Genomic DNA, 45,685 nt, shown 5'->3' with positions numbered 1-45,685 from the left:
GTTGAAAAGAAATCAAAAAAGAGAACCGAGTTTAGGCATAATGGACAGTCAGAGTGTAAGATGGGGAAACAACCGCTCATTAAATGGTTTTGACGGGAATAAAAAAGTAAAAGGAATTAAAAGACATGTGGTGGTTGATAAAAACGGATTTTTATTAGCAATAATGGTTACTGTAGCCAATGTTCATGACAGTAAAGCTGTTGATTTTCTCATGAGAACTTTGGCATATTTCTTAAGTCCTGTGAAGATTATTCTTGCTGATGGAGGTTACAGAGGAGAAATCATAGAACAGGTGAAAAATAAGTTTGGTTATCTAATCAATGTGGTGATGAGAAATGATGAAAAGAAAACAGATTTTAAGCCCATTTCTAAAAGATGGATTATTGAACGGACATTTTCCTGGTTTGATAACGACAGCAGATTATACAGGAATTACGAATTACTAATGGAAAATTCTGAAAATATGGTAAAATTATCCGCCATAAAAAATTTATTGAATAAAATTTAAACAGGCTCTTAATGTTTTCCAAAGGTCACTATCCAATGTTGTCAAATTTTGGATAGCCCCATTACTACTTGTTAAAACACTATGTTTTGTTTGGAATAAAATGGTTGTTCCATCTGCTTTATCGATATGTACGTCATCTTTCACTTCAAAACCGACTTTCTGTCCGTGTCGGAGTTCAAGAGCTAATAACATAAAATAATAGAATTGATAATCAAATCCTATTGCTTGTGCTCCAGCCGTATGTTGTTCCTGTATGGATTTTGTTTCGTCCATATTAATCTATTTATATCCTTAAACTATTTCAAACTCTTATACCAATAGAAAAATGCTTCCGGATTGGTCTTTTTTAACTTGTTCAATTTGTTGTACGTCTGGTCTTCAATCAGCCAATCCTTAATCTCCAATGGATTTTTAAACCGTTCTATTTCCTGATTTTCTTTATTCAGTAATGAAGTCAGATAGGCAACTTTAGATGAAGCTGTTATGGCTTCTTCGATTGAAAAACGGTCAATAATGAAATTCGTGAAGTTCTTAATACCCAACTGCAAGTGTTTGAACTCATCAGACTTCATATCTCTTTCTGCTAAGGTATAACAAGCATTCCAAGTGTCTTTCAATACCTCGCCAGCATCAATACTTAACTTTCGATAGCCGATTTCCTCCTGTACCACTCTCGAATAACTTTCTTTTACTACGTTAAGGTCTGATATTTGGTCAAACAAAAAACCAATATCATATAACTGTTTAATGATTTCGACAGGACGATTTTTTGAGTATAATATGCCTGTGGTTTTTGGAGCAAATGCAGTAAGCTTATCTCCTAAAATAGCCTCAAACGTTGGCAGTACAACCGTAGTATCTTTGCCCGATGTTGCCAACCAACTGTGATTTATCAGATATTCTTTTGTTTCAGGGTATGGATTGGGAGTGTATAATAAATCTAATAGTATCGGTTCTTCATGACCATCTACCACACTTTTGTAAAACATCTTGAAATGTCCAATGGGTGCGTCAGGCGTATGTTTTCGGTCGTTATCATCTTCCCAACGGATAAACATTTCCAATTGGCTTATCTTCGCTAAAATCTCCTTGATTTTATCCTCTGATTCTTCTGTAATGATGTCAATATCTATCGAAAACCTCTTAGGCGTTTCCGTTGCTAAAAGCAGAGCCGTTCCGCCTTTAAACACAAAATTTAGATTATTCAATTGCAATTGCTCCAAAAGTGTTAAAGCATATATTACTTTTTCAATCAGTTTTGGGTCAATGCGTTTCCCCAACTTATTTCGTAAGTCGGTGATCCATTCAATAATATATGACTTTGTGTCTATCATAATTTATATATCATTGGCATAAATAAATTTATTTTGCCAAACTTATATTTATCAGTTCGTCAATTTCTTCCTCTCTGTTTCTTCGGACAGCGTACCTACGCATCTTTAACTCATTTAAAGTATATTTCTCCATTACACTCCGCATAATAAATTCCTTTTCATTTTGCTGTGCTGAAAAAAGTGATGTGTCAATCAACATATCCACCAATAACTTTTCCAATGCAGGAATAATAATTTTGTCTTTTTCTATCAAAGGAGGTTCTGAAACCATATTCTTCACAATAAGGACTTCATCTTGGTTGTGAATGTAGCGGTCAAATATTTCCTCATCAGGATTAAAGAAAACGCTTTTAATAGTGTCCGTTAAAAACGTGAATACAGATTCGGAAGCATCTTTTTCAACTTCCACGACGGTATAATGCTTAAAAGGTTGATGACGCATAAAATCATTCAACCACACGGTATCCCAAACACAAAAACTGATATAGGGAAATTCCCGCTTGACCTTATTGAATATTCTTTTTAGCGTGGTTGAAATATTGGGCTGAAAAGGCTTTTGTCCATCAAGTTCATAAATCCCTCTGGAGGGAGCATTTATAACCCCTTCTTTTTTCAGCTTGGACAGATACATATTAATGGTGTTGTCAGACCAAGTAGGGAAATCCTTTTTTATTGATTCCACAAGCTTCTGCTTGGAAAGTCTTTCACTTTCCTTAAAATAGCGACCGATATGTTTTTCTAACGTTTCTGCCAAAACAGTTTTTTATGGTAAATGTAACACTAATTTATATAAGTTCGGCATAAAAAATATATTTTATCAAAGTTATATTTTAATTAGGTTTTGTTTTTCAAGGTTTTAAGTCTGGATTTTGCTGTAAATTAACGTCTAAAATAAGATGTTATGAAAAAGGGTAAAACGCCAGAACAGAACCTTGAGGATATAAACAAGTTTTATGAACAGATGGAGAAAGAAAAAGAAGACCGTCTGATAGACCTTATTGTGGAGATAATTGTGGATGCAACGCTAAGGGAATATTATGGGCAGATTGATGCCAGAGATAACCCGACATCTGGTAAAGAAAGAGATGAATAATTCTTAAAATTCACTCCAAAAGAAAAACAGAAAAAAAAGAAAGCCATTCTGCCAACGGATATAAGATAACGAAGCACTATAAGTCCCGAAGGGTGGCGAAGCCATTATGCGTGCTTCGTTATCTTTGCTTCCCTTTTTGTTTGTTTTTGACACCTCTATAAATCTTTGTCCATATATTCTTCCAAAGAAGATTTCAATTGGTCTAAAAATGACGTTCGGGAGCCGGCTCGATATTTCATTCGATGAAAAGAATTGTGTAAATCCCCTAAGGTAATCTGAAACAGTCTTTCTAAAGCCAAACTGACTTTTCGTATTCCTATTTTACCGTAGGAAAGTGAGCCATTCGCATACAGCGCATAAATCAGCTCTATTAAGGCATTTTTGGTATCCGTCCAAAGGATACCGTCAGATGAGATACTGTTTGTAGAAAGAGAGCCTGCTATTTCATCATTGTTGATTTTTTGGAGTATGTAGGTATAGAGTAGCTCATTTGCTATTATCCGAGCCACTTTGTTATCATAGTAGGTTGAAAACAACGGGTCAATTTCAAAGACAAAACTATTTAGCCCATCGTGGAAATTGATGTTGCCCAATCTAAAGTAGGTTTCATCACGGTCGGTTCTTCCTGAACGATAATATCTGTAAAAATCTGAATTGTAGATATGCTCCCTGTATTCCTGTTTTAATTCCTGCAATTGTTCTGAAAAATAACTGGCATACATCTTTCCTCCGTCAACGGGACAAGCGGTCTGTATTCGAAATATCTTATTGTGGTAAATGAGTTTGGAGAGGATATATGGCTTAATGTTGCGAAAAAAATTGATTTCCTCCCATTGGTTTTTAAAGCCCTGTTTCGTAACATCCTCTCTTATAGACCATAAATATTCTTTCAGGTATATGGTCATTTGGTATGCTTCATCAATCTCATTGGGGGAAGTGAGCGAAATAGCTTTTTCTTTTCGATGTATCTCCGAGATAATATGATTTAATGATGATGCCATTCAGATTAGTTTTTTTATTGCTTATTAAACAGAAATATCTAAAGGTCATTCATCGGAATAACCTTTAGATTTCTTTAATTTATATGATTTGTACAGAATATATTTCTTACTTTCCCTGCTCCACACGCTTTAGTGCTTCATTGTCTTTGGTGTCAAATTTGAAATTCTGAAAGTCTTTATCTGTCGGTATTTCCAATTCAAAGCTTTTCACTTCTGCAATCTCAATTTTTAGGTCTTTCCCTGTAAAATCCAAAACGTGTCCGCCTTGTGATTTGTCCGATGAAAGAAAATGAAAATGAAAACCTTTACTGTTGATACCGTTAAGATATTCGGGCAGATGATAACCGATTAATGTGCCTTGTGTATTTGAAAATTCAAAAAACTTTTGGGTGTTAAAAATTGAAGTAATAACGGGAAATGGCTCATCCTTTATAGGGGGAAACGCCCTTGTTTTTATATGGTCGAACTTTCCTGTTATTTTAATAGCATACATCGCATTTTTATTTTTCAGTTCTTTGCTTATCTGCTCCCAAAGGGCTTTTTCTCCAATGGGATTTTCAATAGTGATTACGGTATCGGCTTTAAAGAATGTGGTAAACAACATTGACGTTTTAAAGTTATCGTCCGGTTCAACGGTTTCGCCTGTGGCTTTGGTCTGATATACTTTCCCGTCCAACATCGTCAATTCGCCATCCAGCATATCGGGAGCTCCCAAACCGAAATCTCCTTTAAATTTCAGTTCTTTCAATGGCAAAGTCCCTTTGTACAGACCGCCTACAAAAGCATCTGCCACACCGTATTGATATAGTTTGTTGTATTGTTGCTTATGGTTCATTTCCAATTCTTTTTTATCTGTGATGATTACTTTGTTTTTCAGCATTTGGGGCATATAGATTTTTTGCGTGGCAGGATTATAAAAAATATCTGCTATGCTTTCTTCGGTCAGCAACATTTCAGCTTGCTGATTTTTTAAATCGTAAATCCACAATTTGCCATAACCTTTGGTGGGAAATGTTACCCAATCCGAAATCAATAAATGGGTATCATCTATCCATTCGATGCCATCAAAAAAGCCATTGGAAATATTAGGCAATTGCCGAAAATCTTCGTTGCCTGTTTTGATGTAAACCGAACCCTCGCCCAGCATTTTCCCATTGGTGCAAACCGCAATCTGGTTGGTGCTTTTATTGAACGAAATGCCGTTTACGGCAGAGATATTTCCAATGATTTCAAACGACTTTGTTCGGGTATTCACTTTGTAAATATTGCCCGAATAGGTGTCCGTAATACCGATAAATCCATTTTCCAAACGGCAAATATCATTCAGTACGGTAGCCTGTGGAATAACGAGTTCAAAAACTGTTTTTCGGGTACTGATGTCAAAGCCTACTACACGTTCCAAGTCTGCTACGTATAAGATGCCGTTTTCAATCGTCATCCCTTTGGGAGCGTGTAATACGCCTTTGGTCGGGGCAAACTTCAATTCTATCAGCTTACCGTCTGGAGAAATTTCGCTGATAAATCCGTCACTATCCCTGCTACTGAAATCCTGTCCCTGATTGGAAACAAAAAAACGCTTGCCGTCTGATGTTACGCTTTCAGGCGTTGCAAAGCCGTTGATAATTTGTTGCGAAAAGCTGCTTAATCCGATGCAGATAAAGACTACCGTTAATATATTCCTTACTTTCATTGCCTTAAAATTTGATGACTACTTTACCGAAAACCTTTCCCGATTTCAATTTTTGAAATGCTTCCTGTGTTTGCTCTATGCTATAAACACTATCAATGGCAGGTTTAAGGTTATTCTTTTCAATGGCATTTACCAAATCGCCCAATTCCTGTGCATTGCCTACGGAATAACCCTGCAAGCGGATATAGTTCATAATGAGCGGAAACACGTCAAAAGATAGTCTGCTACCGGACATAAAACCGACCAAACCCACAAAACCGTGTTCTTTTACGGATAGGATGCTTTGCTCAATGGTTTCCTGTCCTGCCACATCCAGCGTTATATCTACGCCTATGCCGTTGTTCAGCCGTTTTGCTTCATTGCTCCATTCGGGAAAGTCTCTATAATTGATAACTTCGTCTGCACCCAAGTCTTTCAGTTTTTGCTCTTTCTCCCTGCTACCTGTGGTTGCAATTACTTTCAGACCCGAAATCTTTGCGATTTGCAGGGCGGACAAAGAAACGCCACCGCTTCCCTGTACCAAAATCGTCTGTCCTGCCTTGATGCCTGCCTGCATAAGCATTGCCCAAGCTGTCAGACCTGCAACCGAAAGTGATGTGGCTTCTTCATCGGTAAGGTTTTGAGGGGAACGGACAAGCGTATTTTCCGGCTGTAGGGTAAACTCCGCCAAAGTTCCCGAAGTTTGCAGACCTGTCCTTAGCGCATTGTGATAAGGCGTTGTCTTTCCTGCTTCCCAACTCCTGATGAACGGTATCAATACACGGTCGCCTTTTTTCCACCGTGTTACGTTTTTTCCTACCTTTTCTATTATACCAACTCCCTCTGAAACAGGAATGAACGGAAGCGGGATATTTAACCCTGCCGTATTTTCTACTGCAATAAGGTCAAGGTATTGCAATGAAACGGCTGTGGTTCTTACCAATACTTGGTTTTCTCCAACTTCGGGCGTTGGCACTTCGGCTAATTTCAGATTTTCTATACCGTAGTTCTCTAATTGTATTGCTTGCATAATCTTTTGAATGGAATTTGAAATTAATAACGTTGTCCTCCGATAGTCAATCCGCCGTCTACCAAAATACTTTCTCCTGTAACAAAGGATGCTGACGGACTACTCAACCAGACCACCAATTCGGCAACTTCTTCAGGGTTTCCAAAACGACCCATTGGAGCGTGCTTTTTTGTTGGTTCTTTTAGTCTATCAGCTTCTTCTTTAGGAAAAGGATAAAAACGGTCAAACATAGGGGTTTGAATATAGCCAGGCTGAATGCTGTTTACCCTTATTCCGGCTTCTGCAGCTTCAACAGCCAAAACACGAACCAATCCGTCCACAGCGGCTTTACTTGCTGAATACACTCCTGAACCTCCAAAAGCCCCTCTTGAAAGCCAAGATGAAGTGTTTACGATTGTACCGCCTGTGCCTTGTTTTTTGAATTGTTCAATTTCGTATTTGCAAGATAGCCAAGTACCTTTCAGATTAATACCAACAACAGTATCAAATTCGTCTTCATTTGTTTCGTCAATCGGTGCAAAATGCCCCTCAATACCAGCGTTATTAAAAGCAATATCAAGTCTGCCAAAAATGCGAATAGTTTCTGCGATAAGATGTTTCACTTCCTCGCTTTTGGAAACATCGGTTTTTACAAAATGAATATCAGAACTTATTTTTTGCAATTCTGCAAGAGCTTCTTTGCCAATCTCTGACCTCCTGCCTCCTATGACAACTTTTGTCCCTCTTTGTAAAAATAGCTTTGCAGATGCCAACCCAATCCCAGTAGTACCACCAGTGATTAGAGCAACTTTTCCTTTTAAATTTTCCTGAACCATAATTCTTAATTTTTATTACGGTACAAAGTTCGCTCCGATGCTTTTTAAAAAGTTATGCAAATCAAACAAATGGTTATGAGATAAGTATAGACAATCAGAACTCTTGCACTGTTATAAAGAATTTAAAAAATCCAAATAAGGAGATACACTTTTCTCAATCCATTCCTCTGTGCTGTTCAGCTCAATTCCATAATAGGCAAAGAACGGTTTGTAATCGGCTTTTACATACTCAAAAGTCAGTTCAAAAGGTCGGGTCAGTTCAGCCATAGTATATTTGTATTTCCCCGTTGTGTTATACTCGTGGTCATCTATTCCAACAGACATCGCCAAAGCGATTTTCTTGCCCGAAACCTTATAACCGCTCTTACTTCCATACGCCCACCCATAGGTAAGCACATCATCCAGCCATTTCTTTAAGAATGGCGGGCAATTGAACCAATAAAAAGGAAACTGAAATACAATTTTATCGTATTGCTCTATCAGTTTTTGTTCTGCCAATACATCAATTTGATCATCGGGATAAACCTTGTGCAATTGATGAACATCATATTTATCGGGATGCTTGCTTAATTCTTCAATCCACCTCTTATTAATTACCGAACGCTCTATATCGGGGTGAACAATGATTATCAATGTTTTCATATTGTAATGATTTTCAACTATCTGTTTTTTTAATAAAAGTCGGATGTATCCATATTTGCATACACCACATTTTTATACAATGTACCCAAATCATTATGATTGGGGCGGAAATACTCCTGTGTAAAGACCAATCCAATGATATTTTCTTTGGGATCTGCCCAGTAGTGTGTACTGAAAGCTCCACTCCAAGAAAAAGTACCGATACTTGGGGATTTAGAAAATTTGTTTTCTTCAGTAACCAATTCAAAACCTAATCCGAAACGGAAATCGGGGTCGCCTTTTAAAATTACTTGATTTGAAAGTTGGTTGGTAGTCATCAGTTCAACGGTTTTTGCACCTAAAATCCGTTTTCCATTGTAAGTGCCTTTGTTCAACAGCATCTGTAAGAATTTTGCATAGTCGGCAGTCGTAGAAGACAAACCTGCTCCACCAGACAAGTATATTCCGTCTTCCAGTGGATAATCAGGGCTACTATTTTCATAAATCGTATGATTAACTTTTGCAAAATCTTTATCCGTTTTCTCCGAGACGGAAACCAAACGGTCAGCCTTATCCTGTGGGATTTTAAACTGTGTATCGGTCATCTGTAACGGTTCAAATATGTAAGTTTGGAAAAATTTGTCTAATGGAACTCCGCTGACAACTTCTACCAAATACCCTAAAACGTCTGTATTCAGACCGTAAGTGAAAGCTGTATTAGGGTGGTGTCGCAATGGCTGTTTGGCAAGCAATTCCATTTTTTCTTTCAACGTACCTTTGCTTCCAATACCCGTTACCGCTCCTACCTTGGCGTATATTGCCTGCATTCTTGTATCATCGGAAATTAGCGGATAATCAATACCCGAAGTATGGCGTAACAAATCTCTAATAGTAACTTCCCTTTGTGCAGGAACAGTTGTATAACTGCTGTCGGCAGGATTAAATTTGTCAAGCACCTGCGGATTTTTGAATTGAGGAATATATTTTGAAATCGGGTCGTCCAACAGGATTTTTCCTTTTTCGTAAAGCATCATAACCGCTATGCTCGTTATCGCTTTGGTCTGAGAAGCAATGCGAAAAATGTTATCGGTTTTTAAAGGTTGTTTTGTGCTAACATCGGCATAGCCAAAGGCTTTGTTATAAATCACTTCGCTGTCTTTGAGCAATAATACATTCACTCCCGAAACTTCTTTTGCGTTTACCAATCGGGCAGATAAATCATCAATACTCTTTTCAAGTTTAGTATTTTGTGCGAGGCTGTTTAACGCTATTACGCAAGCTATAGTTGATAAGATTTGTTTTAACATTTTTTATTTGATTTTAAAATTACACCACAAAATTACATAGGCTACATTCGATTTCGTGCCTTTGCAACCTATTGTATGGTACTAACAAAAATGTAAGTATTGATTTGGATGTTTCCTGGTGTATGTTTTAATTTGTTTATTTCATTTCCTCGTTCAATCGGTAGCTGTCTTCCATAAAATGGTATTTTACGATTTTACCGTTGCGGATTTTAAAAATATTGACAAATTGAGCATTAAATACTTTATTGTATTTTAGAATAACCGATGATAATTGACCGACTGCTACTGCATTTTCGCCATTTATGGCGATATACTCCACATCAAATTTTAAGGATTTGATGTTTTGATATAAAACTTTGAAATAATCCTCAACTTCTTTTTTGGTTTGTCGTTTTCCAGTCCACGGAAACTTTTCTTTATTTCCTGGCAAATCAAAATCTACCATATCGGCAAACAAATCTGCTAAACTTCCCTGTTTTTTACCCGATTGAATTTCGTAAAATTCATCAACAACTTTTTTGGTTTCGGCTTCAATTGTTTTATGCTCTATTTCTATTAAATTTTTGTTTTCACTTTTCAACAAATCCACAACTTCTTTATCCTGTCCTGCGTGGTCTGGGTCAACGTAGCAATACATTCTTTTAATACGGTTTCCCTCAAATTCAAAGACCGTGCAAAATTTTCCAAATGAAATCTCATTGTCGGGAAAAACCGCTCCTGTGTGGATTGCACCTATCTCTACGCCCTCCACTACAATAGTGTTATCGGTTACGATAAAGTTGAATTTGTCCAACTCAAAAGTCAAGTTATTGAACAGATTTCGCACCTGTTGTCCGAATTTCTTAACTCCCAATTTTCCCTCCACAAAACCAAATTTCGGATAGAAAATTTTCACATCTTCCGTAAAAAGGTCAAAATAACTGTCGTCATTAAAATCTCCGCTATTGATTTTCTCGTAATAAGATTTTGCAACCCGAAGTTGCTCGTTTTGCTCTGAATTATTTGTCATAATTTTTTCTTTATTGTTGCTTATTTTTTGTGCAAAGACTTCTCCGCTTGTCATCAAGATCGCAAAAGCTAAAATCGTTCTTGCTTGTTTTCTCATATTGTTTTTGTATTTAATTTATTTTAAACCAATCGTTCCAAAATAGAACAAAAAAAATTTTTACCGTTTTATTTGTTCCGTCAAAAAGTCCACCATTTCCAATACTTCCTGCTTATTTTGGTTCAAAATATAATGGCTCCAATAACTACTGAACGAAGCGAGAATATATCGGGCAATCACTAAGGCAGAAGTTTGGCTTTTAATATCTCCGTCTTTTTTTGCTTGTGCAATCAGGTTTTCCAAAATGGATTGCAAGGCATTTCCGCTTTTTTGGAGGAGGTTTTTCACTTCCTTGTCCGCAGGAGCAACCTCAAAAATGGTGTTCACAATCAGACACGCCTTGTCATCTGCCAAAGTCTGATTAACTACATCTCGGATAACGTATTCCAATGCTTCAATGGCTTTTCCCTTTACTTTTGAGGCTTCCAAATATTGCCTTTCTTTGAAAGAAGCGTAATTGGATAGGCATTTCAGAAACAAATCGTGTTTGTTGCCGTAAGTATCGTAAATACTACTTCTGTTCAAATTCATCGTAGCGACTATATCGTGCATAGAAGTAGCATTGTATCCCTTTTTCCAAAAAAGGTTACGCACAGTTTCTAATTTTTCGTTATAGTCAAACTCTTTATTTCTCGGCATATCGGATGCAAAGATATAATATTAAACCGAATGTTCCAAAATAGATTTATGTTTTCTGCATATTATCTGTATTGAAATTTTACAGTGTTAATCCACATACGCAACTGTCCATTTTGTATCTTTGCAACAAATTGTATAGTACTAACAAAAATGTAAGTATGAGTAAAGTAAAAGAGAGTTCTGTCAACTATGAGAACAGGCAACAGTTAGGTTCAGAATGTTCTCAAATTTATGCTACGAACCTTATTGGCGGACAATGGACATTGGCTATCTGTTGCCATTTGGCAAAGGGAAAACTACGTTTTGGTGAACTGAAAAAACGTATCCCTAATATAACCGAACGTATGCTAACGTTACAGCTCCGAAAAATGGAAGAAAATAAATTGATAACCCGAACAGTTTATGCGGAAGTTCCGCCACGTGTGGAATACGAACTAACCAAAAGTGCAATTCAACTTATACCGATATTGGAACAGTTGGAAGTATGGGGAGAGAAACATAAGAAGATGATTTAAAGTTTGCTGCATTACAGGAACTTTATCCAAGTTCTTGTAATGCTTCAATCAGTCTTTTTGTGTGGTCTTTTGCCCTGTTCTTTACTTCTTCCTCTGTATAACCTGCAACCAAAGAAGTTCCGTGAAAATAAATCGGGTCGATATAATTCATCTGTGTATGGTAAGCGGTCTGTTCCAAATGTTTGCAAAATTCATATACTCTGAAATGCTGAAAGCCCAATGTTTTATAACTGCTTTCCGATGAACCCACGGTAAAACTCGGTACAAAATTTTTGTCTTTCAACTTGTCGCCTTTCGAGCCGTAAGCAAACTGATGTAAAAACACTTCGTCAAACCAATGTTTCAAAATGGCAGGCATACTATACCAATAAAAGGGATATTGGAAAACGATTGTCTGATGTCGCAATAACGCTTCCTGTTCAGCTTCCACATCGATTTTATAATCGGGATAGAGGTCGTGAATGTTTCGGATTTCCAATTCCAAATCACTTTTTTGTAGTTCTTCAATAATCGTTTTGTTAGCAAAAGACTTATCGAAATTCGGGTGTGCTAAAATAACTAATACCATACTATAATAATTTTAGTTGCAAAACTAATTTTAGTAAATTACATTTGCAATAACTATCGAAATGGATAGACTGAAAAAAAAATAGTAAAATGAAAACAGAATGTATAGGCGATTTCGTGAAATTGAATGGTAAAACTTATCCTTGCACGGTAAGCCTGACAATGGATTTAGTAGGTGGTAAATGGAAAGCTGTAATCCTTTATCATTTAAAAGATGAAGCAAAGAGATATAACGAACTTCGAAAAGAAATACCGTCTGTTACCGAAATGACTTTAAGTTTACAGTTGAAACAATTAGAAAAAGATGGTCTTGTTTTAAGAAAAGTTCACGGCAAAAAACCGCCTGTAAAAGTCATTTACAGTTTAACCGATTTCGGCAAAAGTATTGTTCCTGTTTTGGAAGCAATCACAAAATGGGGTAATAAAGCTGTCATCGAAAAGGGCGAATTTATATCTGCCGGACAGACTGTATAACAAAGTCCATTATTTTAAGCAATGCCAGTTCCGATTTCTTTCCTGAATTGCAGGGGAGTAATATCGGTTTGCTTCCTGAAGAAAATGATAAAGTTGGAAGAATGCTCAAATCCCAAACTATAAGCTATTTCGGCTATATCCCAATTACTGAACTGCAACAATGCTTTCGCTTCTTTAATCCTTCTTTCGGCAATCCATTCCGTTGTGGTTTTGCCCGTGCTTTCTTTCAAAGCCCTGTTTAATGTATTGGTATGAACGTTGAGCTGTCCGGCAAACTCGTTTGCTGTTTTAAGTTGCAGCGTTTGGCTTGGGGCATCAATGGGAAATTGTCGCTCCAACAATTCTAAAAACAATGTGGTGATACGCTCCGAAGCATTGACGGGCTGATAAAAAGTTTCGGGCGGTTGCATCTTCATAGCTTCGTGCATAATGATTTGCACATAGCTTCTCAATAAGTCGTACTTATTGGCGTATTCCGAGCGTATTTCACGCATCATATTTTCAAAAACACTTTCCAAAAGTTTTAAACTTTCTTTACCGGGGAAAAATATGTGATTGCCCCCAACTTTGAACAATGCCGATTGCGAAAGATTTTCATTTTTCAGGGTCGGACTTACAAAGTCTTCTGTAAAAAGACAGAAATAACCAGCTTGGTCTTCCGAGTTCGGTTCCCACGAATAAGGGATTAGGGGATTAAGAAAAGTAATGGAAGGTCTGTCAATCTTTATGGCTTTGTCGGCATAACTCAAAACACCTGTTCCTTTTGTAGTCATTGAGATTTTATAAAAATCCCTACGGTTAGGCGGTAATGAGGTGCTGTCACACGCAAATTCCTCTCTACGGTATATATTGAATTGTCCCGTTTTTGGATATTCCTGTCCGTGATTGGTGTAAAACTCTTTTATTGTTTCCTTACGTTTCATATTGCAAAGTTATGAAATTCAAACAACCGTTTTCACAATCTCCTCCCTTTCTGCTTCTTTTTCTTAATCCGATTGGCAAACTGGTCTTCTTCATAATTCTCTCCCTGTGCATCAGGCAACAGGCTGAACAATCCCAAATCGGAACTATGCGAATGTTCCTGTGAGATAAACTCAAAAAGGTCTTTTGGTTGGTTGTCTATTGTATTCGGTTTAGAAACAGGGCTGTGCTGTGTTTTCAGTTCGGGTTTGTTACCGTTGTTCCACCAATCGTTAAATACATTTGCCGACAGGTTTCTATCCAAAGCTGAACCATTCCAAACGCTACGGCTCTCGTGGTCAATAAAGGTCATACCGTAAATTCGTCCTTCAATATTACATCTTATAACCGTATTGATGCCTTGCTCGGTCAATTGCTTTCTAAAATCCGTTTCATTGCTTGTAGTATGTATGGCAAGCTCCACCGCATTTTTGAGAACAGACCTTACAGGCGTGGTTTTCATTTTCTCTTTGGACTGTTCAAAGTGTTTTTGCAGTTGTGCAATTCCTGCATCTTTCCCGAATAGCGATGCTTTGAACGGATTGCTTGCCTTGTTTCCGTTCTTGTCCAATGCCACATACACCAATCCGTTTACGGTCTGACCGTTCCGCTCGCCTTTGACTTCTTCTGCTGTGATGTTGAACAGCGACAATAAAGCATTATAGCTTCCCATAGTCGGAAAGCTGTAATACTTTGGCAAGTGTCGCACTACCGAAGCAATCTGACTTTTGATGTCGCCTTTGTGGTAATCCACAGGTTTGAAAACTTTGTTGGCTTGTTTCTGTTCTTGTTCAGTTGCCTTTTTCATATTATATTTCTGTTCCAAATCCCGACAGATTGCCATTGAGCGTGGATGGTCGTAATCATCGGGTATTTTCTTTCCGTCAATACCTACACAAGTAGAAACAATGTGTATATGCGTTCGGTCAATATCCGTATGCTTGAAAACAATATAGGGCTGATTGCCGTAACCCATACGTTCCATATATAACTGTGCCATTTCGGTAAACTGTTCATCGCTGACTTTATCTGAAGGATCTGGATTCAGCGAAATATGCCGTACCGTCTTTTCCGTTTTGATGTTTGCCGACAGGTACGGCTCAAAACACTTATTAAAATAGGCTACAGAATACCTGCCGTCCACCGTGTCGGGTATCTTGTTCAGTAATAAAACCACTCCGTTTTCCTTGTCCATTTTCTGCTGATTGTACAAAATTGCTCCATACATATTGCTTCCTTTTCCGATTTTTGCAATCATATTTTTATTCTTTTTTCAGATAATTTGCTTCAAATTCCTGTGTCAAACGGATGACTTCCTTAGTGACTTTTACCAATTCTATGGTTTCTTTTTCCAATTTAAAAAGGTACGTTCCTGCTTTTTTCTCTGAAAAATTGCGATACAATATCTTCACAATCTGATTATAATTTGTTCCGATCGATCGAAACTGACTAAAAAATCGGGTCAGTTTTTCGTGATAATCTATTGCATCCATATCAATTTTTACTGTCTTTACCGTCTTCTGAAAGATACAAGCTGTAATAAAATGGGCGATTACTTTCATTTCTGATTGGTCAAAAAGTGCAAGAAACTTTGCATTATCTTCTGCATTTAGGTTAATGGAATACCGATTGACCGCAGGGTCGTTCTTTGGTTTCCTTCCTGTTTTTCTAATCTTTTTTCTGTTTTTCTCTTCCATAATAATCCATTTTTAATTTTTAATAAACGTGCGACTTCGGAGCCGTTTCCAGCCCCCTGCAAGGGCAAGTGCTTTTGAGGTGCCGAAATTCATTTCGAGGACCTCAAGAGATAACTTGCTCTGAACAAGGGTTCAGAAAAATCCGTTTTGCAAACGGATTGTAGTTAGCAGGGAAAACCCATAGCTTCCATTACAAATTTCGGTAAGACTATTTGAATAACAGCTATTTACAACAATGACAATGAACGCCAAATGATGCCACTGAATACCACCTTAAAGCAGATTGGGACTGCTTTTATTTCCTTTGTATATGGCTAGCTAGCTGATTGGTTATATCCATAATGAAGTAACTAAACAGCATAAATCCCGACAGCAAATCTGCGTGATTGAATGCAGACGAATTACAGATTTTTGAGTTAATGAACTAACCAATTAAGGGTCTGCAGGTGCTTAGGTAGATAGGTAGTTACATAGATACAACAGTATATACAGCTGATTGCTTAGTTAACCAAACAGCTAATTGGATATAATATTAAAAATGATAGATATGATACACGAAGAAAACAAAAATCAGCAACCCGAAAAAGAGGATTTCTCTATTGAAAATTTCATAACTGATGAAAATAAACAATCTTTCACGGAACAACAGGCAGTAACACATCGGGAAGATTTTGTTAAACCCAAAGTAGATGAAGAAGCTATTATGCGTGTAATGGCAGGCGAAGAACCTTCGGAAACTGAAACGGAAAACACAAAAACACCTGCGAGTAATACAAGAAGGATGATTTACAAGCCAAAGAAGCTGACCAAAGAGGACTACTGCGGACGGTTCTTCAAAATTCCCACGACAACGGCAAGCAGGGGGAAATCAGTGTATGTACGGCAGGAACACCACGAAACATTTAACAGGCTTACAAATATTATGGGCATCGACAAACTGACGATTTATGCGTATCTGGACAACATTATCGAATACCACTTTCAGGAGTTCGGGGAATTGATTTGGGAAATCTATAACGAGAAACACAAACCATTGTTTTGATAACCATACGTGGTGGGTGGTACGTTTCTACCTCTTAAAATTATTTTCCAAAAGAAAAAAACAGAAAAAAAAGAAAGCCATTTTAACAAGGGGGGACAGGCGGAAAAACCAAAAGGAAACGGAATAAGTCCCGAAGGGTGGCAGGGCACACAACAAACTCGGCGAAGCCACCATATTTGCCCTGCCATTATGCCGTAGTCTTTTGGTTGGGTGGTGCGGTAGCTGTCCACCTTATCTTTGCTCTCTTTTTTATTCTTTTTTTAATCAATTCCAATCAAAGAAAGGGTACAAAAAACACGTAAGGGCTAAGGATAGGGTGTTTTTTGTATGCTTTCCTTTATCCTTACAAAACTCTTTAAATCTGTGAGGGCTTTGCGAGGAAAATTTAAAGTGTTTTGAGGATTACTTTCTATTCATGTTGTGCCAACATAAGCCAAATATTGCCACATAATGCCAAATGAAAACAATACATTCCCTTGTGTTCTATATTGGGTGCAAATTTTGAACCTATGGCACAAAAAGTAATACCTGACAAAGAGCAGAAAGAGAAAGAACATACTCCTTTGATACAGGTTGATAAGCAGAGCGACCCGATTTCCAATTTCATCGCTAATTTAAAACGTCAGTTCAGGGAAGCAAAAGGCTTAATAGATTGGAACAAACTATTCGGGGGAAAACGTACTGAACAACAAAAGCAGACTTCCGAACCTGAAAGCATAATAGGTGCGACAAAAACGCTTATCCGTTCGGACTTCAAAAATGAAGAAAAAAATCAGGCTATACAGACCAATAAAAAGCCTGCTTTAAAAAAGGACAATACAATCATAACGCAACAGTCTCGTCCTAAAAGTAATAAACCAAAGTTAGGATTATAGCCTAGTATTTAGCAACTGTACGCCAAATACCGCCATCGGATGCAACATTAAAATGACCTATGTGAATAGCTTTTATTTTAGAGGTTTAAATGATGCAGATATGGAAATAACAGTTTTAGACATTCAGATTTTAAAAGCACTGCATAGGGAAGTTAAGGAAGTTTCCAATTTGATAGCGGAAATGACTACACCCTACAAAGCACTGCAACAGGCAACTAAATGGCTCGACCAACAGGAAGCCTGCCAATTGCTCAACATCAGCAAAAGAACGTTGCAGACGTATAGGGCAAAAGGCATTCTTGGAGCAACGCAAATTAATCGGAAAACGTATTTCAGATTATCCGAAGTGGAGTTACTTATGCAGGGAGAGCGACCATTAAAAAAGCAAAAGAAATGAAACAGATTGGAAATTCAAACGAAGATATGCTTGCCTTGCTCGAAGCTGTGGTAGGCATCAAAAATGAACTGTTGTATATCAGAGAATATTTCCACCCATTACTAAAAGGGGAAATCTATCTGTCAGGCGAACAGGTTTGCGAGATGTTACACATCAGCAAACGGACATTGCAACAGTACAGGGATGACGGACTGATACCTTTTATCAAGCTCGAACGAAAAATCCTTTTCCGTGAAAGCGATATTATCAAGGTATTGGAAGATAACTATCAGCGTTAGCTCATTAAATGAATGCTTTGAATCTGTAATCCGTATCGGTCAATTAAAGAAACAGCCCACTGCTTAAAGCGGTGGGCTGTGTTGTTTTAAAGAATTGTGAAATAATATTATAGGCTTGAAACAAAGGACTCCTCCATACTTTTAAACTTATGCGATACCTTTTGCATATCCTTTCCTACTTTCTCGTTAAGTATCTTGGCATAAATCTGTGTTGTGGCAATGTTTTTATGTCCTAACATTTTGCTCAAACTTTCAAGCGGAACACCCTCGCTCAAAAACAGGGTGGCAAACGTATGACGTGCCAAATGAAAAGTTACTTTCTTCTCTTTAAGGCAGTCGATTTGTTGGGATATTCGCTTTAGGCTGTCATTACAAACTGTATTTGATGGTACAGGAAATACCTTTCCGTCCTTTGAGAACCCTGCATATTTCTCAATAATCATTTTTGGAATATCTAAGAGCATTACGTTTGATGATGTAGCTGTTTTCTTTCTTCGCACAATAATCCACCTGTTACCGTCAAAAAAATCTTGGATATTGCTATTTTTAAGTCCTTTCATATCTGAATAGGAAAGACCTGTAAAGCAACTGAAAACAAACAGGTCTTTAACTAATTCGTCTTTCTTTTTATCGCAGTTGAACGTTACGAGCTGTTCCAATTCATTACGCAATAGATAACCACGGTCTTTATCTTTTTTGGTATTCTTGTATTCGCTGAACGGATTAAAAGCAAGATGCTTTCTGCTCATTGCCAATCGGCAAAGCGTAGTAAATCCAATCATATACAGCCAAATGGTGTTGTGTGTTAAACTTTGGTCGTCACGCAGGTAGTAATCAAAGTCCTGCACAAAATCAGGTGTAAGGTCGTTAAAGGACACATCGGAATAGCCGTATTTTGTAAGTGCAAAATTTCGAAGATGTTTCAAAAGTATTTTGTATTTACTGCGTGTGCCATTTACCCGAAGTCCACTATTAACCTTTTTCTCATAGTCGGATAGGAACTGTTCATAGAATTTGAAAAAGGTCAGTTCTCCGCTTTCCATCCCAAGAACGGCATTTTTAAGTTTAGCACTGTTTACAGCCCCCTCATTCTTCAGAATTTTGGAATAGCATTCCTCAATACCCGAACGAATTTTGTCAAGTTTCCTGTTTGTGTCTTGTGCTTCTCGGCTTTTACCTAAAACCCTGCCGTACTTCAAATCCCAATTTGTTGCGGAAATATCCAGCTTTGTACTGAATGCAGACTGTTTGCCGTTTACGGTAATCCTGCACATAACCGTGACTTTTCCGTTTTTCTTTGGGGCGTTCTTTTTAAGGTAGAACAATACCTTAAATGTTGATTTTTTTGTCGTTTCCATACTCACAATTCTTAAAGATAAAATTAAACCTATGTGAGCTACGGAACAATATGAAAAACTATGCAGAAAGCTGAAATACAGTATTTTTAAACGATTGTTTCTAATATTTAAAAGTAACGTTTTAGTAACCTTACTTTTGCCAAACCTCGCTTTTTACTGCTTTTTACCTCATTACCAAAAAATCATAAAACGGCTGTAAAGTCTTTATTTACAACCGTTTTGCCTGTTATTAATCTTTGATGTATTTTTACTGAAACTTTATTTTAAAGTTGATTTTTCCTACTTTCTAATTTTTCGCTTAAGAATTCATCAAATCTTCGATTTCCTCAACGGTGATCGGAATATTTGCCATCAAGTTGAAAGGCGTTCCAGACGCTTGGATCACATAATCATCTTCGATTCTCACACCGAAACCTTCTGCCGGAATGTAAAATCCTGGTTCGTTTGTGAAAACCATATTTTCTACAAAATCATCGGTCAAGATGCCGTAATCGTGCGTGTCCAATCCCATGTGGTGAGAGGTTCCATGCATCATAAACTTTTTGTAAGCCGGCCATTTTGGATCTTCATTTTGAACATCGGCTTTGTCGATCAGACCTAATTGCAATAATTCCGCCGTGTAAACTTCGCCCATTTCTTTGTGGAATCGGTACCAGTTATTTCCTGCAACCAAACGCTGTTCTGCTTCAACCTTACATCTTAGAACAGAATTGTAAACTTCTTTTTGTCGGTCAGAATATCTTCCATTCACTGGAATCGTTCTGGTCAGATCACTGGAGTAATTTCCATATTCTGCACCAACATCCAAAAGGATCACGTCACCATCTTTGCACTGCATGTTGTTTGCAATGTAGTGAAGGACATTTGCATTGTTTCCGCTGGCGATGATTGGCGTGTAGGCAAATCCTTTACTTCTGTTTCTTACAAATTCGTGGATCAATTCTGCTTCAATTTCGTATTCCCAAACATTTGGTTTGATGAAACTTAGCAGTCTTCTGATTCCTTTTTCAGTAATATTACAAGCATTTTGGATCAATGCTAATTCTTCCGGTTCCTTGATGCTTCTCAATCGCTGAAGGATCGGATTGCTTCTTTTGTAATTGTGCATCGGAAAATCAGCTTTTACTTTTTTGATAAAACGATCTTCACGAATCTCGGTCTCTACAGAACTTCTGTAATGTTCATTTTTATTAAGATAAACATTCTCAGCCTCGTACATCAACGTTTTGAAGACCTTATCAAAATCGCTCAGCCAATAGACCGTTTTGATTCCCGAGGTTTCAAAAGCTTGATCTTTATCCAATTTCTCACCTTCCCAAACAGCGATATGCTCGTTGGTCTCTCTAAGGAACAAAATCTCACGATTCTCCTCCAGATAAGCATCCGGGAAGATCACCAAAATACTTTCTTCCTGATCCACACCACTCAGATAAAAAATATCGCGGTGCTGCTGAAAAGGCATTGTAGAATCGGCACTGATCGGATAGATGTCGTTGGAGTTGAAAACAGCTAAAGATTTTGGCAATAATGATTCAGCAAATTTCTTTCTGTTTTTTACGAATAATGAACTTGGGATCTGTTCGTATTTTGTAGTCATTTAAAATAAGTATTAGGTATTAAACTTACAATCTCATTATGAAAGATGATTTTCAAAACCATATTATAAGCGTCCCAAATTTACAAAACCTTTAAAGATGAAACCCAAATCTCATACTTAAATTTTTCATAAAAATATAATTCAATGATAAAGTTTTATTTTTATATATTTGATAATACACGCTTTGAATGAGAATTACCTACAAGCCCATACTCGTTTTTTCGCTTATCATCCTTAGTATACTGAGCTATCAGATAAGCACAAAGAAGATAAAAGGTGACATATCTTTGCCTGAACCGAATCTGGAATTCAATTTTCACAGCGACATCATCTATAATGAAAGTGGACTTCGGCTGGATATCTATCAGCCAAAAAAGACTCAGCAAACAAAATCACCTGTCGTGATCTACGTGCATGGCGGCGCATGGGACAAGGGCGACAAAACCATGATCCGAAAAAACTTCCGAGCATATATCCTTGAAGAATTGCTGAACAATGGCTATACGATCATCAGCATCAATTATACGCTGCTTGATCAAAAAACACACCTTGACCAACCACTTCAAGACATCAAAGATGTGAAAAAATGGATCAAGGAAAATTCGGAAAAATATAATCTTGATTTCAGCAATATGGGAATTTGGGGAGGTTCTGCAGGGGCACACATTGCACTCGTAAGCACTTATAACCAAGACAAAAACGAAAAGGAACCGACTGGTCTAAAATATGTGGTAGACTTTTATGGTCCGACGGATCTCAATAAGCTTTTCAAAACAGATGCAAATAGTCTTTCTCTTAATTTTTTTAAGCTATATTCGCCAGAACGATTAAAGATCAGAAACGAAAAGATCATCAAATTGACTGGTTTTAATATCGCTGATCAAAAAGAAAAAGTAATTAAGAAATCCACAGAATATTCTCCTATCACATACATTTCAAAGTCAACGGTTCCGACGCTGATCTTTCATGGAACGGAAGACACGGCGGTCAGCATAACACAATCTCAAGAATTGGAGGAAGCATTGAAAAGCTACAAGGTGCCATATCAATTCTACACCATAGACAATGCAAAACATAACTTTGGAAACATTGGATTGAAGGAAGCTCGGGATGTCTCGCGGAAGACGGTGGATTTTATCAAATCTCACACAAAATATGAAAACTAAATTTTCTGTTTTTAAAACATCATCTTCAATCATCGCGATATTGATCTTTGCGATGACCAGCGCCCAGATCACGTTCAAGATCACTCAGATCCCTACTTCCGGTTCTGATAAAGACAAAATCTTTATGGCTTCTAATATTAATAATTGGAAACCAGATGATCATCAATTTGAGTTCAAGAAAAACCAAGAAGGCTTTTACATTTTGACTATTCCTGATCAAGCTGGAAAGATAGAATACAAAATCACGAAAGGAAGTTGGGACAATGCGGAATCCGGCGAAAATGGAATTGCGATACCAAATCGAGTTTTAGAAAATCCTGATGAGCAACAAACAGTAGAATTAAAGATTTCTGGCTGGAGTTCCCCGAACGAGAAAAAACATACGACCACTTCTAACGTAAAGATCCTAAGTGAGAACTTCACAATTCCACAACTTAAAACGACGAGGAAGATCTGGATCTATCTCCCACCAGATTACGAAACTTCGAAAGCAAAATATCCTGTGATCTACATGCACGACGGCCAAAATCTTTTTGATGACTTCACGAGTTTTTCTGGAGAATGGAGCGTAGATGAAACATTGAATCAAATCTTTGAGGAAACCGGAAAGTCTGCCATCATCATCGGAATTGACAATGGCGGCGACAAGCGATTGTCCGAATATTCGCCTTGGACTAATGTGAAATATAAGACCATAGGCGAAGGTGACCTTTATGTTGATTTCCTAGTAAAGACTTTAAAACCTTACATAGACAAAACTTATAGAACCGAGAAACAAGCTTCCAAAACTTTGATCATGGGAAGCTCTATGGGCGGCTTAATCTCGCTTTATGCTTCTGCAAAATATCCGACTGTTTTTGGGAAAGCTGGGATTTTCAGTCCGGCGTTTTGGTTTGTTTCTGAAAATTTGAAGAAATATTTGAACATCAATAAAAACAATCTCAAGAACTCCAAATTCTATTTTGTGGCCGGAAAAAACGAAGATGAGACGATGGCACCCGAAATCGAAAATGTTGAAAAATTATTATTAAAGAAATCTGTTCCGGCTAAGAATATCATGGTGAAAATAGATGACGACGGAACACATTCTGAGAGCTATTGGAAACGAGAGTTAAAAGCTAGTTTGATCTGGTTGTTGAAGTAAATAATCATTAATTATAAGTCTAATGTAATTTCACGTTTGCTTTGGAATGACAAAATTCCATCTTAAAAACCAAATCGTGTTTTGTGTAGAATCTGCAGCCCGACTTGAGTGGAGCTCTTTTTTGTCATTGCGATGGCTGAATGGTTCAACTCTGGCTTCGCTTTCTTCGCAATGACAAAAAAAGCGGGAACGGAAGGCGGATAAAGCTGCCCTAATAAATATCAATCTTGAATGCTTACTTGCAACGCCAAAATTGCTTCCCAAAAATCCAAACAAAAACACTAAATTTGCAGCATTTATGGAAAGTAACAGACAACGCAAAGTAGCACAGATCATTCAGGAAGATATGGCGGAGATCTTCCGCAAGCAGGCATCAGAAAGCAAACAGAGTTTTTTGGTTTCGGTTTCTGACGTGAAAGTGACAGCCGATCTCAGCATCGCAAAAATATACCTCAGCATTTTCCCCGCAGAATTGAGACAGCCAATCATGAAGGAGATCAATACGAACAACGCTTACTACAGGAATTACATCGGACAAAAGATGGCCAAGCAAGTGCGCATCATTCCGCAATTGGCATTCTACATCGATACAAGTCTTGATGATGTGGAGCGCATCGAAAAAGAGTTGAAAGGCGAAGGTGATAATCCAATTCTTTAATTTTTCACACGATTGAAAAATGCTTTTTACATAGCATCGCGCTACCTTATTTCTAAAAAAGGAAGCACAGCGGTCACGTTTATCACGTGGCTCGCGGCATTTGCTATGGTGGCTGCAGTGGCTGCGATGTTCATCATCATCTCGGTTTTTTCTGGTTTGGAGGAACTGAATAAGGATATGATCGCCAATCTGCACGCAGACCTCACTATAAAAAGCAAATCGGGAAAAGTCCTTCCTGACATCGACAAATTGGAAAGATCACTCAGAAGTAATTCTGATGTTGCCAATTTCTCCAAAGTGATCGAGGAAAAAGTTTATCTAGGCTATAAGGACAATGGCGAAATTGCTTACCTGAGAGGTGTGGATTCTGCTTACATCCACGTGAATCCTATCAATGAAAGTATTTTTTACGGTAAATATCCGGACTTCAAATATAACAATGAAGTCATAATGGAAAATGGTCTGGACAACAGACTTTCGCTTCCTGTGAACTCCAGCCAGGATTTTGCAACGATACTAATGCCGAAACCTGGGAAAGGCATCATCCAACAAGAGGATGACATCTTCAACAAAAAAGACATCTATGTCAGCGGGATTTTCCCTGGAAACGAACAACTTGACAACTACATCATAGCACCCATCGAACTTGCTCAGGAACTTCTTGGACTTCCAAAGTCGGCTTGTTATCAGATTGTCATCAAACTGAAAAAATCTATCAATCCGGAATTGGTAAAGGCCGACCTCGTGAAAGCATTTGGTGATAAGATTGTCGTCAATACAAAATCTGAGGAGAATGCGGCGTTTTGGAAAATGATCAACACCGAAAAACTGATGATCTATTTGATCTTCGGATTGGTGATATTCATTACGACGTTCAACTTGGCTGGCGCGATCACAATCCTTCAGCTTGATAAGAAAGAGCAGGCAAAGGCATTGATCGCTTTGGGATTCAATAAGACAGATCTGCGGTTGACCTATTTCTTCACAGGATTACTGATCGTCTTCTTCGGTGTTGTTTGTGGATTGCTGATCGGCTCCGCGATTTGTTTCACACAGATCCAGACAGGTTTCTTCAAAGCAAGCGAAAATCTGGCTTTCCCAGTGAGGATCGAGCTGTTCAATTACATTGTGGTTTCAGCGGTTGCTTTGTTTTTCGGGATCATTATTTCTCTTTTATTTTCGAAGGTCAACAAACGATATTTGATTGAGAAGTAGCGAATCAATCCTGATTTCTGAATTACTTTGCAACGATTTTATTAACAAAATTTTAGATCTCCTTAAATTTTGCTTAAAAAGTTATTGGCTGATCATCCGAACGAATAAAATCTTAACTTTACGCCCTAATTTTTTGAAATGAAAAAATCTATCCTAATTTTATTTGTTGGATTTTTTGGGCTAATGAATGCTCAGGAACCAACAGGCTACTACAGCACAGCGACCGGACTCACTGGTCCTGATTTGAAGACAAAACTTAGCGAGATCATCAGCGCTGGTTATCAAACCAAAAGTTATGATGCGCTTTATACAGCGTATCCATCGACGGATACTGACAAATTTTATGAAAACGATGGTTCTGTTTTGGACATCTATTCTGAAAATCCAGCTGGAGCCGATCCTTACAACTATCAACACGGTGTGAAAAAATGTGGAAATTACTCTGTGGAAGGAGATTGCTACAACAGAGAGCACACAGTTCCACAAAGTTTATTCAACGAGGCGAGTCCAATGGTTTCTGACATCCTTCATATTTTACCGACGGATGGAAAAGTGAATGGGATGAGAAGCAACTATCCTTTTGGAAAAGTGACCAATCCAACTTGGACGTCCAAGAATGGATCTAAAGTTGGAAACAATACAGTTGGAAGTTATTCTGGTACTGTTTTCGAACCTATCAATGAGTTCAAAGGTGATATTGCCAGATGTCTTTTGTATTTCGTAACAAGATACCAATCAAGATTGTCTTCTTTCTCCAGCGGCAATATCCTTAATACAAGCAACGCCAGCCAAGGATTACAAACTTGGGAGCTAAACCTTCTTCTGCTTTGGCATCAGCAAGATCCAGTTTCTGAAAGAGAAATTGTGAGAAACAACGGTGCCTATGCGCATCAAAGGAACAGAAATCCATTCATCGACCATCCAGAATGGGCAACTGCTATTTGGGGCAGCTCACCATTAGCGGTAGATGATGCCAATTTCTCTAAAAACCTTAGCATTGCTCCAAATCCTGTGAAAGGAAATGTGATCCACGTGACAGGAGATAAAGATCTGAAGAAATTCAAAACGGCAATGATCTACAATATGGTTGGCCAAAATGTTCAGACCATCGAGAATCCTTTCCAAAGCGGAAATACGATTACTTTGAACAATCTACCTAAAGGCGTTTACATCTTAAAAACAGGAGAACTAAACACCAAGTTCATTATAGAATAATTAACATAAAGATATTATACTTAAAAGACAGGAATTATTTTCTGTCTTTTTTTTATTTACGATTATAAAACTCTGTTTATAATTCATAATTCGAAAATAATATTTATTCGCGCAATGTTTAAGCTGTGGTGTTAAAAACTTTGTCATTTGCATTTTAATATATTTAATACCTTTGCCGTCCTAATTAATTTTTGATAATGAAAAAATCTATTCTTTTATCCCTCATCGGATTCTCTGGTTTGGTAATGGCCCAAATTCCAACTGGCCACTACGATGGAACCGATAACCTTTCTGGTACTGCTTTGAAAACAAAACTAAGTCAAATTGAGGCCTCTGGGCATAAAGACCTGGGATACAATTGGGCAGTATTTGCTACTGCAGATCGTGACAATTATTATGAAAAAGACAATTCTGTTTTGGACATCTATTCGGAAAATCCAAAAGGAGCAGACCCTTACAATTTCACGATAGTAACCAATCAATGTGGAAATTACAATGGTGAAGGCGTTTGCTACAACAGAGAACATACTATTCCAAAATCAACCTTTGGCGACGCACGACCTATGCACAATGACTATCACCACCTTTTAGCAACAGATGGATATGTCAACGGCAAAAGAAGCAACTGGCCTTACGGTGAAGTTGGCACAGCCTCTTGGACCTCCAAAAATGGTTCTAAATTGGGAAACAGCAAACTAAATGGATATGGAGGAACAGTCTTTGAACCTATCGATGAGTTCAAAGGAGATATTGCAAGAATTTATTTTTACTTTGCAACGAGATACGAAAATCAAATTCAAAGTTTCAATTACGATATGTATGACGGAACCAAAACTACTGTTTTTGCAGAGCCTTTCCGATCAATGTTGGTAAAATGGCATCAGCAAGATCCAGTTTCTCAAAAGGAGATCGATAGAAACAACGCAGTTGCTAAATTGCAAGGTAACAGAAATGCATATGTGGACCACCCGGAATTCGTTGCGAAGATTTGGGGAACTGTATTGGCAGTAGACGACGCGTCTTTCTCCAAAAATCTTACCATTGCACCAAATCCTGTAAAAGGAAATGTGATCGCTGTGACTGGAGACAAAGATTTGAAACAATTCAAAAAAGCAATGATCTACAATATGGTTGGACAAAATGTTCAAACCATAGAAAATCCTTTCCAAAATGGAAACACGATCACGCTAAACAATTTGCCTAAAGGAATTTATATTCTTAAAACTGGCGAATTGAACACGAAATTTATCGTTGATTAAGATTCTTAATAAATTATAAAACTCAGAAAACAGTTGTCGTTGGCAACTGTTTTTTTGTACCTTGAAGTTTCAAAAATCTTTATATAATGAGACCTAATCGATTATTCAAATTTTTATTCTTTGCCTTCATTCTCAACTCTCTCCTCTTTTTCGGTCAGGACAAACCGTATTGGAAAGAGATCCAGGAATTCAAACAACTTGATCAGAAAAACGGAATTCCGCAGAAACCAATTCTCTTGGTAGGCAGTTCGTCTTTCACAAAATGGACTGACGTCAGCGATTATTTCCCAGGAAAAACAATTGTTAACAGAGCATTTGGTGGATCAAGATTATTGGACCTCAATAATTATTCTAATGAATTACTGGATCCCTACAAACCGAAACAAATTATCATCTATTGTGGTGAAAATGACGTTGCGATGGACAATCCAACTGCTGAAGAAGTTTTCGGAAGATTCAAAACATTCTTTGAAACCATCAGAGCAAAATATCCTAAAGTTCCGGTAGCTTATGTTTCCATCAAATATTCACCAAGCCGAGAACAATTCTGGCCAATCGTAACAGAAGTGAATCAACTGATCGAATCTTACCTTAAAACTAAAAAAAGAACCGATTACATCGACATTACAAAAGTTATGAACGACGAAAACGGAAAAGTAAGAACTGATATTTTCTTAGAAGATATGTTACATATGAAACCGGAAGGCTACCAACTTTGGACAAAAGTAATGGCGCCTTACTTGAAATAATTTTCGAGACCTCAGCTATAATTTTAAATGCTTCGAGAGCCTCAGACTGACAAATTAGAATGTCATGCTGAGGCTCTCGAAGCATTTGTTAAAATTTCATTTTCTATTTGTATTTATTCTAAATTAATTTATATTTGCAGATATGAATCAGCCAGTTATCGCATTTAGAATTGCACCTCTCGCACCAGCATTTGGAAATACAGAAGACATGTATTGTGGAAAAAAGACCTGTTGTAAGAAATTCAAAAAAGGAAAACGCTGCAAAAAGTGTCCTGGTCGCGAAAAGATCAGTTAAACATGAGCCAGATGATCATAGCAGCCAATGCTAAAAATATAATCAAGGAAACCAGTCTTTTAGATTTGGTTTCTTTTTTTTGCCCTTTCGGGAAAGATTCGGATGGATTGCTCAATGATTCTTTTTGGTCAGAATTGGATTCGTTTTCTGCCAATTCTGTAATGGTGATGCCTTGAACAATTGTTTTGTGAAGGATTGTGTTTGTTGCGTGAAGTAAGATCTGAAACTTGCCTTGGGAATCAAATTCCTTAATTCTAATGGTTCGTTCACCATTCGGTTTTTCCAATCCGAAAGGGACGATTTTCACAAGATTAGCATCATATGTATTCCAATAGATCGTGATCTCCTCATCTTTCTGAGCACGGATCTTACTGGCAGAAAAGTTCTTGATCTTCGGAGGCAAAATGCTTTTGACATTCCTTTGCTGGCTGCCAAGATTTTGGTCGTAGATCCTTTTTCTCTGAGGATCCGTGAGCGTTTCGTAAGCTTCCCTCACTTCCTTGAAACGGTCGGAGAAATAGTCATCGTTCTCATTTTTGTCCGGATGATATTTCAAAGACAATTTCCGATAGGCTTTTTTGATGTCTTCCGCAGAAGCATTTTGAGGAATCCCGAGAAAGTAATAATAGTCCTTCACAAAACAAATTTAACGATTTCGACCGTTCAAAAACAAAAAACGGAAAGCATAACTTACCGTTTTTTCTAACAATTTAATTTAATTTCTTAAAAATTACTCTGCTTCCGCAGTTCTGCGCTGGCAGCAACCTCTTCCGAATTGCGTTCTCACTTTCTCTTTCAGCGAGTTGTACTCCTCGTCATTCATCGTTCTGATACGGTCTGCGAGTCCGAATGGTGTTCTTTCCTTCACATCATACTCGTCAAAGATCCCTTTTACGAATGCTTTTCTTTTCTGTGCTTTTTTTGCGATGATGGCGATGGCGGCCAAACCTGCGATCGCTAAAATTCCTTTTTTCATTTTATTTAAAATTTTACGTTTTACATTTAGGAAGACGCAATGTGACTTTGTTTACCTTAAATAATTTTTTGGGCGCCTTTTTCCGCCCTCCGTTCCCGCTTTTTTTGCCATCGCTTTTCCAGCCACAAAAAAGAGCTCCACTCAGGTCGGGGCGCGCTTCGCAGAGTTGGAAGGTTTTTAGGTAATTTTTTCACAGCATTATTTAGAATAGTTACTAAAATTTTTATGTACTTTTAAAAAAAACTAAACCTATCAACGATGCAAAATTTTTTCACTAAGAATTACATTATTTTTTTAATACTGAAAACAATTACTCTAATCATTACTTTGATATATGTATACTATTACTACTTCAAAAAAGTTCAACTTTTCAATGAAAATATCGCAGATTATTCTACTAGATTTCTTGTAGGAAAATTCTTGATTTTACTAATGGCTATTTTCTGCATATTAGAAATCTTTGCAGTTTCTAATTTATTTTCATTTTACAAGAAAAAATATCTTGCGTTAAATTATATTCTTGGTGTAGTTTCAATAATTATAGTGTTACCTTTATTATATAATTTTGTGGATGATTACCATTATTTCTCTGGAAAAGTAAGTCCGTTTTCATTTTTAATTCCTTGTTTATATATTGTTTCTGCAGTTTTTGATTTTTCAATAGCAGGAAAAAATCTGAAAAATTAATATCATAAAAAAAGCTTTGCGATTGCAAAGCTTTTAATCTAATTCGTTTTCATAAAATCGAAAGCACCTTTCCGCAGATAGATTCCATGTTCCAGCCAGGCTTTCATACAAGCGAGGAAATTGGCCCAGCCTTCGGTTTGGCCAATTGCCCATTTCATGCCTTTCTCATCACTTTGGTAACCAACTTCAGACACCTTTACAACAGTATCATTTTCAGAAAGTTTCTGTAATTCTATCGTGACCACAGACTTTGGATCCCAGACAAAAACAATCTTTTCATTCGGGGTTATTTCTTTTGTGGTTAAAGGATAAGAACCTTCAAACTCGGGAAACTCCCAGAAGATTTCTTTTCCAACTTCCATTCTTGCGGAACCTTTGGAAATGAAATAATGCTGCATTTTCTCAGGATCAATGATTGCTTCAAAAATTTCTGAAACAGGTTTTTGAATTCCTATAGAAGCTTTTGCCGTTAGTTTGGTTTCCATAGACCTTAAATTAAAATGACAACAAATATTCTATTCTAAGCTGAGTTTCTGCTCGCATTGATATTTCCAAACAATGATCGCATTACAAGTTTCTCGTAACTTTCTCGGTTACCTTCACCTTTCTGGATCTTGATCAAAGCATATTGCTGAATACTCAAAAGCGGAAGCACGATCTTCTCACGTATCTTCACAGATTTTCTGTTGAGTGGTTCTTCCTGCATCAATATTTTATAACCTGTCAGCTCCAACATCATTTCCTTGGAAAGAGAAAACTCTGCAAACAAAATATTCCAGAACTCCCCAAACTTCGGATTGTTTCTCATGTAGTAGGTCAGTGGGAAATAGGTTTTGTTCATACTCATCATCGAGTTCAGCACCAAGGTTTTGAAGAAATCCGAACCTTTGTAGAGTTCTTTGATCTCATCAAATCTCCCAGCATCCATCAAGGTTTTCAAAGCGAATCCGAACCCAAAAAATCCAGGAACATTCTGCTTCAACTGTGCCCAAGATCCAACGAATGGAATCGCTCTCAGATCTTCAAATTTCAGCTCAGAACCTGCGCCTCTTTTGCTTGGTCGACTTCCGATATTGGTTCTTCCATAATATTCCAAAGTACTCATTTCCTGTAGATAAGGCACAAACATTGGATGCGCTTTCAAATCAGAATATTTTTGGTAACTGATATCAGCTAATTCCGAGATCAAAGCACGTTCTTTATCATTAAGGTCTTTCTTGGTACTTTTGAAAACATCATTCTCGATCCCAGCCGTCAGCAACTGTTCAAAGTTGAATTTCGCCTGATCTTTATTTCCAAAAACACTGGTAATGGTTTGTCCTTGGATGGTCAACTCGATTTGGTTGTTGGCAATGGTTTTTCCTTGCGATGCGTAGAAATCATGCGTCTTTCCACCACCTCTTGCTGGCGGTCCACCTCTACCGTCAAAGAACACGACTTTCACACCATTATCCTCAGAGATCTTGGTCAGCTTTTCTTTTGATGTGTAGATCTGCCAGTTTGCTTTCAGGTAGCCACCATCTTTGGTTCCATCGGAGAAGCCAAGCATAATGATCTGTTTGTTGTTTCTTCTTGCGAGGTGCTTCTTATAAACTGGATGATCATATAATGTCTTCATCACATTTTCAGACTTATCCAAACCTTCCATCGTTTCGAACAATGGTACAATATCGATGTGAATGTCTTCTTCAGCATAACCGCAAAGCTTCATCATGACATAGACATTCATCACATCCTTCACCTCATCAGAGTTTGAAATAATGTAGCGGTGCATCCCACGTTCGCCATTATTCTCCTGAATGGTTTTGATATTATAAACACTTTTCAAAGTTTCGCAGGTCATTTCGTCATCAAAATCCTGAGGATTCAGAATGGCGCCAGATCCCAGCAACAGATCGATCTTCTCATCATTCGTTTTAGAATCTACGTCTTCATTGATGACCTTTTTGAAAATATCATCAATGACATTTTGATGAACTCTGCTGTCCTGACGAATATCCAACGTCGCAAAATGAGTTCCGAAGATCTTCACCCGATCTCTGAAATCATCCAGAACATCGAAGAAAAGGCCGTTGTGCTCTTCTTTTAAGATCTTTTCAGCTTTGTCCAGTTCCGCGATAATTTCAGTGGCAGAAATCCTTGCATCTTCCTGGAAGATCGAATCATAGATCCTTTTGCTCACATTTTTCAAAACATCAGAAACGCCTCGGAAACTCAATCTTCTTCGGACGATCTTCAAATGTCCGTAGTAATCTTTCAGGATTGATATTCTCAATTCCTCAGCCACTTTCATGGTTATATCAGCCGTTACGAAAGGATTTCCATCGCGGTCACCACCTGGCCAGAATCCCAACTGAATAATATCCGGATTTGGTGTATAATTCGATGTTCCGTAAACTTGCTTTATCTTTCTGTAAAGCTCACCAATACTTTGGTAATAGACGTATCTTAAGTAATAAATGATGCTCAAAGCTTCGTCCAAAGGCGTTGGTCTTTCTTTGTTCACAAAAGGTGTTTTCCCTAATTGCTGAAGTAAGGTATCGATCTGTGTCACCGAGTCATTGATGATCGCATCACGAAGATCGTGGATAATTCTTTGAACCGCATTTGGATAGAACTGCGTCGGATGCGCTGTGAACACGATTTTGATCGCAAAATCGTCCATCTTTTTTCTGATCGCTGCAAGCTGATGGTCCTGATTGGCACGGTCGTACATATTCATCACCGTTCCAGAATCTGTTTCGGAATGCAATTGCTGGAAAGCCGCATCTTCAATACTGTCAAAAAGAACAACTTGTCTTTCTATGTATTGGATGATCTTGAATAGGAGTTCCAACTTTTGGTCCTCAGTTTCCAGTTCTGTGTGTTTCTGGAAAAACTCTTCCACAATTTCTTCTGGAGATTTTCCTTGCTGATAACCTTCTCTGCTTTCTTCCGCTAGAAAAGGGAGCAACATCCCGATGTTTGTCATTTTATCATAGGGCAAACTCATGAAGAGTGAATTGTAGATCTGAAACTTATTTTCTACAATCTGCCTGAATTTTTCAATTTTCTGATCGTTTAGCATTTAACAAAAATAAAAGATAAATTGTAAAATCAAGCTTCGGAAATGTTATTTTTATCTTAATATCCAATACTAATCACGATTAATTGCAACTACTGCAATCGCAGAAATAGAGATCAGGCATTTTCTAAAACTTGTATGATCTCTGTTCCGAATTTTTCGATTTTGGACCTTCCTAATCCTTTGACATTTTCCAGGTCTTCAAAATTACTCGGTTTGTGTTTTGCGATAGCTATCAGATGCGTATTGTGAAAAATAATGTAGGGCGGTAATTGCCATTCCCGTGACTTCTCTGCTCGCCAGTTCTTCAATTTTTGATAGATGATCATTTCTTCTTCAGAAAGCTCCTCTTCGGGATTTGCATTCGTTTTGTTTGATTTTGGCTTTACTTGTTTTTCCTCATAATTGATAAAGACAGACCAGAAGTTGATCTCGTCCTGAACCAATTGAGAATTAATATTGATGATCTCGTAACGTTCCAGATAGTCATTTAAAACAGCTTCGTCCATGTTTTGAAACTGGTCAGAAATTCTGACCTTTAAAATTTTGACTTTCATGATATCAATTTTAAAATGAAAAAACCTCGGCAAGCTGTTGTACTTGCCAAGGATTTGAAATATCAATTATTTGTTTCCTAAAAGAACCATCTCTTCTATCCTGATCTCAGTCAAAAAACGTTTGGTTCCGTCCTTATCGTCGTATGAACGGTAGGTCAGTTTTCCTTCGATGGCAATTTCTTTTCCTTTTGGGACATATTTTTCCAGAACATCGGCAGTTTTACCGAAGGCCACCAGATTGTGCCATTGCGTGTCCTCCACTCTTTCACCTGCTGCATTGATATAAAAATCATTGGTTGCAAGTGTGACTGTTGCTTTTTTGTTTCCATTTTCGAAATTGAAAACTTCAACTTCTTTTCCTGTGTGACCGATCAACGTCACTTTGTTTCTTAAAGACATAGCATTATATTTTTTAAATTAAACTTTTGAAATCAGGTCGTGTTGTCTGTTTTCCTGATTTCCTTGCTGCAAATTTTCAACAAAAAAGAACCCTGAATCGGTAGAAAAGTATTTATATCCGTTTGTAATCGTTTGTAAATGGAAAGGATTTTATAAATTTGATTTAAAGCAACATACGAATGAGAAATAATATCATCATCATATTTAGTGCCTTAGTCACCTTATCCTCAGTCATTAGCTGCGAGAAAGCAAAGGAGAAAGCGGTCAGCAAGAATTTTGACAATTATCTAAACAATTCTACTTGGCTAATAAAAAATGAGAAATTGATTGGATCTGAAACTGATGAGAAGCAATTTATTTTAACGAAGAAGAACGATACGGCAGTGATCTGGAATTTCTCAGCAGTAGAATTCACAGATAAAAACAAATTCCGAAGTTACAACAGTTGGGAATGTGGCAACGACTGCTTCACGGCGATCGATGGGAAGTACCAATTTGTTGAAACTTCAAAGGTTGAATTTCAAATCGAGAACATTGCACATACCGGAACTTGCGAAGCGCCTGTTGAACATTTTGCTAAACCTAAGATCATCACTTTGGAAGTGGCGAAATTTGGAGACAGTCTGGTCCTTAATAAAAATTAAAAACTGGCTTTATGAAATTAATATTGACCTTAATGACATTCGGTGTTTTCACGTTCGCACAAACTTCAACAGAGAAAAAGATCGGAACTAAAATCGAAGGTACTTTCTTAGGAAATGGAAAGAAAATAATTGCAACTGTCATCAAAACTAAGGAGACAAAAGGAAATCCGATCGAAGATGGAACGCCCGCAGAGTATAAGATTAGGTTTTCTGATAAAAAATTAAAACCGATAAAAGCAGGCTGTTGCGAAACAATCCTCATCAACGAGGGCGACCTGAACAACGATGGAAAAGACGACATTTCTATTTATCAAGCGCCGATGAATGGCTGCACTTATGCGATGACAACCTACTCTTTCAGCAATGGAAACTGGAAAAAAACCGTCGATACTTTTTTGATTCCCACTGGTTGTGAAACTATTACTAATGAAAATTTACAAAAAATGATCTTTCGAGAGAACAATCAGATTTACTATCTTGAAAAGGATTTGAGTGATGAAAATAGGAAATTGATCAAGAAAAAAGTGAATTTTAAATGAAAGAGAAACAAGCTAATTTCCTAAATTAGGTCTTCAAAAAAACACAAAAATGGAAACCCAAAACTGCCCAGAATGCGGCGACAAGATCATCGGCAGATCCGATAAGAAATTCTGTTCCGATGCCTGCCGCAACGCCTTCAACAACAAGCAAAATAAAAACTCGACCAACAACATGCGGAATGTGAACAACAGACTTCGCAAAAATTACCGCATCCTTTCCGAAAATAATTTTGAAGGAAAAACAAAGATCAATCGTCTTAAACTACAGAACGCCGGTTTTGATTTCGATTATATGACTCAAATCGTGACCTACAAAAACGGTTCTCAATACTTTTTCGTCTATGATCAGGGTTACAAGATCCTGGATGGCGATTGGGTTTTAATTGTAAAAAAGACCGACTAAACTATGATTTTTATTTTTCCAATTGTGCTAATTGTTTTAGCAATTTATCTTTACAATCTTCCAGTTTTCGGAGGAGAATTTTCCGGCAAAAGATTGGTCCGGATGAAGCAATCTCCTAACTACAAAAATGGAACTTTTCAAAATCTGAGCTTCACGCCATCGCTGGCAGAAGGTTTTACGATGCGCAAAGTGCTCTGGGAATTCTTGACCGACAAAACCGAGAACAAAAAACCAAAAGCATTTTTACCCACCGAAAAAATTGACTTGAAAAACCAACCGATCACCGACAATTTTCTGGTTTGGATGGGACATTCTTCGTATTATTTTCAAATCGATGGAAAAAGGTTTTTGGTGGATCCCGTTTTCAGTGGGAATGCATCGCCTATTCCTGGAACGACGAAAGCGTTTGTGGGAACCGATATTTATTCGGCAGAAGATTTTCCGGAGATTGATTTCCTGATCATTTCTCATGACCATTATGACCATTTGGATTTTAAAACAGTAAAAAGCCTTAGACCAAAGATCCATCAAGTCATTTGTGGATTGGGCGTAGGTTCACATTTCGAAAAATGGGGCTTTGACGAGGAGAAGATCATCGAACTCGATTGGTACGAGAGTGATGAGATGTCTAAAGGCTTCAAAATCACTTCCACGCCAGCCAGACATTTTTCTGGCCGAAGATTCAAACGGAACAATACGCTTTGGTCGTCTTACGTTTTGGAAACGCCGAGCAAGAAAATATTTCTTGGAGGTGACAGCGGATATGATTTTCATTTTAAAGAGATTGGAGAGAAATTCGGTCCGTTTGATTGGGCCATCTTGGAAAATGGACAATACAACGAAAAGTGGCGCTACATCCATACTTTGCCTGAGGAATTCATCCAGGTTGCGGAAGACCTTAAAGTGAAAAATGTGTTGCCGGTGCATTCCGGGAAATTTGCTTTGGCGCAACATGCGTGGAACGAACCTTTGGAAAAAGTCTTCGAAAATAGCCGAGGGAAAAACTTCAAAATCTCAACTCCGATCCTTGGCTCCAAACTGAATTTGGAAGATGAGAATCAAAGTTTTACGGAATGGTGGAAGTCTTAAATATAAATTTTATATTTAGCTAATAATAATTTGACATGAAAGAACTAAATGAACTGGAAAACACCTTATTGGAAGGTCTGACCAATAAATATCCTCAGTTTACGCCGCATATACCACATTTGAAAGTCTCCGAAAGAAAACTGACCGGCACTGGGATGAATGTTGAACTTTTATACGAAGATTTCAATAATGAAGTTGATGACACAAACGCTCTATTCAGCAATGGTGAAAATATAGCCATCAAAGGCTTGAAGGAAGGCTTGAGCTACGTCATCGACATTACAGTGGGACAGATCACTGCCATCGAATTTTCAACCTACAATGAAAAATGGGACGGACAATTATCCGAGTATAAAATTTTGGAGAAAGAAGAATAGATTAAAAAACTTTGAACAAAAAAAAGGATGAGCAAACACTCATCCTTTTTTCTTTTTATAGCACCAAATTATTTAGTGGTCACAATACTGCTTTTCAGCCAGTTGCTGTGGAATTTACAATCCTTATATTTGTTATCCAAAGAGATAAAGATAGAAGGGATCTTTGTATTCACCCATTTTTCAACGATCTCATTCTTCTTTTTGTTGAGCGCCATCTCTTTGATCCTTTCGTAATCTGTTGACAGTTCCAATTGGTGTGCATCTATGACATCATTCACCTGGATAATGCTGATCATTTTTCTCTTCTGCTGATCTTCCTGTTGGAAAGGCTCAGTTACATCATTTTTCTTAAGACCTGCGATCTGATAAGAAACTGTTGGATCCAAACCAAGTTTCTCCAATTTGTCAGAACCATCTTGAGTGTTGGTCATGATCCCTGCAGAGAACTTGTTGCTTTTGTCATCAGAGAATTTGTAAGCGGCATCTTTGAAAGTCATCTTGTTTTCCACGATCAAAGTTCTGATACTGTCCAATTGTTTTCTACCGGCGGTTATCTCGTCGGCATTTGGTGTACTCTTTATCAAGATATGTCTCGCATCGTACTTTTTTCCGTTTCTCTTGATCAGCTGGATCAAGTGGTATCCATATTCTGATTCTACCGGATCGGACATCTCACCTTCCTGAAGATTAAGTGCAGCAGCCTCGAATGGTTTTACCATTTGTCCAACATTGATGTTCTTGTAAAGTCCACCAAGTGCAGCAGAACCTTCGTCTTCCGAGTAGATCCTTGCTTGGTTTTCAAAGCTTTCTCCGGCTTTGATGTCTTGCTTGATTTTATTCAGCTTATCTACGATTTCCTTTTTGTGAGCTGCCGATATCTTTGGATAGATACTGATTTTGGATAATAAAACTTCATCCTTCACATTCGGCAATTGGAATTTGAATTGATTATAAAAATCTGTCACCTCATTTGGCGTCACATCTGCTTTCTCCGTAATACGTCCATACTTTGCCTGACCGTAATAGTTATCCGCGTCGATCTTCTCGATCGCTGTTTTCATCTCATAAGACGTACGGAATTTGTACGCGGCCAACATGGCTTTCTCATCTGGAAATTGGGACAGGATCTGAGTATATTTGGTCCCAGCCATTTCCTTGATTGCCGCCGATCTGTTCTCGATCAATGTATCTTTTTTTGCTTCAAAGATCAGCAATTTGTTGTTCAGGATACTTTCCATAAAATCACATTTGTCACCTACATTTGCGCCTTGCTGTTTCGCATAGTTCGCCTGATCCTCTATGTCAGACTCCAGAACGATCTCATCACCAATCACGGCTGCAATCCCATCTATGAGCTGACCTTTTTTTATTTGAGCCGATAGATTTGTATTAAATAAACACAAGATCACTGACAATAAAAAAAGACATTTCGTGTATTTTAACATTATTTTTATTTATTAAGCTGCAAAATTAAGATTATCAACCAATTCTGCTTCATTTTTTGTTATAATTATTTCTTAAAATTTTTGTTGAGTTCTGCCATGAATGCTGGCTGAATTTCAATCTTTGTTTTGGCTCGTTGCTCGGCGATCGTTTTCTGAAGTAATTTCTCTGTTACGCCATCCGTCATATCTTCCGCTGCTTCCGCCTGCGTCATCTGCTGTTCTGGGAAAAGTTCATCTATAGCGACTACAACGTCTCGTCCAGAAATTTTGGTAGTGAACGTTCCTTTCTTGAAAGGCACATTATTTTTCTTGAAAATGTCGGACGACTCCTGGATCTTTCCTTCTTCAAAATGCACCAAGACCTGATTCTTATCGTTGACCTGATTTTTGAATTTGGTCTTCAAAGCTTCCCATTTTTTTGGGTCTTTGATCTCTTTTTCGATTTCCTTTACCAATTTTGGATCAGAGATCACAGCAGCTCTGGACTCTGCTCTCTTTTCCCAAACAAATTTGGATTTGTTCTCGTTGTAATAATCGGTGGAAAGTTTCGGATTATTCTTCACCTCATTTTTCAAGTATTCGGAAAAGATATATTCGGAATAAAGGTTTTTCTTCAGCTCATCCACTTCTGGTTTTACCTCTGGCAGATCTTCAAAATTCCTAGCGTAAACTCCCACGATATATTGCTGAGCCTGATAATCTAAAAGATCCGCCCATTGACTGGTCGGGATCTGCTCCAGGTTTTTGTACTGGCTGTCAATCGCTTTTTTCAGATCCTCATAGGTCACTTTGTTCTTTCCGTAGGAGAACAATAAGGCTTTAGGATTTTTTGGATTGATATAACTTTGGTAAGATTTTTTAAGGTCTGCAAAATCTAGTGTTTCTGTAAACTTCTCTTTGGTTTTCAAGTAATCTACAAGCTTCGAAGTCAACTCCTCACCGTAGCCTGTTGCCAACATTTCCTTCTGGAAAAATCTTGTATTGGCATCTGTAAGCGTGTAAGGCTCAATATTATAAATATTAAAAATAAAATATTTGTCTCCGAACAATATTGGTTGCTTGGTGTAGAAATCCTTTGGTTGCCCTTTGAAGGCATTGTAAACTTCATCTGGTAAAATTGGAGAACCCATCACAGCGCCTCCAGAATTTCTCTCTTCCTCGGTCGATCCAAATTCTTTCACCACAGTTTGGAATTTTTTCCCAGATTCCAATTCCTTGTAAATTTTTGCCTTTGTCGTTTCGTAATTGGCATCATTTGGAAAGGTCAAAACACCGAAGATCAAATATCCCAAACTCGGTCTTGTGTTGGTCACTTTTGCAAAACCTACGACATTTGGTTTATTGATGAAAGAGGTGTACGAATTGGCTGGTAAGCTTTTCACTTGTTGATACAGGTCATAATCCAACATTCCCGGCTTCACATAAAATGGCTTGGAAGCTTCTGGATTTCCATTTTTTGACAAGAAATCCTCCATCGTCATTTTCCCAGCTTTCACCTGATCATAAAGTGCTTTGTAATCGGTCTTATCTTCTGCTTTTTTTTCTTTGATGAAAAGCAAGATCTGAGTTTCTGTCTTGTTAGAATTAACAAAATCCTGAAGCAATGGATCAACGATCGCTTTTGGATAGAACTTCTGCTCTCTCAGTTCAGACATTCTCTGATTTACAGCATTGGTGTAATAGTTCATCGTGTCGGCTCTCTTCTCTTTTGCCAACTGTTGCAACAGCAAGAACTCTACGGTAGAATTGACAGACTTATCCGGTCCGGCCGTTTCTAGTCCGTACTTGTTCTCTTTCATGTAGTCTTTTACAGAGATGCTGTCTTTGCCAACGATCAGATATTGAGAAAAAGCCATTTGTGACACGAATGCCAAAACAGCTGGAAAAAAGATCTTTTTCATTTGATATATTTTGTAACCACCTTTTGAGTGGTAATTTTGGATAAAGTTAAATTTAGATTGCAGATTCGAACGTAGTCAATTCTTTGAACTGATTGATCCTTGCGCTCAATTCTTCTTTTGTCACATTTTCGATTCTTTCTGTTCCGAACTTCTCAACGGTGAAAGAAGCCATTGCGCTACCAACGATGATCGCCGTTTTCATACTTTCAAAACTGAAATCCCCTTTCTTGGTAAGGTAAGATGCAAATCCGCCTGCGAAAGTATCTCCAGCTCCGGTTGGATCAAAAACTTCTTCTAAAGGCAAAGCTGGGATCGCGAAGATCTTTCCGTCGTGGAAAAGCAATGCGCCGTGTTCTCCTTTTTTGATGATCACATATTTTGGTCCTAACTCGTGGATCTTCTTAGCTGCTTTCACCAAGGAGTATTCTCTGGAAAGTTGTCTTGCTTCCTCGTCATTGATGGTGATAACATCGGTCTTAGCAATTACTTTCATCAAGTTGTCCCAAGCGATGTCCATCCAGAAATTCATAGTGTCAAGGATGACCAATTTTGGCTGCGTTTTCATTTTTTCTAAAACAGAAAGCTGAACTACAGGATCTAGATTTCCCAACAAAAGAACTTCTGCTTCTGAAGAATGCTCAGGAACTTTCGGGTCAAAGTCTGCCAGGACGTTCAGTTCTGTCACCAAAGTATCTCTTGTGTTAAGGTCGTTGTGGTATTTCCCACTCCAGAAAAAGGTTTTCCCGTCTTTCACCATTTCCACACCATCTACATTGATGTTTTTTGAAGTCATCATATCCAGATATTCTTGTGGGAAATCGCCGCCAATCACGGAAACCAAACTTACGTCCGTATCCAAAGCTGCTGCTGCAAGTCCGATATAAGTGGCTGCACCACCAAGGATTTTATCTGTTTTTCCAAAAGGTGTTTCGATGGCATCAAATGCTACAGTTCCTACTGCTAGTAATTTCATATGTTAAGTTTTTTAGTCCGATGTCCGATGATGGATGTCGGAAGTATTTTATATTATTTTAATTTTTAGTTTCGATTCGAAAGTCTTCTGACCTTTGACTTCCAGCTTCGCAATTACTTTTTCCATTCAAATGAATCGATCAAGTGCAAAAGGTCTTTTTTGATATAATCTACAGCCGGCGCCAAAGAGTCAGGACGCGGACGAGAGTTGAAATATAAATTTCCAGTTACAAAATGTCTCGTGCTGTCTGTCACATAAAACTGAATGTTTGATGCGGTTTGACCTTTCAGTTCGTAGAAATTTCCGTAAACATTTTTCTCTGGGTAAGCGAATGATTTGGTGTCGATCGCGCTGGCTTTGATGGTGTGTTCATAAACCATTTTCTCTGCTTCCTTCACGTGAAGTTGAAAATCATTCTTGATCGGAAAATAAGTGATGAAAACATTGGCTTTCATCCCAGGATACGAGAGATTGTACCAGCAGGCTTGTTTTGCATCTTTGATCTTTGCAAAATCCGAATATTCAAAAGAGTAATCGCAAGGTGCAGAAAAGCTCAGGTATTTCGGGGCTGGATATTCCAAACGCAGGTCGCCTTTCGGTTTTGGAACCGGTTCTTTGCCGCAGGAGAAAAGTGATAAGCCGATGAAAACTCTGATCAGATTTTTAAACATTCGGCAAAAATAACAATTAGAATCGATACAGAGAATTTTGAATACTTAATTTTTGTTAAGAATAATTGATTTACAGTCAAATCGATTCCATATTTAATGTATATTTGAAAAAAACAAACCTATGAAACTCAGAAACTTTACACTCATTTTAATTTTCTTTTGCTCCATTACGATCTCTTCTCAAGACATCAAGATCAAGAAAGAACAGGTCTTATTGGACGGAACACCAGTCGCAACGATAAAAAATCCCTACCGCGACCATTACGAATATTTCAATCTCAATGGAGACAAAGAATTTTCGGTCGATTTTAAAGGGCTTGCCCAAGTTTCCAGCGCACAGCCATTACAATATCTAGAGATCATTTCGGGAGATGGAAGTAAGAAAGCAACCATCCAGCATGAGATCCTGAAAGCTTCCTTCAGCGTTCAAAACATCATTACGCACAACCTGACAGCAAAATATCATGTTTTCACAAAAAATGGTGTTGACAAGGCAGCTTTGGATAAGCTTTTCAACAACACAGGCGCAGAATTTAGCAATGTGGCCACGCAGGAAATCCAACGTGCCCAGGAACGCGCAAACAAGATCAATGGTATCAAATCTACAGTTGCACCATCGATTTCCGGGAAAGACATCCTTGGATTTGAGAATATGAGTGTCAAGAAGATCATCGGACGCATCGAATTCGGACAATGCAGCGCCTTTGACACCAACAATTGTATTGAGGTCTTCGATCTTGACGAAAACAGAATAGCCACTGTTAAAAACGAAAAGGAAGGCTTCAAGAAATATAAGGTCGATACGTATGACGACAAGACCTTCTACTACAACGCGGCAAAATCCTACTTGAGAGGTGATCCTGCTTTTGGTGAAGAATTCTTGGCTGTTCTAATGGCTGAAGGATACATGTTGGGTCATCAGGCAAAAAAATTACGAGGCCAGATCTTGGACGCCAAAATTGCTGATGCAAAAGTACGATCCGCAAATATCTACAACACTGATGGCTACGTGATCGACAAAGATGGAAAGAAAACGACAGGCAGCCTTACCATCTACTTCCAAAAACTTGACATTAACAGGACCGGCGAAGTTTTGCCAACCGACTATGCAGATAAATTTGGACAAAGACTGATGGTGAAATACAACAATGAGAAAAAGCAACCGAGAACGAAAACCGTCAACGCTTCGTCTGGAGCCAAATTTTGTATTCAGACAGAAAACGGAGAAACCTGCTATATCGGTTTAGGAGTGAAGGGTGAAGCGATGAAAAAGCTGACGAATATCAATGATCTAAGTTTTAACAACGCCTATTTTTACACTTTGATCTACGAAGACAAAGGCATCCAGATCCTACAAGATCCTGTGGAGAAAGAAAAATTCGTTGTTAAAATCGATAAGGAAGACAAGGGTTTGATGCTGGACAGAAGCTCAGACGATGTGGAGGCAAACAGATTGGCAGATTATCTAAAAACCTGCAAAGACCTTGTGAACGACATCAAAAAGAAAAATTTCAACATCAAGGATGTGAATGACCTGAGTCAGATTGCAAAAGAATATGCTTCTTGTCAATAAATTTCATAAAATTCTCATAAAAATATCTTAATGACAAAATATTTGTAACCTTTTTGGGTTTCTGATCGTATAATATAATGCAACCTAAAGAATGAGGTTTTTATATGAGACAATTAAAAATTACAAAACAGGTTACCAACAGGGAAACCGCATCACTAGACAAGTATCTACAAGAAATCGGAAAAGTGGAATTGATCACGGCCGATGAAGAGGTAGATTTAGCACAGAGAATCCGCGCTGGCGACAGAGCTGCGTTGGAGAAATTGATCAAAGCTAACTTACGTTTCGTGGTTTCCGTTTCCAAGCAGTATCAGAATCAGGGACTTTCTCTTCCCGATTTGATCAACGAAGGAAATCTTGGTCTAATGAAAGCGGCGAAAAGATATGATGAGACGAGAGGTTTCAAATTTATCTCCTACGCTGTTTGGTGGATTCGTCAATCGATTTTGCAGGCTTTGGCCGAGCAGTCGAGAATTGTGAGATTGCCATTGAATAAGATTGGTTCTATCAATAAGATTAACAAAGCTTATGCTCACCTTGAGCAGGAGAACGAAAGACCACCTTCTCCGGAAGAATTGGCAGAAGTTCTGGATATGAGCGAGGAAGACATCAAGGAATCTATGAAAAACAGTGGTCGTCACCTATCGATGGATGCACCACTTGTGGAAGGTGAAGATTCTAATCTTTATGACGTTTTGCGTTCGGGAGAATCGCCTAGTCCAGATAAGGATTTGATGTTGGAATCTCTACAGATCGAGATTGAAAGAGCGCTTCAAACTTTGACGCCTAGAGAGGCTGACTTGGTAAGATTGTATTTCGGATTGAATGGAAAACATCCAATGACGCTTGAAGAGATTGGTGAAACTTTTGACCTTACGAGAGAAAGAGTTCGTCAGATCAAAGAAAAAGCGATCAAAAGATTGAAACACAACACAAGAAGTAAGATCTTGAAATCTTACCTTGGAAAATAAGAATTCCTTTTTCGGAATGAAATTGAAGCAAGACTTTTTGGTCTTGCTTTTTTTGTATTTTTGAATATGATTGAAATTATAAAATTCAAATTTGTTTCTAATTTAGAATATGTTCATTTAATTTTAAATGAGCAAAAAATTCCGCATTCTATTGATGTTGAAAATCTAAATTTATTTGCGGAAGACATACAGAAAGAAAATATATTGCAAATCCTCAATAATTTAAACTTAGATGAGCATGAGGTTGACGTAGATGAAAATTTTCAGAAAGATTTTGAAGATTGGCATAACAACAGCTTAAATCCGGGACATTTCACTGGAGGAAAAATACCTTTTTTCTATTGGAATGTTAAGAATTATCCATTCCTGTTGTTTACAATATTGTTCGTTCCTATCATTTCTATCATCATAATATTGTTCGTTCAAGGAGGTGATGACTTAAATTTAAATTTTGATTTTTTTGGCAACCTCATTTTTTTATTTTATTTGTTTGTAGCTATTTCAATGCTTGTTCAATGGATAAAATATAAGAAACGTAAAAAATTAAAACGTTAAATAATGAAAATCTCGATCATCGGTGGCGGAATTGGCGGTTTGACTTTGGGAAATGTTCTGAAGCAACACAACATCGATTTTAAAATCTATGAAAGCGCGCCGGAAATAAAACCCGTCGGAGCCGGAATCGCAATGGCAGGAAATGCAATGCAGATCTTTGACAAACTCGGTTTGAAAGAGAAAATCGAAAAGGCAGGAATCAAAATGCACGCTTTGATTATCACTGATGAAAAACTGAAAACCATTTCAAAAACCGACGTTCTGAAACTTGAAAATAA

General features: G+C 37.8%; 52 protein-coding genes (1 of these 52 running past the window's edge). 25 read left to right on the top strand and 27 right to left on the bottom strand.

The window, feature by feature from the left end; genetic code table 11:
- Positions 1-508: transposase (locus BMW39_RS05130; protein ID WP_139175280.1), on the top strand; the 508-nt coding region annotated here is incomplete at its 5' end.
- Here BMW39_RS05130 and BMW39_RS05125 read toward each other — a convergent pair.
- The 3 genes from BMW39_RS05125 to BMW39_RS05115 are packed head-to-tail and all read right to left on the bottom strand — an operon-like array spanning position 491 to position 2,596.
- Positions 491-781 (bottom strand): hypothetical protein, encoded by a 291-nt coding sequence (locus BMW39_RS05125; protein ID WP_034979462.1) that lies wholly within the window; start codon positions 779-781, stop codon positions 491-493. The genes BMW39_RS05130 and BMW39_RS05125 overlap by 18 nt on opposite strands.
- 23 nt (positions 782-804) lie before the next feature.
- On the bottom strand, positions 805-1,842 hold the full coding sequence (locus BMW39_RS05120) for a nucleotidyl transferase AbiEii/AbiGii toxin family protein (protein WP_034979465.1): 1,038 nt from the start codon (positions 1,840-1,842) through the stop codon (positions 805-807).
- Between the two features lie 28 nt (positions 1,843-1,870).
- Positions 1,871-2,596 (bottom strand): DUF6577 family protein, encoded by a 726-nt coding sequence (locus BMW39_RS05115; protein WP_034979467.1) that lies wholly within the window; start codon positions 2,594-2,596, stop codon positions 1,871-1,873.
- Positions 2,597-2,743: 147 nt separating this feature from the next.
- Here BMW39_RS05115 and BMW39_RS05110 point away from each other — a divergent pair, with 147 nt between their 5' ends.
- Entirely contained in the window at positions 2,744-2,935 is a 192-nt protein-coding gene (locus tag BMW39_RS05110) for a hypothetical protein (RefSeq protein WP_034979470.1), read from the top strand.
- A gap of 155 nt (positions 2,936-3,090) precedes the next feature.
- Here the strand turns inward: BMW39_RS05110 and BMW39_RS05105 are convergent, their stop codons facing one another.
- The 8 genes from BMW39_RS05105 to BMW39_RS05070 all read right to left on the bottom strand — a co-directional run bounded on the left by BMW39_RS05105 (position 3,091) and on the right by BMW39_RS05070 (position 11,122).
- Positions 3,091-3,936, bottom strand: a complete 846-nt coding sequence (locus BMW39_RS05105; protein WP_034979474.1) for an RteC domain-containing protein — start codon at positions 3,934-3,936, stop codon at positions 3,091-3,093.
- Between the two features lie 106 nt (positions 3,937-4,042).
- On the bottom strand, positions 4,043-5,626 hold the full coding sequence (budA, locus tag BMW39_RS19480) for an acetolactate decarboxylase (RefSeq protein ID WP_019974514.1): 1,584 nt from the start codon (positions 5,624-5,626) through the stop codon (positions 4,043-4,045).
- Between the two features lie 4 nt (positions 5,627-5,630).
- Positions 5,631-6,635, bottom strand: coding sequence for a zinc-dependent alcohol dehydrogenase family protein (locus tag BMW39_RS05095; RefSeq protein WP_034979477.1), 1,005 nt, complete (start codon positions 6,633-6,635; stop codon positions 5,631-5,633).
- A gap of 23 nt (positions 6,636-6,658) precedes the next feature.
- On the bottom strand, positions 6,659-7,450 hold the full coding sequence (locus BMW39_RS05090) for an SDR family NAD(P)-dependent oxidoreductase (RefSeq protein WP_031503793.1): 792 nt from the start codon (positions 7,448-7,450) through the stop codon (positions 6,659-6,661).
- 111 nt (positions 7,451-7,561) lie between these two features.
- Positions 7,562-8,092, bottom strand: a complete 531-nt coding sequence (locus BMW39_RS05085; RefSeq protein ID WP_031503795.1) for an NAD(P)H-dependent oxidoreductase — start codon at positions 8,090-8,092, stop codon at positions 7,562-7,564.
- A 29-nt stretch (positions 8,093-8,121) separates the two neighbouring features.
- Positions 8,122-9,378, bottom strand: a complete 1,257-nt coding sequence (locus BMW39_RS05080) for a serine hydrolase domain-containing protein (RefSeq protein WP_034979481.1) — start codon at positions 9,376-9,378, stop codon at positions 8,122-8,124.
- A gap of 136 nt (positions 9,379-9,514) precedes the next feature.
- Positions 9,515-10,483, bottom strand: coding sequence for a nuclear transport factor 2 family protein (locus tag BMW39_RS05075; protein WP_034979484.1), 969 nt, complete (start codon positions 10,481-10,483; stop codon positions 9,515-9,517).
- Between the two features lie 60 nt (positions 10,484-10,543).
- On the bottom strand, positions 10,544-11,122 hold the full coding sequence (locus tag BMW39_RS05070; protein ID WP_019974520.1) for a TetR/AcrR family transcriptional regulator: 579 nt from the start codon (positions 11,120-11,122) through the stop codon (positions 10,544-10,546).
- Positions 11,123-11,280: 158 nt separating this feature from the next.
- Here BMW39_RS05070 and BMW39_RS05065 point away from each other — a divergent pair, with 158 nt between their 5' ends.
- On the top strand, positions 11,281-11,637 hold the full coding sequence (locus tag BMW39_RS05065) for a winged helix-turn-helix transcriptional regulator (protein ID WP_019974521.1): 357 nt from the start codon (positions 11,281-11,283) through the stop codon (positions 11,635-11,637).
- Positions 11,638-11,659: 22 nt separating this feature from the next.
- Here the strand turns inward: BMW39_RS05065 and BMW39_RS05060 are convergent, their stop codons facing one another.
- Positions 11,660-12,205 (bottom strand): NAD(P)H-dependent oxidoreductase, encoded by a 546-nt coding sequence (locus tag BMW39_RS05060; protein WP_031503799.1) that lies wholly within the window; start codon positions 12,203-12,205, stop codon positions 11,660-11,662.
- 89 nt (positions 12,206-12,294) lie between these two features.
- Here BMW39_RS05060 and BMW39_RS05055 point away from each other — a divergent pair, with 89 nt between their 5' ends.
- A complete protein-coding gene (locus BMW39_RS05055) occupies positions 12,295-12,678 on the top strand; it encodes a winged helix-turn-helix transcriptional regulator (RefSeq protein ID WP_031503801.1) in 384 nt (127 codons plus the stop codon).
- 14 nt (positions 12,679-12,692) lie between these two features.
- Here the strand turns inward: BMW39_RS05055 and BMW39_RS05050 are convergent, their stop codons facing one another.
- The 3 genes from BMW39_RS05050 to mobA are packed head-to-tail and all read right to left on the bottom strand — an operon-like array spanning position 12,693 to position 15,335.
- Positions 12,693-13,601 carry an AraC family transcriptional regulator gene (locus BMW39_RS05050; RefSeq protein WP_034979490.1) on the bottom strand — a complete coding sequence of 303 codons (909 nt, stop codon included), beginning with the start codon at positions 13,599-13,601 and terminating at the stop codon, positions 12,693-12,695.
- 32 nt (positions 13,602-13,633) lie between these two features.
- Positions 13,634-14,896 (bottom strand): conjugal transfer protein MobB, encoded by a 1,263-nt coding sequence (mobB, locus tag BMW39_RS05045; protein ID WP_034979492.1) that lies wholly within the window; start codon positions 14,894-14,896, stop codon positions 13,634-13,636.
- A 4-nt stretch (positions 14,897-14,900) separates the two neighbouring features.
- Positions 14,901-15,335 (bottom strand): conjugal transfer protein MobA, encoded by a 435-nt coding sequence (gene mobA / locus BMW39_RS05040; RefSeq protein ID WP_031503805.1) that lies wholly within the window; start codon positions 15,333-15,335, stop codon positions 14,901-14,903.
- Positions 15,336-15,882: 547 nt separating this feature from the next.
- Between mobA and BMW39_RS05035 the strand changes: the two genes are divergently transcribed.
- The 4 genes from BMW39_RS05035 (at position 15,883) to BMW39_RS05015 (ending at position 17,927) form a co-directional block, all read left to right on the top strand.
- Positions 15,883-16,377: a DUF3408 domain-containing protein gene (locus tag BMW39_RS05035; protein ID WP_034979778.1), complete on the top strand. Its 495-nt coding sequence runs from the start codon at positions 15,883-15,885 to the stop codon at positions 16,375-16,377.
- A 509-nt stretch (positions 16,378-16,886) separates the two neighbouring features.
- Complete coding sequence (locus BMW39_RS05025; RefSeq protein WP_051880091.1) at positions 16,887-17,252, top strand: hypothetical protein; 366 nt, start codon at positions 16,887-16,889, stop codon at positions 17,250-17,252.
- A gap of 100 nt (positions 17,253-17,352) precedes the next feature.
- Positions 17,353-17,649, top strand: coding sequence for a helix-turn-helix domain-containing protein (locus tag BMW39_RS05020; protein WP_031504736.1), 297 nt, complete (start codon positions 17,353-17,355; stop codon positions 17,647-17,649).
- The gene (locus BMW39_RS05015) at positions 17,646-17,927 is read left to right on the top strand and encodes a helix-turn-helix domain-containing protein (protein ID WP_034979496.1); all 282 of its coding nucleotides are present in this window, start codon (positions 17,646-17,648) and stop codon (positions 17,925-17,927) included. The genes BMW39_RS05020 and BMW39_RS05015 overlap by 4 nt, the downstream gene beginning before the upstream one ends.
- 107 nt (positions 17,928-18,034) lie before the next feature.
- Here the strand turns inward: BMW39_RS05015 and BMW39_RS05010 are convergent, their stop codons facing one another.
- Both BMW39_RS05010 and BMW39_RS05005 read right to left on the bottom strand, forming a co-directional pair.
- Positions 18,035-19,285 (bottom strand): site-specific integrase, encoded by a 1,251-nt coding sequence (locus BMW39_RS05010; protein ID WP_034979498.1) that lies wholly within the window; start codon positions 19,283-19,285, stop codon positions 18,035-18,037.
- A gap of 298 nt (positions 19,286-19,583) precedes the next feature.
- The gene (locus BMW39_RS05005; protein ID WP_034979501.1) at positions 19,584-20,882 is read right to left on the bottom strand and encodes an aminopeptidase P family protein; all 1,299 of its coding nucleotides are present in this window, start codon (positions 20,880-20,882) and stop codon (positions 19,584-19,586) included.
- A 188-nt stretch (positions 20,883-21,070) separates the two neighbouring features.
- Between BMW39_RS05005 and BMW39_RS05000 the strand changes: the two genes are divergently transcribed.
- The 7 genes from BMW39_RS05000 (at position 21,071) to BMW39_RS04970 (ending at position 28,288) form a co-directional block, all read left to right on the top strand.
- Positions 21,071-22,048 carry an alpha/beta hydrolase gene (locus tag BMW39_RS05000; protein ID WP_034979504.1) on the top strand — a complete coding sequence of 326 codons (978 nt, stop codon included), beginning with the start codon at positions 21,071-21,073 and terminating at the stop codon, positions 22,046-22,048.
- On the top strand, positions 22,038-23,192 hold the full coding sequence (locus BMW39_RS04995; RefSeq protein WP_051880092.1) for an alpha/beta hydrolase-fold protein: 1,155 nt from the start codon (positions 22,038-22,040) through the stop codon (positions 23,190-23,192). The genes BMW39_RS05000 and BMW39_RS04995 overlap by 11 nt, the downstream gene beginning before the upstream one ends.
- A gap of 298 nt (positions 23,193-23,490) precedes the next feature.
- Positions 23,491-23,850, top strand: coding sequence for a 30S ribosome-binding factor RbfA (gene rbfA, locus BMW39_RS04990; protein ID WP_034979506.1), 360 nt, complete (start codon positions 23,491-23,493; stop codon positions 23,848-23,850).
- A 12-nt stretch (positions 23,851-23,862) separates the two neighbouring features.
- Positions 23,863-25,065, top strand: a complete 1,203-nt coding sequence (locus tag BMW39_RS04985; RefSeq protein WP_034979509.1) for an ABC transporter permease — start codon at positions 23,863-23,865, stop codon at positions 25,063-25,065.
- Positions 25,066-25,203: 138 nt separating this feature from the next.
- A complete protein-coding gene (locus BMW39_RS04980; RefSeq protein WP_034979512.1) occupies positions 25,204-26,280 on the top strand; it encodes an endonuclease in 1,077 nt (358 codons plus the stop codon).
- A gap of 197 nt (positions 26,281-26,477) precedes the next feature.
- Positions 26,478-27,539: an endonuclease gene (locus tag BMW39_RS04975; protein WP_034979515.1), complete on the top strand. Its 1,062-nt coding sequence runs from the start codon at positions 26,478-26,480 to the stop codon at positions 27,537-27,539.
- A gap of 86 nt (positions 27,540-27,625) precedes the next feature.
- Positions 27,626-28,288, top strand: a complete 663-nt coding sequence (locus tag BMW39_RS04970) for a GDSL-type esterase/lipase family protein (protein WP_083391887.1) — start codon at positions 27,626-27,628, stop codon at positions 28,286-28,288.
- 287 nt (positions 28,289-28,575) lie between these two features.
- On the opposite strand, the gene BMW39_RS04965 is transcribed toward BMW39_RS04970, so the two are convergent.
- Together BMW39_RS04965 and BMW39_RS04960 are read right to left on the bottom strand one after the other, a co-directional pair.
- A complete protein-coding gene (locus BMW39_RS04965; protein ID WP_034979518.1) occupies positions 28,576-29,220 on the bottom strand; it encodes a DnaJ domain-containing protein in 645 nt (214 codons plus the stop codon).
- A 93-nt stretch (positions 29,221-29,313) separates the two neighbouring features.
- Positions 29,314-29,559: a hypothetical protein gene (locus tag BMW39_RS04960; RefSeq protein WP_051880093.1), complete on the bottom strand. Its 246-nt coding sequence runs from the start codon at positions 29,557-29,559 to the stop codon at positions 29,314-29,316.
- Between the two features lie 327 nt (positions 29,560-29,886).
- Between BMW39_RS04960 and BMW39_RS19135 the strand changes: the two genes are divergently transcribed.
- Positions 29,887-30,246, top strand: coding sequence for a hypothetical protein (locus tag BMW39_RS19135; RefSeq protein ID WP_175459326.1), 360 nt, complete (start codon positions 29,887-29,889; stop codon positions 30,244-30,246).
- A 38-nt stretch (positions 30,247-30,284) separates the two neighbouring features.
- Here BMW39_RS19135 and BMW39_RS04950 read toward each other — a convergent pair whose 3' ends face one another.
- The 4 genes from BMW39_RS04950 to BMW39_RS04935 form a co-directional block, all read right to left on the bottom strand.
- The gene (locus BMW39_RS04950; RefSeq protein ID WP_034979524.1) at positions 30,285-30,731 is read right to left on the bottom strand and encodes an SRPBCC domain-containing protein; all 447 of its coding nucleotides are present in this window, start codon (positions 30,729-30,731) and stop codon (positions 30,285-30,287) included.
- A 35-nt stretch (positions 30,732-30,766) separates the two neighbouring features.
- The gene (locus BMW39_RS04945; RefSeq protein ID WP_034979527.1) at positions 30,767-33,313 is read right to left on the bottom strand and encodes a phosphoenolpyruvate carboxylase; all 2,547 of its coding nucleotides are present in this window, start codon (positions 33,311-33,313) and stop codon (positions 30,767-30,769) included.
- A 113-nt stretch (positions 33,314-33,426) separates the two neighbouring features.
- On the bottom strand, positions 33,427-33,867 hold the full coding sequence (locus BMW39_RS04940; RefSeq protein WP_034979531.1) for an HRDC domain-containing protein: 441 nt from the start codon (positions 33,865-33,867) through the stop codon (positions 33,427-33,429).
- Positions 33,868-33,933: 66 nt separating this feature from the next.
- Entirely contained in the window at positions 33,934-34,266 is a 333-nt protein-coding gene (locus BMW39_RS04935; RefSeq protein WP_034979532.1) for a single-stranded DNA-binding protein, read from the bottom strand.
- 179 nt (positions 34,267-34,445) lie between these two features.
- Here BMW39_RS04935 and BMW39_RS04930 point away from each other — a divergent pair, with 179 nt between their 5' ends.
- The 5 genes from BMW39_RS04930 to BMW39_RS04910 are packed head-to-tail and all read left to right on the top strand — an operon-like array spanning position 34,446 to position 37,318.
- The gene (locus tag BMW39_RS04930) at positions 34,446-34,910 is read left to right on the top strand and encodes a hypothetical protein (RefSeq protein ID WP_034979535.1); all 465 of its coding nucleotides are present in this window, start codon (positions 34,446-34,448) and stop codon (positions 34,908-34,910) included.
- An 11-nt stretch (positions 34,911-34,921) separates the two neighbouring features.
- Positions 34,922-35,449, top strand: a complete 528-nt coding sequence (locus BMW39_RS04925; protein ID WP_131474374.1) for a hypothetical protein — start codon at positions 34,922-34,924, stop codon at positions 35,447-35,449.
- A gap of 49 nt (positions 35,450-35,498) precedes the next feature.
- Entirely contained in the window at positions 35,499-35,852 is a 354-nt protein-coding gene (locus tag BMW39_RS04920; protein WP_034979540.1) for a DUF2116 family Zn-ribbon domain-containing protein, read from the top strand.
- 3 nt (positions 35,853-35,855) lie between these two features.
- The gene (locus tag BMW39_RS04915) at positions 35,856-36,941 is read left to right on the top strand and encodes an MBL fold metallo-hydrolase (RefSeq protein WP_034979543.1); all 1,086 of its coding nucleotides are present in this window, start codon (positions 35,856-35,858) and stop codon (positions 36,939-36,941) included.
- 35 nt (positions 36,942-36,976) lie between these two features.
- Positions 36,977-37,318: a hypothetical protein gene (locus BMW39_RS04910; RefSeq protein WP_034979546.1), complete on the top strand. Its 342-nt coding sequence runs from the start codon at positions 36,977-36,979 to the stop codon at positions 37,316-37,318.
- Positions 37,319-37,386: 68 nt separating this feature from the next.
- Here the strand turns inward: BMW39_RS04910 and BMW39_RS04905 are convergent, their stop codons facing one another.
- The 4 genes from BMW39_RS04905 to gldD all read right to left on the bottom strand — a co-directional run bounded on the left by BMW39_RS04905 (position 37,387) and on the right by gldD (position 42,308).
- A complete protein-coding gene (locus tag BMW39_RS04905) occupies positions 37,387-38,763 on the bottom strand; it encodes a peptidylprolyl isomerase (protein ID WP_034979548.1) in 1,377 nt (458 codons plus the stop codon).
- A 65-nt stretch (positions 38,764-38,828) separates the two neighbouring features.
- Positions 38,829-40,664: a hypothetical protein gene (locus BMW39_RS04900; RefSeq protein ID WP_034979550.1), complete on the bottom strand. Its 1,836-nt coding sequence runs from the start codon at positions 40,662-40,664 to the stop codon at positions 38,829-38,831.
- 52 nt (positions 40,665-40,716) lie between these two features.
- Positions 40,717-41,637: a PfkB family carbohydrate kinase gene (locus BMW39_RS04895; protein WP_034979552.1), complete on the bottom strand. Its 921-nt coding sequence runs from the start codon at positions 41,635-41,637 to the stop codon at positions 40,717-40,719.
- Positions 41,638-41,750: 113 nt separating this feature from the next.
- Positions 41,751-42,308, bottom strand: a complete 558-nt coding sequence (gldD, locus tag BMW39_RS04890; protein ID WP_034979555.1) for a gliding motility lipoprotein GldD — start codon at positions 42,306-42,308, stop codon at positions 41,751-41,753.
- Positions 42,309-42,429: 121 nt separating this feature from the next.
- Between gldD and BMW39_RS04885 the strand changes: the two genes are divergently transcribed.
- From BMW39_RS04885 to BMW39_RS04870, 4 genes are all read left to right on the top strand, one after another.
- Entirely contained in the window at positions 42,430-43,881 is a 1,452-nt protein-coding gene (locus BMW39_RS04885) for a hypothetical protein (protein ID WP_034979558.1), read from the top strand.
- 104 nt (positions 43,882-43,985) lie between these two features.
- Positions 43,986-44,852 carry a sigma-70 family RNA polymerase sigma factor gene (locus BMW39_RS04880; RefSeq protein ID WP_027383822.1) on the top strand — a complete coding sequence of 289 codons (867 nt, stop codon included), beginning with the start codon at positions 43,986-43,988 and terminating at the stop codon, positions 44,850-44,852.
- A gap of 66 nt (positions 44,853-44,918) precedes the next feature.
- Positions 44,919-45,407, top strand: a complete 489-nt coding sequence (locus BMW39_RS04875) for a hypothetical protein (RefSeq protein ID WP_034979561.1) — start codon at positions 44,919-44,921, stop codon at positions 45,405-45,407.
- Between the two features lie 3 nt (positions 45,408-45,410).
- Positions 45,411-45,685: the start of an FAD-dependent monooxygenase gene (locus tag BMW39_RS04870; RefSeq protein ID WP_034979563.1), read on the top strand. It continues 838 nt past the right edge of the window; the window shows 275 of its 1,113 coding nt (coding positions 1-275); its start codon is at positions 45,411-45,413; its stop codon lies off the right edge, out of view.

The sequence above is a fragment of the Epilithonimonas lactis genome, assembly GCF_900110605.1.
GTDB classification, from domain to species: Bacteria; Bacteroidota; Bacteroidia; order Flavobacteriales; family Weeksellaceae; genus Epilithonimonas; species Epilithonimonas lactis.
This window is presented reverse-complemented; position numbering and strand designations above follow the sequence as displayed.

Bases quoted from the DNA above. Each gene is read 5' to 3' on its own strand.
- budA (WP_019974514.1), bottom strand. From the start codon at position 5,626: ATGAAAGTAAGGAATATATTAACGGTAGTCTTTATCTGCATCGGATTA.
- BMW39_RS05050 (WP_034979490.1), bottom strand. From the start codon at position 13,601: ATGAAACGTAAGGAAACAATAAAAGAGTTTTACACCAATCACGGACAG.
- BMW39_RS04905 (WP_034979548.1), bottom strand. From the start codon at position 38,763: ATGTTAAAATACACGAAATGTCTTTTTTTATTGTCAGTGATCTTGTGT.
- BMW39_RS05120 (WP_034979465.1), bottom strand. From the start codon at position 1,842: ATGATAGACACAAAGTCATATATTATTGAATGGATCACCGACTTACGA.
- mobA (WP_031503805.1), bottom strand. From the start codon at position 15,335: ATGGAAGAGAAAAACAGAAAAAAGATTAGAAAAACAGGAAGGAAACCA.
- BMW39_RS05110 (WP_034979470.1), top strand. From the start codon at position 2,744: ATGAAAAAGGGTAAAACGCCAGAACAGAACCTTGAGGATATAAACAAG.
- rbfA (WP_034979506.1), top strand. From the start codon at position 23,491: ATGGAAAGTAACAGACAACGCAAAGTAGCACAGATCATTCAGGAAGAT.
- BMW39_RS05090 (WP_031503793.1), bottom strand. From the start codon at position 7,450: ATGGTTCAGGAAAATTTAAAAGGAAAAGTTGCTCTAATCACTGGTGGT.
- BMW39_RS04935 (WP_034979532.1), bottom strand. From the start codon at position 34,266: ATGTCTTTAAGAAACAAAGTGACGTTGATCGGTCACACAGGAAAAGAA.
- BMW39_RS04960 (WP_051880093.1), bottom strand. From the start codon at position 29,559: ATGAAAAAAGGAATTTTAGCGATCGCAGGTTTGGCCGCCATCGCCATC.
- BMW39_RS04975 (WP_034979515.1), top strand. From the start codon at position 26,478: ATGAAAAAATCTATTCTTTTATCCCTCATCGGATTCTCTGGTTTGGTA.
- BMW39_RS04930 (WP_034979535.1), top strand. From the start codon at position 34,446: ATGAGAAATAATATCATCATCATATTTAGTGCCTTAGTCACCTTATCC.
- BMW39_RS04950 (WP_034979524.1), bottom strand. From the start codon at position 30,731: ATGGAAACCAAACTAACGGCAAAAGCTTCTATAGGAATTCAAAAACCT.
- BMW39_RS05000 (WP_034979504.1), top strand. From the start codon at position 21,071: ATGAGAATTACCTACAAGCCCATACTCGTTTTTTCGCTTATCATCCTT.
- BMW39_RS05075 (WP_034979484.1), bottom strand. From the start codon at position 10,483: ATGAGAAAACAAGCAAGAACGATTTTAGCTTTTGCGATCTTGATGACA.
- BMW39_RS05080 (WP_034979481.1), bottom strand. From the start codon at position 9,378: ATGTTAAAACAAATCTTATCAACTATAGCTTGCGTAATAGCGTTAAAC.
- BMW39_RS04980 (WP_034979512.1), top strand. From the start codon at position 25,204: ATGAAAAAATCTATCCTAATTTTATTTGTTGGATTTTTTGGGCTAATG.
- BMW39_RS05010 (WP_034979498.1), bottom strand. From the start codon at position 19,285: ATGGAAACGACAAAAAAATCAACATTTAAGGTATTGTTCTACCTTAAA.
- BMW39_RS05025 (WP_051880091.1), top strand. From the start codon at position 16,887: ATGGCACAAAAAGTAATACCTGACAAAGAGCAGAAAGAGAAAGAACAT.
- BMW39_RS05020 (WP_031504736.1), top strand. From the start codon at position 17,353: ATGGAAATAACAGTTTTAGACATTCAGATTTTAAAAGCACTGCATAGG.
- BMW39_RS05065 (WP_019974521.1), top strand. From the start codon at position 11,281: ATGAGTAAAGTAAAAGAGAGTTCTGTCAACTATGAGAACAGGCAACAG.
- BMW39_RS04925 (WP_131474374.1), top strand. From the start codon at position 34,922: ATGAAATTAATATTGACCTTAATGACATTCGGTGTTTTCACGTTCGCA.
- BMW39_RS04895 (WP_034979552.1), bottom strand. From the start codon at position 41,637: ATGAAATTACTAGCAGTAGGAACTGTAGCATTTGATGCCATCGAAACA.
- BMW39_RS05035 (WP_034979778.1), top strand. From the start codon at position 15,883: ATGATACACGAAGAAAACAAAAATCAGCAACCCGAAAAAGAGGATTTC.
- BMW39_RS04920 (WP_034979540.1), top strand. From the start codon at position 35,499: ATGGAAACCCAAAACTGCCCAGAATGCGGCGACAAGATCATCGGCAGA.
- BMW39_RS04995 (WP_051880092.1), top strand. From the start codon at position 22,038: ATGAAAACTAAATTTTCTGTTTTTAAAACATCATCTTCAATCATCGCG.
- BMW39_RS05105 (WP_034979474.1), bottom strand. From the start codon at position 3,936: ATGGCATCATCATTAAATCATATTATCTCGGAGATACATCGAAAAGAA.
- BMW39_RS05095 (WP_034979477.1), bottom strand. From the start codon at position 6,635: ATGCAAGCAATACAATTAGAGAACTACGGTATAGAAAATCTGAAATTA.
- BMW39_RS04940 (WP_034979531.1), bottom strand. From the start codon at position 33,867: ATGAAAGTCAAAATTTTAAAGGTCAGAATTTCTGACCAGTTTCAAAAC.
- BMW39_RS04915 (WP_034979543.1), top strand. From the start codon at position 35,856: ATGATTTTTATTTTTCCAATTGTGCTAATTGTTTTAGCAATTTATCTT.
- BMW39_RS04945 (WP_034979527.1), bottom strand. From the start codon at position 33,313: ATGCTAAACGATCAGAAAATTGAAAAATTCAGGCAGATTGTAGAAAAT.
- BMW39_RS04880 (WP_027383822.1), top strand. From the start codon at position 43,986: ATGAGACAATTAAAAATTACAAAACAGGTTACCAACAGGGAAACCGCA.
- BMW39_RS05015 (WP_034979496.1), top strand. From the start codon at position 17,646: ATGAAACAGATTGGAAATTCAAACGAAGATATGCTTGCCTTGCTCGAA.
- BMW39_RS04885 (WP_034979558.1), top strand. From the start codon at position 42,430: ATGAAACTCAGAAACTTTACACTCATTTTAATTTTCTTTTGCTCCATT.
- BMW39_RS04970 (WP_083391887.1), top strand. From the start codon at position 27,626: ATGAGACCTAATCGATTATTCAAATTTTTATTCTTTGCCTTCATTCTC.
- BMW39_RS05005 (WP_034979501.1), bottom strand. From the start codon at position 20,882: ATGACTACAAAATACGAACAGATCCCAAGTTCATTATTCGTAAAAAAC.
- BMW39_RS04900 (WP_034979550.1), bottom strand. From the start codon at position 40,664: ATGAAAAAGATCTTTTTTCCAGCTGTTTTGGCATTCGTGTCACAAATG.
- BMW39_RS05070 (WP_019974520.1), bottom strand. From the start codon at position 11,122: ATGCCGAGAAATAAAGAGTTTGACTATAACGAAAAATTAGAAACTGTG.
- BMW39_RS05085 (WP_031503795.1), bottom strand. From the start codon at position 8,092: ATGAAAACATTGATAATCATTGTTCACCCCGATATAGAGCGTTCGGTA.
- BMW39_RS05055 (WP_031503801.1), top strand. From the start codon at position 12,295: ATGAAAACAGAATGTATAGGCGATTTCGTGAAATTGAATGGTAAAACT.
- BMW39_RS05125 (WP_034979462.1), bottom strand. From the start codon at position 781: ATGGACGAAACAAAATCCATACAGGAACAACATACGGCTGGAGCACAA.
- mobB (WP_034979492.1), bottom strand. From the start codon at position 14,896: ATGATTGCAAAAATCGGAAAAGGAAGCAATATGTATGGAGCAATTTTG.
- BMW39_RS04910 (WP_034979546.1), top strand. From the start codon at position 36,977: ATGAAAGAACTAAATGAACTGGAAAACACCTTATTGGAAGGTCTGACC.
- BMW39_RS05060 (WP_031503799.1), bottom strand. From the start codon at position 12,205: ATGGTATTAGTTATTTTAGCACACCCGAATTTCGATAAGTCTTTTGCT.
- gldD (WP_034979555.1), bottom strand. From the start codon at position 42,308: ATGTTTAAAAATCTGATCAGAGTTTTCATCGGCTTATCACTTTTCTCC.
- BMW39_RS04875 (WP_034979561.1), top strand. From the start codon at position 44,919: ATGATTGAAATTATAAAATTCAAATTTGTTTCTAATTTAGAATATGTT.